Origin of the sequence: Streptomyces sp. NPDC029044 (genome assembly GCF_040637495.1) — a bacterium.
Classification (GTDB): Bacteria; Actinomycetota; Actinomycetes; order Streptomycetales; family Streptomycetaceae; genus Streptomyces.
Window position 1 is genome coordinate 1 of the sequence record NZ_JBEZWN010000022.1, and the last position, 56,127, is coordinate 56,127.

The 56,127-nt window shown below is 73.0% G+C and carries 54 protein-coding genes and 1 riboswitch (1 of these 55 only partly in view); of the genes, 31 read left to right on the forward strand and 23 right to left on the reverse strand.

Annotated features, from left to right (window positions below; genetic code table 11):
• From AB0E85_RS19325 to AB0E85_RS19335, 3 genes are all read left to right on the forward strand, one after another.
• A partial coding sequence (locus AB0E85_RS19325) for an FtsX-like permease family protein (RefSeq protein ID WP_361928435.1) occupies positions 1-830 on the forward strand: 830 nt, incomplete at its 5' end.
• Positions 831-1,102: 272 nt separating this feature from the next.
• On the forward strand, positions 1,103-1,960 hold the full coding sequence (locus AB0E85_RS19330) for a MoxR family ATPase (protein ID WP_361928438.1): 858 nt from the start codon (positions 1,103-1,105) through the stop codon (positions 1,958-1,960).
• Positions 1,957-3,315: a VWA domain-containing protein gene (locus AB0E85_RS19335; protein ID WP_361928441.1), complete on the forward strand. Its 1,359-nt coding sequence runs from the start codon at positions 1,957-1,959 to the stop codon at positions 3,313-3,315. Before AB0E85_RS19330 ends, AB0E85_RS19335 begins: the two co-directional genes overlap by 4 nt.
• Positions 3,316-3,329: 14 nt before the next feature.
• On the opposite strand, the gene AB0E85_RS19340 is transcribed toward AB0E85_RS19335, so the two are convergent.
• From AB0E85_RS19340 to AB0E85_RS19355, 4 genes are all read right to left on the reverse strand, one after another.
• Entirely contained in the window at positions 3,330-3,935 is a 606-nt protein-coding gene (locus AB0E85_RS19340; RefSeq protein ID WP_361928444.1) for a dihydrofolate reductase family protein, read from the reverse strand.
• A 202-nt stretch (positions 3,936-4,137) separates the two neighbouring features.
• On the reverse strand, positions 4,138-4,497 hold the full coding sequence (locus AB0E85_RS19345; protein WP_062930783.1) for a cupin domain-containing protein: 360 nt from the start codon (positions 4,495-4,497) through the stop codon (positions 4,138-4,140).
• Positions 4,498-4,557: 60 nt separating this feature from the next.
• Positions 4,558-5,538 carry a pyridoxal-phosphate dependent enzyme gene (locus AB0E85_RS19350; RefSeq protein ID WP_361928446.1) on the reverse strand — a complete coding sequence of 327 codons (981 nt, stop codon included), beginning with the start codon at positions 5,536-5,538 and terminating at the stop codon, positions 4,558-4,560.
• Complete coding sequence (locus AB0E85_RS19355) at positions 5,535-6,215, reverse strand: PAS domain-containing protein (protein WP_361928449.1); 681 nt, start codon at positions 6,213-6,215, stop codon at positions 5,535-5,537. Before AB0E85_RS19355 ends, AB0E85_RS19350 begins: the two co-directional genes overlap by 4 nt.
• Before the next feature lie 206 nt (positions 6,216-6,421).
• Between AB0E85_RS19355 and AB0E85_RS19360 the strand changes: the two genes are divergently transcribed.
• The 3 genes from AB0E85_RS19360 to AB0E85_RS19370 are packed head-to-tail and all read left to right on the forward strand — an operon-like array spanning position 6,422 to position 9,062.
• Positions 6,422-7,342, forward strand: coding sequence for a zinc ABC transporter substrate-binding protein (locus tag AB0E85_RS19360; RefSeq protein ID WP_361928452.1), 921 nt, complete (start codon positions 6,422-6,424; stop codon positions 7,340-7,342).
• Positions 7,339-8,184 carry an ATP-binding cassette domain-containing protein gene (locus AB0E85_RS19365; RefSeq protein ID WP_361928455.1) on the forward strand — a complete coding sequence of 282 codons (846 nt, stop codon included), beginning with the start codon at positions 7,339-7,341 and terminating at the stop codon, positions 8,182-8,184. The genes AB0E85_RS19360 and AB0E85_RS19365 overlap by 4 nt, the downstream gene beginning before the upstream one ends.
• Positions 8,181-9,062 (forward strand): metal ABC transporter permease, encoded by an 882-nt coding sequence (locus AB0E85_RS19370; RefSeq protein WP_361928458.1) that lies wholly within the window; start codon positions 8,181-8,183, stop codon positions 9,060-9,062. Before AB0E85_RS19365 ends, AB0E85_RS19370 begins: the two co-directional genes overlap by 4 nt.
• Positions 9,063-9,069: 7 nt before the next feature.
• Here the strand turns inward: AB0E85_RS19370 and AB0E85_RS19375 are convergent, their stop codons facing one another.
• The 4 genes from AB0E85_RS19375 to AB0E85_RS19390 are packed head-to-tail and all read right to left on the reverse strand — an operon-like array spanning position 9,070 to position 14,307.
• Complete coding sequence (locus tag AB0E85_RS19375; protein ID WP_361928460.1) at positions 9,070-10,767, reverse strand: amidohydrolase; 1,698 nt, start codon at positions 10,765-10,767, stop codon at positions 9,070-9,072.
• A gap of 30 nt (positions 10,768-10,797) precedes the next feature.
• The gene (locus tag AB0E85_RS19380; protein WP_361928462.1) at positions 10,798-11,781 is read right to left on the reverse strand and encodes an ABC transporter permease; all 984 of its coding nucleotides are present in this window, start codon (positions 11,779-11,781) and stop codon (positions 10,798-10,800) included.
• Positions 11,778-13,286: a sugar ABC transporter ATP-binding protein gene (locus AB0E85_RS19385; protein WP_361928464.1), complete on the reverse strand. Its 1,509-nt coding sequence runs from the start codon at positions 13,284-13,286 to the stop codon at positions 11,778-11,780. The genes AB0E85_RS19380 and AB0E85_RS19385 overlap by 4 nt, the downstream gene beginning before the upstream one ends.
• A gap of 10 nt (positions 13,287-13,296) precedes the next feature.
• Positions 13,297-14,307, reverse strand: a complete 1,011-nt coding sequence (locus AB0E85_RS19390) for a sugar ABC transporter substrate-binding protein (RefSeq protein ID WP_361928467.1) — start codon at positions 14,305-14,307, stop codon at positions 13,297-13,299.
• Between the two features lie 206 nt (positions 14,308-14,513).
• On the opposite strand from AB0E85_RS19390, the gene AB0E85_RS19395 reads away from it, so the two are divergent.
• Positions 14,514-15,545: a LuxR C-terminal-related transcriptional regulator gene (locus tag AB0E85_RS19395; RefSeq protein WP_361928470.1), complete on the forward strand. Its 1,032-nt coding sequence runs from the start codon at positions 14,514-14,516 to the stop codon at positions 15,543-15,545.
• A gap of 14 nt (positions 15,546-15,559) precedes the next feature.
• Here AB0E85_RS19395 and AB0E85_RS19400 read toward each other — a convergent pair whose 3' ends face one another.
• Complete coding sequence (locus tag AB0E85_RS19400) at positions 15,560-16,501, reverse strand: TIGR03619 family F420-dependent LLM class oxidoreductase (protein WP_361928473.1); 942 nt, start codon at positions 16,499-16,501, stop codon at positions 15,560-15,562.
• 105 nt (positions 16,502-16,606) lie between these two features.
• Between AB0E85_RS19400 and AB0E85_RS19405 the strand changes: the two genes are divergently transcribed.
• Positions 16,607-17,179 (forward strand): MarR family transcriptional regulator, encoded by a 573-nt coding sequence (locus tag AB0E85_RS19405; protein ID WP_298556123.1) that lies wholly within the window; start codon positions 16,607-16,609, stop codon positions 17,177-17,179.
• 14 nt (positions 17,180-17,193) lie between these two features.
• Here AB0E85_RS19405 and AB0E85_RS19410 read toward each other — a convergent pair whose 3' ends face one another.
• The 10 genes from AB0E85_RS19410 to AB0E85_RS19455 all read right to left on the reverse strand — a co-directional run bounded on the left by AB0E85_RS19410 (position 17,194) and on the right by AB0E85_RS19455 (position 27,224).
• Positions 17,194-17,889 (reverse strand): gamma-glutamyl-gamma-aminobutyrate hydrolase family protein, encoded by a 696-nt coding sequence (locus tag AB0E85_RS19410; protein WP_361928476.1) that lies wholly within the window; start codon positions 17,887-17,889, stop codon positions 17,194-17,196.
• On the reverse strand, positions 17,886-19,376 hold the full coding sequence (locus AB0E85_RS19415; protein ID WP_361928478.1) for an aldehyde dehydrogenase: 1,491 nt from the start codon (positions 19,374-19,376) through the stop codon (positions 17,886-17,888). The genes AB0E85_RS19410 and AB0E85_RS19415 overlap by 4 nt, the downstream gene beginning before the upstream one ends.
• 57 nt (positions 19,377-19,433) lie before the next feature.
• Positions 19,434-20,894 carry an APC family permease gene (locus AB0E85_RS19420; protein ID WP_361928481.1) on the reverse strand — a complete coding sequence of 487 codons (1,461 nt, stop codon included), beginning with the start codon at positions 20,892-20,894 and terminating at the stop codon, positions 19,434-19,436.
• A gap of 141 nt (positions 20,895-21,035) precedes the next feature.
• Positions 21,036-21,638 (reverse strand): TetR family transcriptional regulator, encoded by a 603-nt coding sequence (locus AB0E85_RS19425; RefSeq protein WP_361928484.1) that lies wholly within the window; start codon positions 21,636-21,638, stop codon positions 21,036-21,038.
• Between the two features lie 55 nt (positions 21,639-21,693).
• On the reverse strand, positions 21,694-22,539 hold the full coding sequence (locus AB0E85_RS19430; protein ID WP_361928487.1) for a fumarylacetoacetate hydrolase family protein: 846 nt from the start codon (positions 22,537-22,539) through the stop codon (positions 21,694-21,696).
• A complete protein-coding gene (locus AB0E85_RS19435; RefSeq protein ID WP_361928490.1) occupies positions 22,532-23,461 on the reverse strand; it encodes a 3,4-dihydroxyphenylacetate 2,3-dioxygenase in 930 nt (309 codons plus the stop codon). Before AB0E85_RS19435 ends, AB0E85_RS19430 begins: the two co-directional genes overlap by 8 nt.
• Entirely contained in the window at positions 23,454-24,917 is a 1,464-nt protein-coding gene (locus AB0E85_RS19440) for an aldehyde dehydrogenase (RefSeq protein ID WP_361928492.1), read from the reverse strand. Before AB0E85_RS19440 ends, AB0E85_RS19435 begins: the two co-directional genes overlap by 8 nt.
• Before the next feature lie 96 nt (positions 24,918-25,013).
• Positions 25,014-25,826, reverse strand: a complete 813-nt coding sequence (locus AB0E85_RS19445) for an acetoacetate decarboxylase family protein (protein WP_361928495.1) — start codon at positions 25,824-25,826, stop codon at positions 25,014-25,016.
• Positions 25,823-27,034: an FAD/NAD(P)-binding oxidoreductase gene (locus tag AB0E85_RS19450; protein WP_361928497.1), complete on the reverse strand. Its 1,212-nt coding sequence runs from the start codon at positions 27,032-27,034 to the stop codon at positions 25,823-25,825. Before AB0E85_RS19450 ends, AB0E85_RS19445 begins: the two co-directional genes overlap by 4 nt.
• Position 27,035: 1 nt before the next feature.
• Positions 27,036-27,224, reverse strand: coding sequence for a ferredoxin (locus AB0E85_RS19455; RefSeq protein ID WP_361928500.1), 189 nt, complete (start codon positions 27,222-27,224; stop codon positions 27,036-27,038).
• A gap of 334 nt (positions 27,225-27,558) precedes the next feature.
• Here AB0E85_RS19455 and AB0E85_RS19460 point away from each other — a divergent pair, with 334 nt between their 5' ends.
• The 4 genes from AB0E85_RS19460 (at position 27,559) to AB0E85_RS19475 (ending at position 32,969) form a co-directional block, all read left to right on the forward strand.
• Complete coding sequence (locus tag AB0E85_RS19460; protein ID WP_361928502.1) at positions 27,559-28,908, forward strand: glutamine synthetase family protein; 1,350 nt, start codon at positions 27,559-27,561, stop codon at positions 28,906-28,908.
• 29 nt (positions 28,909-28,937) lie between these two features.
• A complete protein-coding gene (locus tag AB0E85_RS19465; protein WP_361928505.1) occupies positions 28,938-30,224 on the forward strand; it encodes a cytochrome P450 in 1,287 nt (428 codons plus the stop codon).
• A gap of 523 nt (positions 30,225-30,747) precedes the next feature.
• Complete coding sequence (locus AB0E85_RS19470) at positions 30,748-32,130, forward strand: FAD-binding oxidoreductase (RefSeq protein WP_361928507.1); 1,383 nt, start codon at positions 30,748-30,750, stop codon at positions 32,128-32,130.
• A gap of 5 nt (positions 32,131-32,135) precedes the next feature.
• A complete protein-coding gene (locus tag AB0E85_RS19475) occupies positions 32,136-32,969 on the forward strand; it encodes an alpha/beta fold hydrolase (protein ID WP_361928510.1) in 834 nt (277 codons plus the stop codon).
• Positions 32,970-33,054: 85 nt separating this feature from the next.
• On the opposite strand, the gene AB0E85_RS19480 is transcribed toward AB0E85_RS19475, so the two are convergent.
• Both AB0E85_RS19480 and AB0E85_RS19485 read right to left on the reverse strand, forming a co-directional pair.
• Positions 33,055-33,666 carry a sigma-70 family RNA polymerase sigma factor gene (locus AB0E85_RS19480; protein ID WP_361928513.1) on the reverse strand — a complete coding sequence of 204 codons (612 nt, stop codon included), beginning with the start codon at positions 33,664-33,666 and terminating at the stop codon, positions 33,055-33,057.
• Between the two features lie 215 nt (positions 33,667-33,881).
• Positions 33,882-34,535 carry a hypothetical protein gene (locus AB0E85_RS19485; RefSeq protein WP_361928516.1) on the reverse strand — a complete coding sequence of 218 codons (654 nt, stop codon included), beginning with the start codon at positions 34,533-34,535 and terminating at the stop codon, positions 33,882-33,884.
• A gap of 143 nt (positions 34,536-34,678) precedes the next feature.
• Here AB0E85_RS19485 and AB0E85_RS19490 point away from each other — a divergent pair, with 143 nt between their 5' ends.
• The 13 genes from AB0E85_RS19490 to AB0E85_RS19550 all read left to right on the forward strand — a co-directional run bounded on the left by AB0E85_RS19490 (position 34,679) and on the right by AB0E85_RS19550 (position 48,026).
• Positions 34,679-35,818: a winged helix DNA-binding domain-containing protein gene (locus AB0E85_RS19490; RefSeq protein WP_361928518.1), complete on the forward strand. Its 1,140-nt coding sequence runs from the start codon at positions 34,679-34,681 to the stop codon at positions 35,816-35,818.
• A 68-nt stretch (positions 35,819-35,886) separates the two neighbouring features.
• Positions 35,887-36,711, forward strand: coding sequence for an SDR family oxidoreductase (locus tag AB0E85_RS19495; RefSeq protein WP_361928521.1), 825 nt, complete (start codon positions 35,887-35,889; stop codon positions 36,709-36,711).
• 110 nt (positions 36,712-36,821) lie between these two features.
• Positions 36,822-37,619, forward strand: a complete 798-nt coding sequence (locus tag AB0E85_RS19500; RefSeq protein ID WP_361928523.1) for a VOC family protein — start codon at positions 36,822-36,824, stop codon at positions 37,617-37,619.
• A 44-nt stretch (positions 37,620-37,663) separates the two neighbouring features.
• Positions 37,664-38,056 (forward strand): nuclear transport factor 2 family protein, encoded by a 393-nt coding sequence (locus tag AB0E85_RS19505; RefSeq protein ID WP_361928525.1) that lies wholly within the window; start codon positions 37,664-37,666, stop codon positions 38,054-38,056.
• A 31-nt stretch (positions 38,057-38,087) separates the two neighbouring features.
• On the forward strand, positions 38,088-38,627 hold the full coding sequence (locus AB0E85_RS19510; protein ID WP_361928527.1) for a GNAT family N-acetyltransferase: 540 nt from the start codon (positions 38,088-38,090) through the stop codon (positions 38,625-38,627).
• Positions 38,628-38,647: 20 nt separating this feature from the next.
• Positions 38,648-40,150: an ABC transporter substrate-binding protein gene (locus AB0E85_RS19515; RefSeq protein ID WP_361928529.1), complete on the forward strand. Its 1,503-nt coding sequence runs from the start codon at positions 38,648-38,650 to the stop codon at positions 40,148-40,150.
• A gap of 89 nt (positions 40,151-40,239) precedes the next feature.
• Positions 40,240-42,045: an ABC transporter permease subunit gene (locus AB0E85_RS19520; RefSeq protein WP_361928532.1), complete on the forward strand. Its 1,806-nt coding sequence runs from the start codon at positions 40,240-40,242 to the stop codon at positions 42,043-42,045.
• Positions 42,042-43,346, forward strand: coding sequence for an MFS transporter (locus AB0E85_RS19525; protein ID WP_361928535.1), 1,305 nt, complete (start codon positions 42,042-42,044; stop codon positions 43,344-43,346). Before AB0E85_RS19520 ends, AB0E85_RS19525 begins: the two co-directional genes overlap by 4 nt.
• A gap of 232 nt (positions 43,347-43,578) precedes the next feature.
• Positions 43,579-45,003 (forward strand): protein kinase, encoded by a 1,425-nt coding sequence (locus tag AB0E85_RS19530; protein WP_361928659.1) that lies wholly within the window; start codon positions 43,579-43,581, stop codon positions 45,001-45,003.
• Positions 45,004-45,131: 128 nt separating this feature from the next.
• A riboswitch (cobalamin riboswitch) is annotated at positions 45,132-45,317 on the forward strand.
• 29 nt (positions 45,318-45,346) lie between these two features.
• The gene (locus tag AB0E85_RS19535; protein WP_361928538.1) at positions 45,347-46,054 is read left to right on the forward strand and encodes an energy-coupling factor ABC transporter permease; all 708 of its coding nucleotides are present in this window, start codon (positions 45,347-45,349) and stop codon (positions 46,052-46,054) included.
• Positions 46,051-46,419, forward strand: a complete 369-nt coding sequence (locus AB0E85_RS19540; RefSeq protein ID WP_351633295.1) for an energy-coupling factor ABC transporter substrate-binding protein — start codon at positions 46,051-46,053, stop codon at positions 46,417-46,419. The genes AB0E85_RS19535 and AB0E85_RS19540 overlap by 4 nt, the downstream gene beginning before the upstream one ends.
• A 6-nt stretch (positions 46,420-46,425) precedes the next feature.
• A complete protein-coding gene (gene cbiQ, locus AB0E85_RS19545; RefSeq protein WP_361928540.1) occupies positions 46,426-47,175 on the forward strand; it encodes a cobalt ECF transporter T component CbiQ in 750 nt (249 codons plus the stop codon).
• Positions 47,172-48,026, forward strand: a complete 855-nt coding sequence (locus AB0E85_RS19550) for an ATP-binding cassette domain-containing protein (RefSeq protein ID WP_361928543.1) — start codon at positions 47,172-47,174, stop codon at positions 48,024-48,026. The genes cbiQ and AB0E85_RS19550 overlap by 4 nt, the downstream gene beginning before the upstream one ends.
• Before the next feature lie 53 nt (positions 48,027-48,079).
• Here the strand turns inward: AB0E85_RS19550 and AB0E85_RS19555 are convergent, their stop codons facing one another.
• Positions 48,080-49,213: an amidinotransferase gene (locus AB0E85_RS19555; protein WP_361928546.1), complete on the reverse strand. Its 1,134-nt coding sequence runs from the start codon at positions 49,211-49,213 to the stop codon at positions 48,080-48,082.
• A gap of 118 nt (positions 49,214-49,331) precedes the next feature.
• On the opposite strand from AB0E85_RS19555, the gene AB0E85_RS19560 reads away from it, so the two are divergent.
• The 5 genes from AB0E85_RS19560 (at position 49,332) to AB0E85_RS19580 (ending at position 54,552) form a co-directional block, all read left to right on the forward strand.
• Positions 49,332-49,988: a maleylpyruvate isomerase N-terminal domain-containing protein gene (locus AB0E85_RS19560; RefSeq protein WP_361928549.1), complete on the forward strand. Its 657-nt coding sequence runs from the start codon at positions 49,332-49,334 to the stop codon at positions 49,986-49,988.
• 71 nt (positions 49,989-50,059) lie between these two features.
• Positions 50,060-50,863, forward strand: a complete 804-nt coding sequence (locus AB0E85_RS19565; RefSeq protein ID WP_361928662.1) for an alpha/beta hydrolase — start codon at positions 50,060-50,062, stop codon at positions 50,861-50,863.
• Positions 50,863-52,185, forward strand: a complete 1,323-nt coding sequence (locus AB0E85_RS19570) for a SpoIIE family protein phosphatase (protein WP_361928551.1) — start codon at positions 50,863-50,865, stop codon at positions 52,183-52,185. Before AB0E85_RS19565 ends, AB0E85_RS19570 begins: the two co-directional genes overlap by 1 nt.
• Positions 52,182-52,514 carry an STAS domain-containing protein gene (locus tag AB0E85_RS19575; protein WP_361928553.1) on the forward strand — a complete coding sequence of 111 codons (333 nt, stop codon included), beginning with the start codon at positions 52,182-52,184 and terminating at the stop codon, positions 52,512-52,514. The genes AB0E85_RS19570 and AB0E85_RS19575 overlap by 4 nt, the downstream gene beginning before the upstream one ends.
• Before the next feature lie 223 nt (positions 52,515-52,737).
• Entirely contained in the window at positions 52,738-54,552 is a 1,815-nt protein-coding gene (locus AB0E85_RS19580; RefSeq protein ID WP_361928555.1) for an ABC transporter ATP-binding protein, read from the forward strand.
• Positions 54,553-54,561: 9 nt separating this feature from the next.
• Here the strand turns inward: AB0E85_RS19580 and AB0E85_RS19585 are convergent, their stop codons facing one another.
• The gene (locus AB0E85_RS19585; protein ID WP_361928557.1) at positions 54,562-55,263 is read right to left on the reverse strand and encodes a helix-turn-helix domain-containing protein; all 702 of its coding nucleotides are present in this window, start codon (positions 55,261-55,263) and stop codon (positions 54,562-54,564) included.
• A gap of 207 nt (positions 55,264-55,470) precedes the next feature.
• On the opposite strand from AB0E85_RS19585, the gene AB0E85_RS19590 reads away from it, so the two are divergent.
• Positions 55,471-56,127, forward strand: the 5' portion of a protein-coding gene (locus AB0E85_RS19590) for an APC family permease (protein WP_361928559.1). It continues 840 nt past the right edge of the window; only the first 657 of its 1,497 coding nucleotides appear in the window; it begins with the start codon at positions 55,471-55,473; its stop codon lies off the right edge, out of view.

Sequence of the window (56,127 nt, forward strand, 5' to 3'; positions counted from 1 at the left end):
CAGACGACCTGCTTGAGCTTCGCCACGACCTCCACGAGGTCCCGCTGCTGGTCGACCGGCGGCGGGGCCGGGCGCGGACGGTGCTGGCCTGGGCGGCGCTGGTGGCCGGCGCCGCGGCGGCGGCCTCGACTTTCATGTTCTCGGCGACGGACGCCGCGCTGATGGCGCCGCCTGCGTACGGGGCGATCCTGCTGTCCGTCGGGTGCGCTCTGAAAGCGCCGCAGCTGCTGGCGGTCGTGCTGGACCGACTGCCGCTGGGGGGTGCGAGCGGCTGGCTGGCGGTGCGCAATCTGCGGGAGCGGGCCGGGCAGCTCGCCGGGATCCTGATGTCGCTGATCCTGTTCACCGCGGTCGCCACGGCGACGCTGACCATGCAGGCGGTGGAGAGCGACGCCCTCGCGGCCTCGGGGGCGGTGAAGTCGGTCGACGCGAAGAACCTGGAGACGCTCAACTTCACGGTGGTCGGCATCATCGTGGTCTTCGTCTGCGTGATGCTGGTCAACTCCCTTTACGCTGCGACGAGTTATCGCGAGCGGGAGTTCGGGCAGCAGCGGCTGGCGGGGGCCACCCCCGGGCAGGTGCTGGGCGTGGTGGGCGCCGAGGGGATGGTCCTGACGGTCGTCGGTGTCCTCTTCGGCACGGTGGCGGCGCTGGCGGGGATCGTCCCGTTCACCGTGGCCCGCACGGACGCGGTGCTGCCGGACCAGGCGTTCGGTGTGTGGCTCGCGGTCGCGGCGGTCGGCGCGGCGGTGACGACGGGGACGGGCCTGGCCACGGCCCGGCGGGTGCTGCGCACTCCGGCGGTGCGGGCGGTGGCGTCGGCCGCGTGAGCGCAGGCCGGGTGAGGGGGCGGTCACCGCGGTGCCCGTCCCCTCACGCCGGGGCGGGCGCCGGGTGGCCCTCCCCTCAGGCCGCGGCGGGCGCTGGGGAGGCCGCCCCGTCACCGCTCCCCGGACGCCGGGAGCCGCCGGGCCGGGCCCGCCACCAGGAATCCGCTCGGTTCGACGGCCCGCCCCTACAGTCACCCCGTGACAGCGTGGGTGAACAAGCGCTTAGATAGTGCCCTGACCGTCAGTCCGACACCGCCGTCCTGGAGGCCCCGTTGTTCACATCCGTCGACGACGTCTCCGCACGCCTCGCCGAGACCGGCTACCTCGCCTCGCCCGCCGTCGCCACGACCGTCTTCCTCGCCGACCGCCTCGGCAAGCCGCTGCTGGTGGAGGGCCCGGCCGGCGTCGGCAAGACGGAGCTCGCCAAGGCCGTCGCCGAGGTCGCCGGCGCGCGGCTGGTCCGCCTCCAGTGCTACGAGGGGGTCGACGAGTCCCGCGCCCTGTACGAGTGGAACCACGCCAAGCAGCTGCTGCGCATCAGCGCGGGCCGTGACGAGACGTGGGACGAGGCCCGTACGGACATCTTCAGCGAGGAGTTCCTGCTCACCAGGCCGCTGCTGACCGCGATCCGGGGCGACGATCCGAAGGTTCTGCTGATCGACGAGACCGACAAGGCGGACGTCGAGGTGGAGGGCCTGCTGCTGGAGGTGCTCAGCGACTTCCAGGTGACCGTGCCCGAGCTGGGCACGATCACGGCGACGCGCCGCCCCTTCGTCGTCCTCACGTCCAACGCCAGCCGGGAGCTGTCCGAGGCGCTGCGCCGGCGCTGTCTCTTCCTGCACATCGGCTTCCCCGAAGAGGAGCTGGAGCGCCGGATCGTCCGGCTGAAGGTGCCCGGCCTCGACGAGGCGCTGGCCCGCTCGGTCGTCCGGGTCGTGGGCGCGCTGCGGGCGATGGACCTGCGCAAGGTGCCCTCGGTCGCAGAGACCGTCGACTGGGCGCACACCCTGCTCGCGCTCGGGGCCGACTCGCTGGACGAGACGGTCGTGCGGGCCACGCTCGGGGTGCTGCTCAAGCACCAGGACGACGTCCTCAAGGCCTCGGCCAAGCTCGACCTGGACGCCCTGTGACCACGCCGGCGGGTGTCGCCGAGCGGCTGACGTCCCTGGTCGGGGCGCTGCGTGCGCACGGCATGCGGATCGGTACCGGGGAGAGCGTCGACGCCGCGCGGGCGGTCGGGGAACTGGGCCTCGCGGACCGGGAACTGCTGCGCGAGGGGCTGGCGGCGACGCTGCTGCACGGTCCCGGGCAACGGCAGGTGTTCGACCCGGTCTTCGACCTCTACTTCCCGCGCGGCGTCGGCGGCCCGGAGCAGCGGACGGCGGGGCGGGAGGACCTGCGGGACCGGCTGGCCGACGCCCTGACCACCGACGACCGGCAGCTGCTGGGCCGGCTGGCGATCGAGGCGGTCGACGGATTCGGCGGCTACGGTTCCTCACCGGAGTCGGACGGCTGGTCGTCGTACCAGACGCTCGAACGGCTGCGGCCCCAGACGCTACTGGCCCGGGTGCGCGACAACGTCCGGGGGCAGGGTGGGAATCAGGGGTTCGCGGACCGGTTGCTGGAGGACGAGATCCGGCGGCGCATCGACGCCTTCCGGGCCATGGTGGCGGCCGAGGCGCGGCGGCGGGTCGCGGAGCGGCGCGGCCGGGACGAGATCGCCCGGCGGGCGGTGGCCCCGACCGCCGACCGGGTCGACTTCCTGTTCGCCGGGCAGGACCGGCTGGCCGAACTGCGCAGGACGGTGCAGCCCCTGGCCCGCAAGCTCGCGACGCGGCTGGCGGCCCGGCGCCGCCGTGCCTCCCGGGGCTCGATCGATCTGCGGCGTACCCTGCGCGGTTCGCTGTCGACGGGCGGGGTGCCGATGAAGCCGGTGCTGCGCAGACGGCGTCCCATGCGCCCCGAACTGGTGCTGCTGTGCGATGTGTCGGGGTCGGTCTCCGGCTTCTCCGACTTCACGATGCTGCTGGTGCAGGCGCTGCACGACCAGTTCAGCAAGGTACGCGTGTTCGCCTTCGTCAACCGCATCGACGAGGTGACCGGGCTGCTGGAGCGCGGCAGGGCCGAGCCGGAGGGGCTGAGCAGCCGTATCCAGGAGGAGGCGGCGGTCACGGGCTATCACGGCAGCAGTGACTACGGCATGGCACTGGGCGAGTTCGCCGAGCGGTACGCGGACGCGGTCGGGTCCCGCACGACCGTGTTCGTCCTCGGTGACGCCCGCACGAACCGGAGCGACCCCGACCTGGCCGCCGTGCGGCAGATCGCCGAGCGGGCCCGCCGCGTCCACTGGCTCAACCCCGAGCAGCGCTCCCGCTGGGGCTCGGGCGACTCCGTCGCGCCCGCCTACGCCGAGCTGGTCGAGATGCACGAGTGCCGCAACGCGCGGCAGTTGAGCACGCTGGTGGCGCGGCTGCTGCCGGTGTGACCAGAGCGAAGTCCTCAGTAGCTGTCGTAGCTGGGCTTGCCCGTCGGCCGGTAGACGCCGACGACGGTGCCGCTCTTCGTCGTCGAGACACTGACCGGCTCCAGAGCGGTGGGGACCGCCCCGTCGGCGAACAGCCGCTTGCCGGTGCCGATGATCACGGGGTGGATGGTCAGCCGGTACTCGTCGACCAGGTCGTGCCGCATGAGCGTCTGGGCGAGGTCTCCGCTGCCGACGACGTTGATGTCACCGCCGTCGGACGCCTTCAGCCGGCGCACGGCGTCGGCGACGTCGCCCTGAAGCAGCGTGGAGTTCTGCCACTCCAGCGACGTCAGGGTCCGGGAGGCCACGTACTTGCGCATGCCGTTCATCCGCGCCGTGAACGGGTTGCCGGGATCGGCGGTCGGCCAGTACGCCGCGAAGATGTCGTACGTCTTGCGGCCGAGCAGCATCGCGTCGGAGGGCTCGTACCAGCCGGCGATGGCCGCGCCGACCTCGTCGTCGGACACCGGCTTCTGCCAGCCGCCGTGCTCGAAGCCGCTCTCGGCGTCCTCGTCCGGCCCGCCCGGTGCCTGCATGACGCCGTCCAGCGACAGGAACGTGCAAACGATGATCTTGCGCATGGTGCGCTCCCTTCGTGTCGACGGGTTGGACTGCGCGGCCACCGGAAACTCATCGGGGCCGCGATCACCCCGCCGTCCGCCACGGGAGCGGAGGCGGACGCTCGCGGTGGCCGTCGACAGCGCGGGGCGCATGAGTATGCGGACCCGGGTGAGCAGGGGCAGTCGCTCAGCCCGGGTCCGGCCGCCCGGCAACGAGGCGCGCTCAGTCCTTCTTGGCGTACTCCTTGGCCATGCTGCCCGCGAAGTCGTAGACCACGCACTGCTCGTCGCCGACGACCCAGGCGTCGTGGCCGGGTGCGCAGACGAACACGTCGCCCGGGCCCACCTCGGTCTCCGCGCCGTCGTCCATGCGGATGTGCATACGGCCCGAGACGACATAGCCGTTGTGGTGGATCCGGCAGCTGTCCGTCCCGGCGATCGGGGCCACGGACTCGGACCAGCGCCAGCCCGGTTCGAAGGTGGCCACGGCGAAGTCCAGTCCCGTCATGTGGACGGCTTCCAGGTGGCCGCGGGGGTAGTCGCGCCGCTCGTCCGGCTTGTCGAGCGTCTTCACCTCAAGCATGACGCTCCTCCTCGGTGAGGGTGTGCTTCCATCGTCCGTCCGCCCGAGAGGCCGCGCCAATCAGCGCGTGTCGCCGCCGCAGAGCTGCGCGAAGCGCCCGGCGTCGATGTTGCCGCCGGAGATGATCATGCCGACCCGGCGCGGCAGCGTGCCCGCCCGGCCGTTGATCAGGGCGGCCAGCGGGGTGGCGCCGCTCGGCTCGACGACGATCTTCAGCCGCTCGAAGGCGAACCGCATGGCGTCCCGGATCTCGTCGTCGGTGACCAGGACGACCTCGTCGAGGAGCCGCCGGTTGACCGAGAAGGTCAGTGCCCCGGGGGTGTGCAGGGCCTGGCCGTCGGCGATGGTGCGCGGGACCGGGACGCTGATGCGCCGGCCGGCCTCCAGCGAGCGCTTGGTGTCGTCCCCGGCCTCGGGCTCGACGCCGACGGTCCGGATGCCGGGGTACAGACCCTTGGCGGCCGTGGCGCTGCCGGCCATCAGCCCGCCGCCGCCGACCGGCGTCAGCAGCGCATCCAACTCCCCTGCTTCTTCGAGCAGTTCGAGAGCTGCCGTGCCCTGTCCGGCCATGACGTGCGGATGCTCGTACGGCGGGATGAGGGCGAGGCCGCGCTCGGCGGCGAGGGCCTCGGCGATGGCGACGCGGTCACCGGTGTAGCGGTCGTACGTGACGATCTCGGCGCCGTAGCCGGCGGTGGCCGCCCGCTTCGACGGCGGGGCGTCCTCCGGCATGACGATGACGGCGGTGGCGCCCAGCTCGCGGGCGGCCAGGGCGACGGCCTGGGCGTGGTTGCCCGAGGAGTAGGCGGCGATGCCCCGGGCCAGTTGGTCGGGGGTGAGGCGGGAGGCGGCGTTGTAGGCGCCGCGGAACTTGAAGGCGCCCACGCGCTGGAAGTTCTCGCACTTGAGGTGGACTTCGGCGCCGGTGAGGGCGTCGAGGGTGCGCGAGCGCAGCACGGGCGTGCGGTGGGCGACGCCCTTGAGCCGGGCGGCGGCGTCGCGGACGTCGTCGAGGGTGACCGGTGGGGTGGTGGTCGTCACGTGGTTCCTCCGGTGGACGTGTCGTGGGCCGCCCGGGCCCGGGACAGGTAGTTGTAGGCGGAGGCGCGGGAGATGCCGAGCCGGGCGGCGACCTGTTCGACGGCGCCGCGCACGGCGAAGACACCGCGGGTGTCGAGACCTCCGAACAGCTCCACGCGCTCCGCCCGGCCGAGCTCCGCCCAGCTGCCCCGCTGCCGCGACTGGTGGGCGTCGACGAGGGCGTCGACCACGGAGTCGATGTCGTTGCCGAAGGTGGTGGTGGGCAGTTCCGCCGGGGCTGCGCCGAGCCCGGCGAGCGCTCCGAGCAGTCCGTGGACCTGGGTGACGGCACCGACGTCCACGTTGACGCAGAGGGCGCCGAACACGGCTCCCCCGGAGTCGCGCAGGACCATCGTCGAGGACTTCACCAGCGCCCCGCCACCGGTGCGGGTGACGTAGTTCAGCTCGTCGGCCGCCTCGTCGCCGCGGGCGAGGACCCGCATGCCGATCTCGCTCATCGCGCCGCCGACGCTCCGCCCGGTCACCGAACCGGCCACGGCGACCACCGACTTCTCCGGGTTCCGGTAGTCGTGCAGCACGACCTCGCAGAGGGGCCCGAAGGTCGCGGCGATGCCCTCCACGACCGGCTTCAGCGCGGCGAGGATCGCGTCCCGCTCGGCATTCGTCCCGCTGCCCATGCCGTCTCCTTCCCTCACCCGGAATCTTAGACCAGAAGTCCAGCCCTTGGATAGAGAGTCCAATCCACCCCAACAGTCGGCAATGGTTTTCACATGACTTCGCCCAGGGTCCGCTTCTGACATTCATTCCCACCTAGCGTGATGGCCGCCGGTCCACCCCCCCCCCCCCGGCCGAACCCCCTGTGCACGCCCGTCCTGGAGGAGCCATGTCCTTGTCCACGTCCCGCCGCCTCGCGCTGCTGACCAGCGCGTCACTGGCCCTGCTCGCGGGCTGCGGCAGCTCGTCGGACTCCGCCGACGCCAAGAGCGCACCGGCCCGGGTGGCCGTGGTCGCCTCCACGAACGTCTGGGGCGACATCGCCCGGCGCATAGGCGGCGACCGGGTCGACGTCACCTCGGTCATCAGCGACCCCGACCAGGACCCGCACTCCTACGAGGCCGACCCCCAGAACCAGCTGGCCCTGTCCAAGGCGAAGGTCGTCGTCGAGAACGGCGGCGGCTACGACGACTTCGTCGACCGCATGCTGAAGAGCGGGCACAACGACTCCGCCCAGGTGATCGACGCGGTCGAGGTGTCCGGCAGGACCGCACCCAAGGGCGGGGAGCTCAACGAGCACGTCTGGTACGACTTCCCCACCGTCGCCAAGGTCGCCGACCGGATCTCCGCCGCCCTCGCCAAGGCCGACCCGGGCGACGCCACCGCCTTCGAGAAGAACGCCGCCGCCTTCACGGCGAAGCTCGCGCCGCTGGAGGCCAAGGAGGCGCAGATCAAGAAGGCGCACGGCGGTGAGGGCGTCGCCATCACCGAACCCGTGCCGCTGTACATGACCGAGGCGAGCGGCCTGGTGAACCGGACGCCCGCGCAGTTCAGCGAGGCGATCGAGGAGGGCGACGACGTCTCCCCGCGCGTCCTCCGGGAGAGCCTCGCGGTGTTCAGCGGCAAGAAGGTGAAGGTCCTCGTCTACAACGAGCAGACCTCCGGCCCGCAGACCGAGAAGGCCGAGGCCGCGGCCAAGGCGGCCGGCATCCCCGTCGTGCCCGTGACGGAGACCCTGCCGAAGGGCAAGGACTACCTCGGCTGGATGACCGACAACGTCGACGCGCTCGCGAGCGCGCTGGCCAAGTGACCCCGGTACCCCGGCAGGACGGCACGCCGGTCGTCGCGCTGCGCGCGGCCGCCCTGTCCTACGGCGAGCGCGAGGTGTGGAGCGGTCTCGACCTGGACGTACGGCCCGGGGAGTTCCTGGCCGTGCTGGGCCCGAACGGTGCGGGCAAGACCAGCTTCGTCCGGGCCCTGCTGGGCCGTCAGCCGCTGTCCGCGGGCACGCTGACGGTCCTCGGCCGGCCCGCGCGCCAGGCCGCCCGGCACATCGGCTACATACCGCAGCAGGCGGCGCTGTCCGCGCAGGCCATGCTGCGCGCCCGCGACCTCGTCCGGTTCGGCATCGACGGCCACCGCTTCGGGCCGCGGCTGCGCACCGGCCCGGTCCGCCGCCGGGTGGACGAGATCCTGGAGTCGGTCGGTGCCTCGGCCTACGCCGACGTCCCGCTCGGCATGCTCTCCGGCGGCGAACGGCAGCGCGTGCGCATAGGGCAGGCCCTGGCGACCGACCCCCGCCTCCTGCTGTGCGACGAGCCGCTGCTGTCGCTCGACCTGAACCACCAGCGGGCCGTGACCGAGCTGATCGACGCCCGGCGCCGCTCCCACGGCACGGCCGTCGTCTTCGTGACACACGAGATCAACCCGGTGCTGGGGCCGGCCGACCGGGTGCTGTACCTGGCCCGCGGCGGTCACCGCGTCGGCACCCCGGACGAGGTGCTGACCTCCGAGTCGCTGTCCCGCCTCTACGGCACCCAGGTCGACGTGGTGCGCGTCCGGGGCCGGGTGGTGGTGGCGGGAGCACCCGACGAGACGGCCGTCCCGCCACACCACCCCGAACTCCAGGAGACGGACGGAGTGCGCTCATGACACTCGCCGGCGGCATCTGGCACCAGATCTTCGACTTCACCGACTACGGCGAACTCCTCGCCCTGGTCCGCAACTCCCTCGTCGCCGGCGTGGCGCTGGGGCTGGTGGGCGGGCTGGCCGGGGTGTTCGTCCTGATGCGGGACCTGCCGTTCGCCGTGCACGGCATCAGCGAACTGTCCTTCGCGGGCGCGTCGGCGGCGCTGCTGGTCGGCGCGAACATCGTGGCGGGGTCGATCGTCGGTTCGCTCCTCGCGGCCGGCGCCATCGGCGTCCTCGGGGCGCGGGCCCGGGACCGCAACTCGGTGATCGGCATCATCATGCCGTTCGGCCTGGGACTCGGCGTGCTCTTCCTCGCCCTCTACAAGGGCCGGGCGGCCAACAAGTTCGGGCTGCTCACCGGGCAGATCGTGGCCGTGGACACCCCGCAGATGTCGTGGCTGCTCGCCACCTCCGCCCTGGTGCTGGTGGCCCTGGCGGTCATGTGGCGTCCGCTCGCCTTCGCCAGCACCGATCCGGACGTGGCCCAGGCTCGCGGGGTGCCGGTGCGCGGGCTGTCCTTCGCCTTCATGCTGGTCCTCGGGCTCGCGGTCGCCCTGTCGGTACAGATCGTCGGCGCGCTGCTGGTGCTGTCCCTCGTGGTCACCCCGGCCGCGGCGGCCGCCCGTGTCACCGCCTCGCCCGTGCTGCTGCCCGTGCTGAGCGTGCTGTTCGCCGTGGCCTCGATCGAGGGCGGCATCCTGCTGGCCCTGGGCAGCAGCGTCCCCATCAGCCCCTACGTCACGACGATCTCGTTCACGATCTACGCGGTGTGCCGGGTGGCCGGCCGGTACCGGAACCGGCGGTGGGGTGCGCGGCGGACGGCGGTGCGAACGGCCTGAGCAGGGCTCACCGTTCGAAGACGACCCGACCGTCGAACACCGTGAGATCCACCTCCACCTGCGTGATCTCGTGCGGGTCGAGATCGAGCAGCGGCCGGTCCAGGACGCACAGGTCGGCGGCCCGGCCCGGTTCGAGGGTGCCCTTCCAGCCGTCGGCGAAGTCCTGCCAGGCGGCGGTGGAGGTGTAGGCGCGCAGGGCGTCGGCGAGCGGTACGCACTGCTCGGGGCCGCTCGGGCGGCCGCTGGCCTTGGACTCGCGCAGCATCATCGACGCCACGCCCTGACGCCAGTCGGGCTCGGTGATCGGCGCGTCGGAGCTGGCGCAGACCCGTACCCCGGCGTCGAGCGCGGACCGCACGGGCCACTGGTAGGCGGAGCGTTCGGGGCCGACGACCTCGTCCATCAGGTCGGAGATGGTCCATTTGATGGCGGGGTTCATGTTGACGCCGTAGCCGTGCGCGGCGAGCTCGGCGAGGCTGCCCGGGCTGATGAAGTCGCCGTGGATGACGTAGTGGCGGGCGTCGGGGCGGGGTGCGGCCGTGTTCGCGGCGACGAAGGCGTCCACCACGAGGTCGATGGCCCGGTCGCCGGTGACGTGCACGCCGAGCTGGAAGCCCGCCTCGTGGCCGAGCCTGATCATCTCGCGCAGTTCGTGCACCTGGAGTGCGGGCGTGTCGCCGTGCACGCACAGGGCGCCGTGGCCACCGTCCGGGTACGGCTCACTCATCCAGGCCGTGCGGTTGGGCGGCACTCCGTCGGCGAAGATCTTGACTCCGACGGCCCGCAGCAGCCGGGGGTCGGCCGACTCGGGGCGGCGCAGTTCGGCCAGCCCCTTGCGGACGTCGTCGGCGGATCCGCCCATGGGGGCGGGCAGGAGCAGGACGCTGACGCGGGCCTGGAGTTCTCCGCTCGCGGCGAGGTCGGCGTAGGCGGTCCAGTTGTCGGTGCTCAGGCCGCCGAAGAGGGAGCCGGTGCCGCCCGGGCCGAGGCCGGGCTCGGTGTAGCTGGTGATGCCGCGGGAGTGCAGTTCGCTGATCACGCCCTGGATGGCCCGGCGGCGCTGGGCCCGGGTCGGGGCGGGCAGTTCGGCCTGGACGAGCCGCCCGGCGGACTCGCGCAGGATGCCGGTGGGCCGGCCGTCGGGGTCGTGGTCGATGACACCGCCGGGCGGGGCCGGGGTGTTCGCGTCGACGCCGCAGCGGCGCAGCGCTTCGGAGTTGACCCACACCATGTGCGAGGAGAAGTCGGTCAGGCAGACCGGGTGCCGGGGGGCCACCGCGTCGAGGTCCCGCCGGTGGGGGAAACGGCCCGGTTCGGCGAGGCACTCGGCGAGGTAGCCGGGGTCCCAGCCCAGGCCGATGATCCAGCCGCCCTCCGGGGTCTCGTGCGCCGCCCGGCCGACGACCGCCGCGATGTCGGCGACGGAACCGACCGACGGGTGGCCCACATCGAGGGCGAACGGCGGTTTCGTCATGCCGTAGGCGGCTCCGTGCAGATGCGAGTCGTTGATGCCGGGCAGCACGGTCCGGCCGCCCAGTTCGACGATCCGGGTGCGGGGCCCGGCCAGGGCGCGCATCTCCGCGTCGCTGCCGACGGCCAGGATGTCCCGGCCGCGCACGGCGACGCCCTGGGCGACGGTGAATCCGGCGTCGACGGTGAGGACCTGACCGCCGGTCAGAACGAGCGTGGGAGCGGTGTCGCTCACGGATGACCTCATTTCAGTGGGGTGGGCGGGTCAGCGCCCGGTGCGGGGTGCGACGTACGCCAGGGCCGCGCCGGCCACCAGCGCGGTGCCCTGGGCCATCTGCTGCCAGAACGTCGGCACGTTCAGCAGGGTCAGGCCGTTCTGGAGGCCGCCGAGGAAGAGCACGCCGAGCAGAACGCCGAGGACGGAGCCGGAGCCGCCCGTGAGGGCGACGCCGCCGAGCAGCACCGCGGTGAGCACGGTCAGTTCGAACCCGGCGCCGGAGGTGCCGGCCACCGCGCTGTCCAGCACCGACGCCTTGATGGCCCCGGCCAGGGCGGCGGCCACGCCGGTGGCGACGAAGAGCGCGAACGGGGTGCGGCGGATGCGGATGCCGGAGAGGTGGGCGGCCTCGCGGTTGACGCCGATGGCGAAGACGTGCCGGCCGGCCGGGGTGAGGGCGAGGAACAGGGCGCCCGCGGCCAGCACGAGCGCCGCGATGACGACCGGCGCGGCGATCCCCGCGACGCGGGCTCCGCCGATCCAGGCGAACCCGGAGCCGAAGCCGCTCAGCGGCAGCGGGAACAGCTGCTGCGCCAGGCCGCGTACGGCGGTCAGCATGCCCAGGGTGACGATGAACGCGGACAGGCCGAAGTAGCAGCACAGGACGCCGTTGACCGCCCCGACCAGAGCCCCGGCCGCGAGCGCCCCGAGCAGCGCGACGGCGGGCGACTGGTGGTGCTGCCCCGCAAGCCAGCCCCCGACCAGCCCGCCGAGGGCGAGTGTCGAGCCGACCGACAGGTCGAGGTAGCCGCTGATGACGAGCAGGGCCAGGGGGACGGCGACGATGGCGAGGGTGGCGGCGTCGGTGGCGATGCCGCTCAGGTTGGCCGGGTCGAGGAAGCTGCCCGTGGTCAGCTGGAAGGCCGGCACCATCACGACGAGCACGACGAGGAGGGGGTTGCGGCGTACGGCGGCGAGCCCGCCGGTGGTGATCGGGCGGGGCCGCGGGAGGACCGGGTCGGCGGTGGTCATGCTGCTCCTTCGGCGGTCAGGGGGTCGTGAACGGCCGACAGCAGGGCCTGTTCGGTGAGTTCGGCGCCGGAGAGTTCGCCCGCGATCCGTCCCCGGGCGACGATCAGGCAGCGGTCGGCGAGCGCCACGATCTCCTCGGGGTCGCTGGAGGCGAACAGCACGGCGGTGCCGCGTTCCTCGGCGAGTGCGGACACGACCCGGTAGATCTCCTGCCGGGCTCCCACGTCGACACCCTGCGTCGGCTCGTCCAGCAGCAGCACGTCCACGTGCCGGGCCTCGTTGATCCACCGGCCGAGGACGAGCTTCTGCTGGTTGCCGCCGGAGAACGAGCCCGCCGGCAGCCGGGGCCGGGCCGGGCGCAGCCCGACGGCCGCGGCCAGCGCGCCGAACACCCGCCGCTCGGAGCGCAATGCCCGTAGCCCGTGGCGGGACAGGGACTGGACGGAGGGCAGCAGCGCGTTGTCCTGCGCGGTCATCGAGGGGAACAGGCCCTGGGCCCGCCGGTCCGCGGGGACCAGCGCGATCCCGGCCGCGAGCGCGTCGGCCGGCCGCGCGGGGGTGACGGTGCGGTCGCCGACGCGGATCGTGCCCGCGGTGGCGCGGCGCCTGCCGTAGAGGGTCTCCAGGACGCGGGTGCGGCCCGAGCCGATGAGCCCGAACAGACCGACGCGCTCGCCTGCGGCGACGGTGAGGCCGACGGGGCCGAAGCCGGGCCCGTGCAGCGCTTCGACGACCAGGCGCGGTGGGGCGGGAGGCCGTCGCTGCTTCCGTACGGTCTGCGCCGGCCGTCCCGCGATCGCCTCCACCAGGTCCCGCCGCGTCCGCCCCGCCACCGTCGCGTGGTGGGCCACCCGGCCGTCCCGCAGGACGGTGACCGCGTCCGCGAGCCGTTCGACCTCTCCCAGGAGATGGGTGACGTAGACGATGGCGAGGCCCTGGGTGCGCAGGTCCTCGACGCGTCCGGCCAGTGCGTCGGTCTCCGCGCCGGACAGGGCGGCGGTCGGTTCGTCGAGGACGAGGACGGAGGCGCTGCGGCTGAGGGCCTTGGCGATCTCCACCAACTGGCGCTGGCCCATGGGCAGATCACCCACCCGGTCGCGCGGGGAGCACTTCGCGGCCACCCGCTCCAGCAGCCCGGCGGCGACCTCCTCCTGGGCACGCCGGTCGATGCGGCCGTGCCGGGTCCACTCCTGGCCGAGGAAGATGTTCTCCGCCACGGTCAGAGCGTCGACCACGCTGAGCGTCTGGAAGATGATCGCCACGCCGGACGCGATGGACTCGCGTGGGGTGAGCCTGGTGTACGACGTCCCGCCGACCTCGATGGTGCCGGCGTCGGGCGGGTAGGCGCCGCCCAGGCACTTGATGAGGGTGGACTTGCCGGCGCCGTTGTGGCCGAGCAGGGCGTGCACCTGCCCTGCGGGGACGGCGAGGTCCACGCCGTCGAGGGCCCGGACGCCGCCGAAGGACTTCGTCAGGCCGCTGATACGGAGGTTGATGGTCGTCATGGCGCCGGCCCTAGGCGTTCTGGGCGAGCAGGGCGTCGATGCGGGCGGTGTCGGCGCGCTGGACGAGCGTGACCGGCACCTCGGCGCTGGGGTCGGCCTTTCCGGCGGCGACCGCCCGCGGCACGTCGACGATGGCGGCGGCGATGTCCTTCGGCGCGAGGGCGGCGGAGGCCCGGTAGAACGTGCCCTGCTTGACGGCGAGGAGGGAGGGCGCGGAGCCGTCCTGGCCGCCGACGAAGGTCTTCGCGTCGTCTTTCGCCCGGCCTGCCTGCTGGAGCGCTTTGAATCCGCCGTACGCGGCGGCGTCCGTGACACCGAGGACGAGGTTGAGGTCGGGGTGTTTGGCGAGGATCGCCTTCGTCTTCGACAGGCCCGTGTCCGGGTCGATGGCCTGCTCGCGCGCCACCACGTCGACGCCGGGCGCCGCCTTGGTGAAGGCGTCGATCATGCCCTTGGTGCGTTCGCGGCCCAGCTCGATGGTGCTGTCCGTGAGGAAGGCGACCTTGCCCTTGCCGCCGAGGTGCTCCTGGGCCCACTTCGCCGCCGCCGCGCCGAGCAGGGTGCCGCCCTCGCGGAAGCTGAACCGGATGTCGGCGCTCTGGTGTTGCAGTGAGCCTCCGTAGGTGACCCAGATCAGGCCCGCGTCGAGGGCTGCCTTCGCGATGGGCTCGGCGGCCTCGAAGACCATGGGGAAGGAGACGATCGCGGGTACGTTGCGGGCGACCCAGGTGTTGAGGTTGGTGGCCTGGGTGTCGGCACTGGCGTTGTCGCTCGTGGTCAGCAGGGAGATGCCGTGCCGCTTCGCCCGGGCGGTGGAGAGCTTGACCAGCGTGGAGTAGAGCGGGAGCTGGGTGAAGGGGTAGTCGAGGCCGATCTTCGTCAGAGGGGTGCCGCCGGAGCGTGCGGGCTCGGCCGAGGCGGCCGTGTTCTCCGGTGCCGAGCAGCCCGCTGCCGCCAGGGCGGTGGCGGCGGACAGCGCGAGGAAGTCTCTGCGCGAGGCGGTGTACGGGGGTGGGGTCATGGCGAGGGCTCTCCGAGGGGCGGGCCCGACTGGAGCGGGCGTCCGGCTGTGCCGAACAGGAAAGACCCGCCGGGCCCGCCGCACCATCCGTACAAATACCGACTGCGGGTCGCCCGGGCTCCGCCGGAAACCTTGTGGGATCCGATACCGGCCCCCTATCGTTAGGCCCCAAACGACATTGCTGTCCGAGCCGTCCGGAGGCTCGCATGACCAGCCACCACCAGATCGCGGCAGCCGCCCGCATCGGCATGCTCACCCGCGAGCGCGACACCGCCTCGGCCTGTGCGCAGGCCCTGCGCGAACTCGCCCGCGCGCTGCCGCTGGACGCGGCGACCCTGCTCACGATCGACCCGCTGACCGGCTCCCACGTCCAGATCGCGAGCATCGGCTACACCGCCGAGTCCTCGCAGGCCCTCGCCGGAGAGTTCGTCGCCACCCCGTGGTACCGCAACGTCGTACGGCGGGAGCTGCCGCCGTCCATCTCGGAGGACGCGGAGGACTCCGAGGACGCCGGGCCGCGTTTCCGGCACGGCTGGTTCTACGCCGAGCGGGTCCGCCCGGCCGGTTTCCGGGACGGCGTCACGGGGGCGCTGCGCAACCGGGGCCGGCTGGTGGGTCTCGTCCATCTCTCCACCGAGACCGCGGACGCCTATGACACCGACGCGCGGCGGCTGCTGGCCTCCGTGATCCCGGCCCTGGCCGCCTTCGCCGACCCGCTGGGGCACGCCGGCGATCTGCACGGCCTGGCGGACGCGGACGCGGCGAGCCTCGTCACCGGCGACGGCCGGGTCGTCGACCTGCCCGGCCGCGACCGGCCCCGGGTGCTGCGGGAGGAGGGCGGGTTCGGTGCGCTGCTGCACGCCTTCAGCGGCACGGGCGGGCAGCGGCTGCGGCTGCTGTGGCCGGCCGGCGGCGGCTGGCGGCGGGTCGTTCTGCACCGGCATCCGGCCGGGCCCGGCCTGGCCGCGGACGCGGTGCTGGTGCACGAGACGCCCACGGAACTGCCGTACGGGCTGAGCCCCCGGGAGCTGGAGGTGCTCACCCGGGCGGCCACGGGGCAGACCAACCAGGCCATCGCGCAAGCCCTGTTCCTGTCCCCGCGGACCGTGCACAGCCATGTCGAGCACCTGCTGCGCAAGACCGGCTGTGCCTCCCGGGCCGAGGCCACCGCGCTCGCGGTGCGGGACGGGCTGCTGCGGCCGGACCCGGACCACCTGGCGCGGTTCGTCGAGCGGTGATCCGGGCCGGGCGGTCAGGACGTCAGCGCCTCGACGCGCCGCATGACCTCGTGGCAGAACTCTTCCACGCCGTTGGGGTCGTCGATGAACTGGTTCGGCTTGACGCAGAAGGTCGTGAAGCCCTGCTCCAGCTGCTCCGGGATCACGGACAGCGCCGCGCCGAGGTCCGCCGGTGAGCGGTCGTCGGGGAAGACGGCCTGCGTACCTCCGATCATCTCCAGGTCGGCGGCGTCCCGCCCGGCCTCCGACATCGCCTCCTTGAGCCCTTGGAGGTCCTCGGGCGTGGGCCGGCCGAGCGGGTGGAAGCCGTGGCCGTACCGGACGAGGCGGCGCAGGACCGGGCCGTGCAGGCGCTGGCCGCCGAACCAGAGACGGGGGCCGTCGGGCCGGTGGGCCTTGGGTTCGAAGTACACGTCCCGGAAGGGGTAGTGCGGCCCGTCGTGGGAGATCGGGGACGGCCCCCAGGCCTTCGCCCAGATCTCCAGGTGCTCGTCGAGGAGCCGTCCGCGCCGGGTGAAGGGCACCCCGAGGGCGTCGTACTCGTCCTTGCTCCAGCTGACCGTCGGCTGCACGACGAGGCGGCCCTCGCTGATCAGGTCGAGGGTGCCGAGTTCGCGGGCGAGCAGCAGGGGGTGGCGCAGCGGGGCGAGGACGGCCGCGGCGGCCAGGCGCAGCCGGGAGGTGACGGAGGCGATGGCGGCGAGCAGCAGCAGGGAGTTGGGCCAGGGGGTGTGGGGGTCCTGGTTGCCGGGGAGGGCGTAGTCGCGGGGGTTGCCCATGACGCCGGCGGCCGACGCGTCGGGGCCGAGGACGATGTGCTCGCTGACCATGACGGCGTCGAAGCCGGCGTCCTCGGCCTCGCGGGCCCAGCGGACGGCGGCGGGCAGATCGGCCCGGCCGCCGGTGAGGGTCCAGTTCTCACTGAGGACGAGGAGCATGCGGGGAGGGCTGGGCATGACGCGTTTCCCTTTCGACTTCGTACAATTTGAGTCCGAACGACCGGACGGCCCGGGACGGGCCGCCCGTGCGTGAGACGTCGCGACCAGACGAAGGAGCCGCCCGTGCCGGGGCACCGATCCATCACCGAAGCCGAGAAGCTCGCCGCGGCGAAGCTCGGCGGCATCGCGATCCGCCGGGAGCAGATGGCGGCGGTGGCGAACATCTACCGGGCCGCGTCCGCGGTGCGTCAGCACCTGGAGAACTCGGTGCTGCGCGGCTCGGACCTGACCTGGACGGCCTTCGTGGTGCTGTGGGTGGTCTGGGTGTGGGGCGAGTCGGAGACCCGGCACGTGGCGGAGGAGGCGGGCATCTCCAAGGGCACGCTGACGGGCGTGGTGCGCACGCTGGAGTCCCGGGGCCTGCTGCGGCGGGACGGTCATCCGAGCGACGGGCGCCTGGTGCTGCTGAGCCTCACCCCGCAGGGCGAGGAGTTCATGGCGCGGGTGTTCCCGGCGTTCAACGAGGAGGAGGCCTTCGTCACCGCCGGGCTCAGCGACGCCGAGTGCCGCCGCCTCGCCGAGGGGCTGCGCAGCGTGGTGCTCCAGGTGGAGGAGCACGGCGAGGAGCGGCGGCAGTCCCTGCTGGGCGGCGCCGAGCCCGCCCCGCGGCGCAGCGGGCGGCGGCCCCGGGCCTAGGGGGCTTCGCGGCCTCACCGGGTCGCGGCCCGCACCAGCGCGTCGAACAGCCCCTGCTGGGTGGGGTCCTCGTGGGCGGTGTCCTCCGGGTGCCACTGGACGGCCGTGAACCAGCCGTCGGCGCCCGGGAGTTCGAGGGCCTCGATCGTGCCGTCGGCGGCCCGGGCCGTGACCCGCAGGTCCCCGCCCAGCCGGTCGACGCGCTGATGGTGGTAACAGGAGGCGTCGGTCTTCTCGGCGCCCGCGGCCCGGGCGACGAGCGAGCCGGGTTCCAGGACGACGGGGTGCACCAGGTGCCGGTGCTCCCGCCCGGGGCCGCCCATGTCCTGCTCCAGGGTGCCGCCGAGGGCGACGTTGACGACCTGGAGGCCGCGGCAGACGGCGAGCAGCGGCAGTCCCGACTCCAGGGCGTGCCGGGCGACGTCGAGGTCGAAGGTGTCCTGGAGGGTGTCGACGTCGTAGACGGTGTCATGGGCGTGGCCGGCGCCGTAGCGGGACGGGGCGAGGTCGCCGCCGCCGGGGAGCAGGACACCGTCGAAGCGGGCGAGCCGGGCGGCGGTGCCCGTCTCGGCCGGATGGATGCCCGCCGGTTCACCGCCGGCCCGCCAGACGGCCTCGACCAGGGCGCGGGCGTTGACCTCGACGGCGTACCGGAGCGCGGAGGTGATGGCCGAGAAGCGGGCGGGGATCGCTATCAGGGGCCGGGTCACAGCTGGATCCAGGTGGTCTTGAGCTCGGTGTACTTCTCCAGCGCGTGGGCGGACTTGTCGCGGCCGTTGCCCGACTGTTTCATCCCGCCGAAGGGCACGGTCAGGTCGCCCTCCTCGTAGCAGTTGACCCAGACCGTGCCGGCCTTCAGGGCCCGCGAGACCCGGTGGGCGGTGGACAGGTCGGAGGTCCACAGGCCGGCGGCGAGGCCGTACTCGGTGGCGTTGGCCAGCCGGACCGCCTCGTCGAGGTCGTCGAAGGCGAACACCGAAAGGACGGGACCGAAGATCTCCTCCCGCGCCAGGCGCGACCCCGGGTCCACGCGGTCGAAGACGGTCGGCTCCAGGAACGTCCCGCCCGTCTCGGCGAGGACGCGGTCGCCGCCGGTCCGCAGCCTGGCTCCCTCGTCGAGGCCCTGGCGGATGTGGCCGGTCACGCGGTCCAGGTGCGCCCGGCCGACGAGGGCGCCCATCTCCGTCTCCGGGTCGAGGGGTTCGCCCACCCTCAGTTCACGGGCCCGCCGGACCACGGCCTCGGTGACCCGCTCGGCGACCGAGGAGTGGACGAGGAGCCGGGAGGGTGCCGTGCACATCTCGCCCTGGTTGAAGAAGATGCCCCAGGCGGCGGTGGCGGCGGCCCGGTCGAGGTCGGGGGCGTCGGGCAGGACGATGTTGGGCGACTTGCCGCCGAGTTCCAGCCAGACGCGCTTGAGGTTGGAGTCGGCGGCGTAGCGCAGGAAGTGGCGGCCGACGGCGGTGGAGCCGGTGAACGCCAGGACGTCGACGTCCGGGTGGAGGCCCAGGGTGCGGCCCGCGGTGGGGCCGTCGCCGGTGACCACGTTGAGGACGCCGGGCGGGATGCCGGCCTCCGTGGCGAGGCGTGCGAGGAGCAGGGCGGAGAGGGGGGAGTGCTCCGAGGGCTTGAGGACGACCGTGCAGCCTGCTGCCAAGGCCGGGGCGATCTTCCAGCCGGCCAGGGTCAGCGGGAAGTTCCAGGGGACCACCGCCCCGACCACCCCGGCGGGTTCCCGGGTGACCAGGGCGAGGGCGTCCGGGGCGGTGTGCGGGGACTCGTCGGTGAGCTTGTCCGCGAGCTGCCCGTACCAGCGGAAGGTGCCGATGACGGCGCGCAGCTCGATGCCGTACGCGTCCGAGATCGGTTTGCCCATCTCCAGGCTGACCGTGAGGGCGAGTTCCTCGCGCCGCTCTTCGAGCAGATCGGCGAGGCGGAGCAGGGCCCGGCCGCGCTCGGCGGGTGCCAGACGCGGCCACGGCCCGGTGTCGAAGGCGCGCCGGGCGGCGGCGACGGCCGCGTCGACCTCGGCCGGACCGCCGTCCGCGACCTCGGCGAGGACCCGGCCGTCCCGCGGGGACACGACCGGGAACACCGCCCCTGCCCCGGCCTCCTCGGCGCCGTCGATGTGATGGCCACCGGAGAGCTGGAACGCCTTGGCGCGGCGCAGCCACTCGTCGTGGGGGACGGCCGGCATGAGGACCTCCTTTGGTGTCAAACGATATGGATACGACTGTCCGCGGACGACGGCGCGTCAGCCGTCGGCGGCCGCCACGGTCCGGCCCCGCACCCGTGCGGCGAGCAGGCTCAGCGCCATGACGACCGGGACGGACAGCGTGAGCCACAGGGCGGTGCTGCGTTCGCCGCCGATGAGGGTGGTGAAGTTGGCCAGGATGAGCCAGATCGCCCCCGCGATGCCGAGCGCGCCCAGGGCGGGAGCGATCAGCGTGTTCCACGGGCGGGTGTCCAGACGGGTGCGACGGAAGAAGACGACGACGGACACCGAGGTCAGCAGGTACAGCAGCATCATCGCCAGGACGGCGACCCCGCTGAACCAGGAGAACAGCGTCAGCACCGGGTCCTTGCCCGCCAGGGCGAACGGCACGACCAGGAGGACGGCCAGGACCGTCTGGACGCATCCGGCGGTCCAGGGCGCGTGACGGCGGTTGAGGCGGCACAGCCGCAGCGGCAGCAGCCGGTCGCGGCCGAGGGAGAACAGGTAGCGGTTGGCCGAGTTGTGGAAGGTGAGGATGCCGGCGAACAGGGACGTGGCGAGCAGGACCGGCAGCACGTCGCCCACCCAGCCGCCGAAGTCCGCCGCGATCGGCGCGAAGACGAACCCGGCCCCGTCGCCGCCCTCCAGGGCCTTGCCCGCGGCAGCGGTGGCCTTGGATGCACCGTAGGAGGAGATGAGCATCCAGGAGACCAGGGCGAAGAAGCCCGTGACCACGGCGACCGCGAGGTACGTCGCCCGCGGCACGGTCTTCCTGGGCTCTCGGGCCTCCTCGCCGTAGATGGCGGTGGCCTCGAAGCCGAACATGGAGGCCACGGCGAACATCACGGCCACGCCCGGGGCGCCGTCCAGGGCCGCCGACGGGGAGAAGCTGTCGGCGAGGCCGAGCCCCTCGGGTCCGCCGCCCTTGAAGAGGGTGACCAGGGCGAAGACCGACAGGATGCTGAACTCCGCGAGGACGAACACGGCGAGGACCTTGGCGCCCATCTCGACGCCGGCCGCGCCGAGTGCCTGCACCACGGCCATCGTGGCCAGCGTCCAGACCCACCACGGCAGATCGAGGCCGGTGTGGGTCGCGACCAGGCCGCTCACGATGGCACCGTAGAGGCCGTACATGGCGGCCTGGATGGTGCAGTAGGCGAAGAGCGCGAGGCCCGCACTGCCCGTGCCGGTGGTGCGGCCCAGACCCTTGCCGATGTAGGTGTAGAAGGCGCCCGCGTCCACCACGTGGCGCCCCATGGCGACGAAGCCCACCGAGAACAGCAGGATCACCAGGCCCGCCACCAGGTAGGCGGCGGGCACGCCGGGGCCGTTGCCGAGGGCCACGGCGATGGGGGCCGCACCGGCGATGCCGGTCAGCGGGGCCTGGGCGGACAGGACGAAGAAGAGGATGCCCAGGACGCCGAGGGCGTTGGGCTTGAGCGTGCCTGCGGTGGGCGCGTCCGGTCCCGTCGCATGCCGGGAGACCGTCTGACTGTCCACTCGGATCACCTGCCAGAGGGAAGGAAGGATCGTTTCAGGCCAAACGAGTTGCCTCATCGTGAGGCTGAACTATCCGTTTGGCAAGGGGTGAGGGACGAGGAATTCCAGCGCGGGGGGGGGGCGTGCGGCGGCCGGTACGGGTCAGGCCTCGTCGTGGCGCCGCTCGGCGAGCAGGCGCAGCACCGAGCGCAGCTCGTCCAGGGCCTCGTCGATGACCTCGCGCTCACCGAAGACCAGCTGGTGCAGGACCAGTCCCTCCAGGGTGGCGAACACCATCCGGGACAGGCCCTGGCCGACCGGGCCGGGCAGCATCTGGGTCAGCTCACGCCGGGTCGCGTCGAAGTACTCGTCGTACAGCGACCGCAGGTGGGCCAGGAGCTCGGGCCGGCGCCGGGCCTCCAGCAGCAGCTCGTACTGGAACGCCTGGAGGTCCGGACCGGCCTCCACCATGTCGGTGAGACCGACCGAGAAGTCGTCGACCCTGCCGGTCCCCGGTTCGAGGGCGCTGCTGCTCAGGGAGGAGCGGATGGCGTGGGCCACGGCCTCCTCGATCAGGGCGTCGCGGGAGCCGAAGTGGTGCACGACGAGGCCGTGGGTGACCCCGGCCTCCTCGGCGACGGCCCGGTAGGTGAGCCTGCGCAGCCCGCCCCGGGCCACGACCCGCACGGCGGCCTCCAGCAGGGCCTCACGGCCCGTGCCGTAGTTCACGCGCTTGCGGGGGCGGCGCCCGGCGGGCTCGGTCATGCCCGTGACCCTACCGGGGCACTCGCGCTCTGCGTCGGGACGGCCGGGCCCCGCGTCAGCGGCGCGGGGGCCGGATGCCACGGAACTCCCAGTCACCGCCGAGCGCGGTCGACAGCACCTCCTCCGACTCCGTGGGCTGGGCGCCCACGTCCGTGCGGACGGCGGTCGGCCCGGTCACGATGTGGTTGGTGAGCCGCCCCAGTCCCTCGACCTCCACCTCCACGACGTCGCCCGGCCGGACGGGCCGCGAGTTGGCCGGGGTGCCGGACAGCAGGACGTCCCCGGGGTACAGGGTGATCGTGCGGGCGATGTCGGCGACGAGGTAGTGCATGTCCCAGGTCATCTCGTCGGTCGATCCGTCCTGCACCACCTCTCCGTTGACGTACGTCCGCAGCCGCTTGCCGTGGAAGTCCCAGTCGGTGACCAGGCCGGGTCCGAGCGGGCAGAGGGTGTCGGAGCCCTTCACCCGGAGCATGGACCCGGCGTCGGTGTCGCGGAAGTCGTGCAGGCCGAAGTCGTTGGCGATCGTGTACCCGGCGATGTACTCCCCCGCCTCGGCCGGGGAGATGTTCCGCGCGGTTCTGCCGATGACGATGGCGACCTCGCCCTCGTAGTTGAGCCACTTGCAGCCCTCGGGCCGGACGACGGCGCCCTGGTGGGAGTTGAGGGCGGAGGTCGGCTTGTGGAAGTAGGTGGGGGTGCCGGGAAGCCCGATACCGAACTCGTCCACCCGGCTGCGGTGGTTGAGGTGAACGGCGATGATCTTGGACGGCACCGCGGGCGGCAGGTGCCGGGCGTCCTCGGTCTTGACGCGGCGGCCGTCCCCGGCGACGAGTTCGTCTCCGTCGACGGTGACCTGGACGGCGGCGCCGTCGAGGAGGATGCGGCGGTACTCAGGCATGGGCGGACTCCTGCGCGGGGGTGTGGTCGGCGGTCCAGCCGCCGGCGGGGCGGTCGAACCAGAGGTGGGCCTGGCCGGTGCCGACGGAGTTCTCGTACGCGCCGTACTGGCGGGCCTTGGCGACACAGGCCTGCTCGCCGAGCGCGCCGGCCATCATCAGGTAGTGGAAGAACTTCGCCTCGGGCTTGAACTTCCAGAACTCGTCCATCGTGCCGAGGACCTTGTCGTGGCGGCCCTCCTTGAGCCACGCGATGCGCTCGTAGTCCGCCGCGCGGGCCTCGGGCGTGCGGATGTGGACGGGGTCGCTGGCCTCGTGGTCGCGCAGTTCGCGCAGCGGCCAGAAGGTGTGCGAGAGGGCGCCGGAGGCGATGAGCAGCACCCGGCGGCCGGGCGTCGCGGCGATCCCGTCGGCAAGCGCCCGCCCGAGCCGCAGATGGTCCTCCATGTCGCCGGTCTGGCAGACACCGATGGTGATCCACCGCTTGTCGGGCAGCCCCTCCCCCAGGTACTTCCAGAGGTTGAGGGTGGCGTAGTAGATCGGCAGGTACTCGTCGTCGATCGGGGTGATCCAGGTGCCGTGCTTGTCGGCGAACGCGGCCACGTTGTGGGCGAGTTCGGGGTCGCCGGGGAAGTCGTACGGCATCCTGCACATGCCGCGCGGCAGTTCCTCGGAGGTGAAGAGCCCGGCCCTGCGCGCCTGCGCGGTCACGACGAACTCGACGGTGGTGGCCCAGTGCGAGTCCAGGACGACGACGGTGTCGTAATCGTCGGCGGCATCCCTCTCGAAGACGTCCCTGCGCAGGTCCCGCAGCCCGGTGACGAGGGTGATCTCCTTGCCCTCGTTGAGCTCCAGCCGGTCCGCCTCGGGCAGCACGATGGTGGGCACGTGGGCGAGCAGCCCGGCCCCGACGATCTCACCCATGGTCCTGGTCCCATCCCTCCGGGGCGGTGACGGTGTTCTTCAGGTCGCAGTAGAAGTCGAAGCTCCAGGTCCCGCCCTCGCGGCCGACCCCGGACTGCCGGGAGCCGCCGAAGGGTGCCTGGAGGTCGCGCACGAAGAAGCAGTTGACCCAGACCGTGCCGGCCACGAGCCGCGCGGTGACCCGTTCGGCACGCTCCCGGTCGCCGGTCGCGACGGTGGCGGCCAGCCCGAACCGGGTGTCGTTGGCGAGCCGTACGGCCTCGTCCTCGCCGGTGAAGGTCTGGAGGGTCAGGACCGGTCCGAAGACCTCCTCCTGCACGATCTCCGAGTCCTGGGCGACGTCGGTGAGCAGGGTCGGCGCGTAGTACTGCCCGTCCTTGCGGTGCCCGCCGATGACCGCCCGTGCCCCGGCCGCGAGGGCCCGCTGCACGAAACCGTCGATCTTCTCCAGCTGGCGCGGGTGGATGGTGGGCCCGACGTCGGTTCCCTCGTCACGCGGGTCGCCCTGCCTCAGGGCCGTGGCCTTCGCGACGAACCGGCGGGTGAACTCCTCGGCGACCGGCTCCTCGACCAGCAGCCGGGTGCCCGCGAGGCAGACCTGTCCGGCGTTGTCGTACTGCTCCACGGCGAGGTCGACGGCCAGGTCGAGGTCGGCGTCGGCGAAGACCAGCAACGGTGACTTGCCGCCGAGTTCGAGACTCAGGGGCGTGAGGTTCACAGCTGCGGAGGCGGCGATCCGCCGGGCCGTCGGCACCGACCCGGTGAAGCTGATGCGGCGCACGTCGGGGTGGGAGGTCAGGGCGTCGCCGATCTCGGCGCCGTACCCCTGGACGACGTTGAGGACACCGGCGGGCAGTCCGGCCTCCGCGGCGATGTCGGCCAGCAGGGAGGCGGTCAGCGGCGACCACTCGGCGGGCTTGAGGACGACGGTGTCGCCGGCGGCGAGGGCGGGGGCGACCTTCCAGGTGGCCAGCATCAGGGGCGCGTTCCACGGCGTGATCAGCACGCAGGGCCCGGCGGGGTCCCAGCTGACGTGGTTGGTGTGCCCGCGCGTCTCGAAGTCCTCGTGGTCGAGGCGGAGCAGCCGGTCGGCGAAGAACCGGAAGTTGTGGGCGACGCGGGGCATGACCCCCCGCCGGTGGGACCGGAGCAGAGCGCCGTTGTCCGTGGTCTCGACGATCGCCAGCTCTTCGATCCGCTTCTCGACACCGTCGGCGATGGCGTGCAGGATGCGGGCGCGTTCGGCGCGGGGGGTGGCGGCCCAGGCGGGAAAAGCGTCCCGCGCGGCGGCGACAGCCACTTCGGCCTCGGCGGGCCCGCCCCGGGCGATCTCGCCGAGGGCACTTCCGTCGAGGGGAGAGTGATCGGTGAAGGTCCCGGCGGAGGCGACGCGACGCCCCCCGATCCAGTGCCGGGTGTCGACGGACACGCCGGCGACGGTGATGTTGTCAGACATAGGAAGAGTTCCATTCAATGAGGGGCTACTGCATGTCCTCAGGGGCGCGGGGAACTGCGCGAACAACCACGACGAACCCGCACCCGACCACCGGCACTACTCGGCACCCGCTCCGGACGTACCACTCTCCAGCAGCCGCCCCCCGTCCCAAACCACCCCGACCTGCCGGTAGTACGCAGCGATCGGCTCCCTGATCTCCAGCCGCGCCAGCTCCTCCGTAGGCGCCTCGAACAGCTCCAGCTCCGCATCGCCCACCCACGCCTGACCACCCTCGAAGGACGCGGCCCCGGACTCGACCAGCTCATCGAGAGCGAGCCCCTTGCCCTTCTCGATCGACGGCAGCCACCGGTGGTGCGCCATGGGATGCGCGTTGACGAAGCCGCCGCTGTCGGACGGCTCCCGCAGCGTCACCACGGCCTGCGCGAGACGCCGGTCCGCAGCCGCCAGGGTCGCCCCGAACCGCGCCCCCGCCTCGATCCGCGGAGCGGGCCCGTACGGATGCGGCCGCGTCTGGTGGATGGAGCCGAGCTTCTTCGGATACCCCTGGTGCAGCCCCCGCGCGATCGCGAAGTCCTTGTCCACCCAGATGTAGACACAGCGCGAGTACGTCCGCCCCCGGAACCGGCACCGCACCACCGCGAACGCCTCCTTGTACTGCGCCCGCACGGGATCCAGCAGTTCCTCCCCAGAGGCCGAGCACGACTGCCAGTCGGCCCAGATCAGGGCGACGGCCCCCGGATCGTCGTCCGCCAACTCCAATGGTTCGGGGAGCAGTTCGCGCACGCGTGAGGGATCCGTCCGGTACTCGACGGTGAGCAGGTCACCGGAGTACCGCCAGGGTGGAGCGGGGACCAGCGACGACGCGCCCGTCGCTGTCTTGGGATGGAAGTAACCACGAAGACCGGTCACGAGAGGGCTCCTTGCGGGATGAGGGCGGGCTGCTTCAGCAGTTCGGCGCGGTACCGGGCGGCAGCCCGGGCCGCCGAGGGTCCGCCGAGCGCCACGACACCGACCAGCCGTCCGTCGCGGTGGTAGCCGACCAGCACGTCCCCCGCGAGGTCGCCGTCGAGCACCCGGACGTCGCCGAGCCCCAGACCGGGCGCCCCGAAGGACTGCAACCGGAAGTCGTGCTGGTCGCTCCAGAAGGTGGGCAGCGGCGCGAAGGGCGGCAGGCCGGTGTCACCGCCGACGAGGACCTTCGCCGCGTGCTTGGCCGAGTCGGCCGGCACGGACCAGTGCTCGACCCGGCGCGGCACTCCGTCGTAGCGGGCGTTGGGAAAGCGGGCGACATCGCCCACTGCGACGACGTCGGGCCGGCCGCCGACGCGCAGGTGCTCGTCGGTGAGCACACCGTCGATCAGGTCGAGTCCGTTGCCGTCGAGCCACTCGGTGTTGGCGACCGATCCCACGGACTCCACCACGACGCCGGCGGGCAGCACGGACCCGTCGCTCAGCACGACCCCGGTGACACGGTCGCCGCCCTCGAACCCGGCCACGCCCGCACCGAGCACGAAGCGGACCCCGCGCTGCTCGTGCCGTGCGCGCAGTTCCCGCGCGAGCAGCTCCCCGAGCGGCCCGACCATGGGCAGGGGCAGCGGATCGACCACGGTCACCTCGGCCGCACCGAGCCCGACGGCCGTGGCGGCGACCTCGCAGCCGATGAACCCGGCGCCGACCACGACGACCCGTACCCCGGGCCGGGTCAGCTCGCCCCGCAGCACCTGGGCGTCGTCGATGGTCCGGACCGTGTGGCGGCCGGCGACCGGCCCGGGGCAGCGCAGCCGGCGGGGCCGCATCCCGGTGGCGACGACCAGACCGTCGTAGGCGAGGACCGCGCCGTCGTCGAGTTCGACTCTCCGGTCGGCGAGCCGGGCGGAGACGATCCTCGTGCTGAGCCGCCACTCCACGTCCGTAGCGGAGGCCTTCGGCGTGAAGGCCAGGGAGTCGAAGGACGCCTTGCCCGCGAGGACCTCCTTGGACAGCGGGGGCCGGTTGTACGGCGGGTGCGGCTCGTCGCCGATCACGGTGATGCCGCCGGTCCAGCCCGCGGCGCGCAGCTGCTCCGCGGCCCGCAGGCCGCCGAGGGAGGCGCCGGCGACGATCATGCGCCCGCTCATGTCAGTCCTCGATCCGGATGGCCTGGAGCGGGCAGACGTCCGCCGCCTCCTCGACCTCGTCGCGCAGGGCGTCGTCGGGGTCGGGGACGTAGGCGAGGCGGCCGTCGTCGTCCATCCGGAAGACGTCGGGTGCCGAGAAGACGCACTGACCGTGGTCCTGGCACTTGGTCATGTCGACGACGACCTTCATGGCCGGTCCTCCTGAATGTGAGGGCGTCGAAGCGGTGGGGAAGGGGGCCCGGCCGGAAGGGCCGGGCCCCGGCCAACGGGGTGCGTGGAAAGCGCCCCGAACTCGTTTGGCTTCAAACAAGGTAGGCAGGGGCAGAGGTGCGGTCAAGAGCTATCCGGATGGATAAATTCTTGTCCCGAGCCTCTTGCGGGGCCCCTCGTCCACGCTTACCGTTTGGCGTCAAACAGCCCTGGGCGGTCATGGCCCCGCCGCGCCCGGACGCTCGCTCTCACGCCACCCGCCTCCCCGGCCCCGTGTCCCGGAGGTGTCCCGACGTCCGCCCGAGGAGACAACGGTGAGCGCTCACGATTCCGAAGAAGTCCGCCGCCACATGGACCGGCTCGCCGCCGACGGCATCGACGTGGTCCGGGTGACCTATCCCGACCTGATCGGCACCGACCGGGCGCGCGACGTGCTGCTCGAAGAGCTGCCCCGGGCCTGTGAGCACGGCCTGGCGTTCTGCCGGGCCGTCTACCACACCAGCCCGCAGGGGGACGTGGTCCCGGTCGGCGGCGGGCTGGACGCGGGGCTGCCGGACATCTGCGTCCGGCCGGACCTCGACACGCTGGTGCCGCTGCCCTGGGAGCCGGGGGTGGCCGCCTGTCTGGGCGAGGTCGTCGACCCGGCGACCGGCGCGCCCGCACCCGAGTCGCCCCGTGATCTGCTGCGGTCCGTCCTCGCCCGGTGCGCCGAGCACGGACTGCGGCCGGTGGTCGGACCCGAGCTGGAGTACTTCCTGTGCGAGCCCGACGGGTCCGGCGGCTGGCGCCGCTACGCACCCGCCCCCGGGGTCGTCTACACCGCCGGTCTGCGCGCCGACCCGGACAACCACCTGCTGCGCACCCTGCGTCACGTGCGTGATCTGAGGGTTGGGGCGATCAGCGGCAACCACGAGTTCGACGGCGGCCAGATCGAGATCAACCTGGTCCACTCGGACGCCGTGTCGGCCGCCGACCGCTCGTTCCGCTTCAAGGCCGCGATCAAGGAACTGGCGCGGAAGGAGGGCCGGCTGGCCACCTTCATGGCCAAGCCCTTCAACGACGCCGGCGGCTCCGGCTTCCACCTTCACCTGTCCTGCGACGACGAGGACGGCCACAACACCTTCGACGACCCGTCGGGCGCGTACGGACTGTCCGCCACCGCCCGGCACGCCGTCGCCGGAGTCCTCGCCCACGCACCGGCCCTCGCCGCGCTGCTCAACCCCACGGTCAACTCGTACAAACGCTTCGGCCCGGACACCCTCGCGCCGTGGCTGATCGACTGGGGGCTGGACAACCGCAGCGCCATGGTGCGCATCCCGCCCGAGCGGGGCAGCGGGGCCCGGCTCGAACTGCGCCTCGGCGACGCCGGCGCCAACCCCTATCTGGCGATCGCCGCGACGACGGCCGCCGCCCTGCTGGGCGTGCTGGCCGGCGAGGAGCCGCCCGCCCCGCTGGAGGGCTACGGCTACGACACCGCCCGCTCGGCCGTCCTGCCGAAGACCCTGTCCGCCGCGCTGGACGCGCTGGAGGCGGACACCGCCCTGACCGGGCTGCTCGGCAAGGGCTTCACCACGTCCTTCCTCTCCTACAAGCGCGACGAGGTCGAACGCTTCCACCGGCACGTGACGGACTGGGAGTTCACCGAGTACGCCTACCACCTGTGACGCCCCCTGTGCCGCCGAGGAGCAAGCCGATGACGACCGAGACCCCGACCGACGCCGTGCGCGAGCCGCTGCCCCTGGCCGAGGTGGACCTCTCCGACCTGGACCGCTTCACCGACGGTGTGACGCCGTGGCGGATGTTCCACACCCTGCGCCACGAGGACCCGGTGCACTGGCAGCCCGAGGAGGCCCCCAACTCCGGTTTCTGGGCGGTGACCCGGCACGAGGACATCGTGCGGGTGGACCGGGACGCGGAGACCTTCACGTCGACGAGGTTCGTCAACCTGGAGGAGGTCGACGACGACCAGATCAACAAGCGCGCCTCGATCCTGGAACTGGACGGGGTACGGCACCGGGCGCTGCGCAGCGTCATCCAGCGGCAGTTCGGCGCGAACGTGATCAGCGGGTACACCGACTTCCTGCGCGGGCTGACCGCGAGGACCCTCGACGCCGCCCTGGCCAAGGGCCGCTTCGACTTCGTCGAGGACGTCTCGGCGGACTTCCCCATCAACGTGCTCGCCCGGCTGCTGGACGTGCCCCCGGAGGACAACCGGAAGCTCATCGACTGGGGCAACCGCATCATCGGCCACACCGACCCCGACTACGCGGACGTCCTGCTGCACAGCGAGGAGAGCGAGCGCTACCGCGACCTGCCCTTCCGCTCCCCCGCCTCGCTGGAGGTCTTCGAGTACGGCCGCGAGCTGGCCCGGCAGAGGCGGGGCGGTGAGGGAACCGACCTGGTCTCGCGCCTGGTCAACACCACGCCCCGCGACGGCGTCCCGCTCTCCCCGCAGGACTTCGACAACTACTTCCTGCTGCTGGTCGTCGCCGGCAACGAGACGACCCGGCACACCATCTCCCACTCGATGCTGGCCCTCCTCCAGCACCCCGAGCAGCTGGCCCGCCTCCAGGAGGATCCATCGCTGATCCCGGTCGCGGTCGAGGAGTTCCTGCGCTGGGCCTCCCCCGTCTACCACTTCCGCCGCACCGCCACGCGCGATGTCGAGCTGGGCGGCAAGCGGGTGAGGGAGGGCGACAAGGTGGTGATGTGGTTCGCCTCCGGCAACCGCGACGAGGAGGTCTTCGGCAACCCCTACGACTTCGACGTCGCGCGCCGCGACAACGACCACGTCACCTTCGGCAAGGGCAGCCCGCACCTGTGCCTGGGCAACCTCCTCGCGCGCACCGAGATCCGCATCATGTTCGAGGAGCTGATCCCGCGCCTGGCGGACATCCGCCTGACCGGCGAGGTGCCGCGCGTGCGCTCCAACTTCGTCAACGGCATCAAGAAGCTCCCGGTGGAGGTCACCCCGGCCTGACGCCCGCGATCACCGGCCGAGTTGCGGCTCGCCCAGGACCTCGCCGCCGATGTGCGCGGCGGGTTTCCGGGCGGGGGGGGCGGGTCGCCGAACTCGGTCACGTGCACGGAGACGGTGCGCTCCTCGGCCCAGCGGCCCCGCTGGGCCCGATCGCCGAGGAAGGCGATCCGGACCCCGTCGTACGGGGGCGATCCGGAGTGGCCCGCGCCGGTTCGTCCGGCCATCCGCCGTGCCACTCGATCGTCACGTCGAGACCGGATCCGGCACACCGGCCGGCCACCGGGACGATGCGTGCTCGGGCGTGTTCGAAGGTCACGCCGGGAAGGAGCGCGGTCATCCGCCGCACCCCCCGGCCGGGCGCAGCTGCGCGGTGGGCCGCACCTCGTCCTCCTGCTCCGGCAGCGCGCGACCGCCCCCCTTTTTCTTCGCACAGTCCGGCAGCGAGCGCTGCGGACATGCGTCGTGCCGCGGTCGGCGGGAGGCTGGTGGTGTCGGCACGGTCACGCGGCCCGAGGAGATCGCCATGGACACCGCCACCCTGGAAGACATGCGGACCACGCTGCGGGGGCCGGTGATCGGCCCGCGGGACGCCGGGTACGACCAGGCTCGCAAGATCTACAACGCGATGATCGACAAACGGCCCGCCGCCCTCGTGCCCTGCGCGGACGCCGCCGACGTGATGGCCGCTGTCACCTATGTCCGCGACCACGGCCTGGAACTCGCCGTGCGCGGCGGCGGGCACAGCGGCCCCGGCCTGTGCCTGGTGGATGACGGCGTCACGGTCGATCTCTCGCCGATGCGCTGGGTGCGGGTCGACCCGGAGGCGCGCACCGCCGAGGTCGGCGGCGGCAGCCACCTCGGCGACCTCGACCACGCCACGCAGGCCTTTGGGCTCGCCACCCCCACGGGCATCATCTCCATGACGGGCGTGGGAGGTCTGACCCTCGGCGGCGGCCACGGCTACCTCACCCGCAAGTACGGGCTGACCGTGGACAACCTGATCTCCGCCGACGTGGTGCTCGCCGACGGCAGCTTCGTCACCGCGAGCGAGACCGAGCACCCGGACCTGTTCTGGGCGCTGCGGGGCGGCGGCGGCAACTTCGGCATCGCGACCTCCCTCACCTACCGCCTGCACCCGGTGGGCACGGTCGGAGCCGGGGTGACGGTGTGGCCGGTCGAGAGCACGCGCGAAGTGCTGGCGTGGTACCGCGAGTTCCTCCCGCAGGCCCCCGAGGACGTCTACGGCTTCTTCGCCGTCCTCGTCGTCCCGCCCGGCCCGACCTTCCCGGAGGAGCTCCACGGGCGGAAGGTGTGCGGCATCGTGTGGTGCTGCACGGGCGACCCGGACGGGGCCGCCGAGACCCTGTCGGTGGTGAACGACGCGGGCCGGCCGGCCTTCCACTTCACGACGCCGATGCCGTACGACGCGCTCCAGGGCATGTTCGACGAGCTGATCCCGACGGGCTACCAGTGGTACTGGCGGGGCGACTTCTTCGACAGCATCCCCGACGCCGCCCTGGACGTGCACCTCGCCTACGGCCGGAACAACCCCACACCGCTCTCGCTGATGCACCTCTACCCGATCGACGGCGCCGCCCACCGGGTCGGCCCGGACGACACCGCGTGGAGCTACCGGGACGCCCTCTGGTCCGGTGTCTTCGCCGGCGTCGACCCCGACCCGGCCAACGCCGAGACGATCAGGCGATGGTGCGTGGGCTACCAGGAGGAGCTGCACCCGTACTCGATGGGCGGCTCGTACGTGAACTTCATGGGCTCGGGCGAGGGCCAGGAGCGGGTCCGGGCGACGTACCGCGGCCACTACGACCGGCTCGCCCGGGTCAAGCGGACCTACGACCCGGACAATCTCTTCCACGCCAACCAGAACATCGAACCGGCGAGAGGGTGACGGCCATGGGCGGGATGGTCGACGCCGACGGCGTGCAACTCTGGGTGGAGCAGCGGGGCGAGGGACCCGACGTCCTGCTCGTGGCGGGGCTCGGGGACCCCGCCGAGGCGTGGCGGCCACAGCTCGACGGGTTCGCGGACCGCTACCGGCTCACCGCGTTCGACAACCGGGGCGCGGGCCGCAGCCCGCTGCCCGACGGCCCGCTCTCCGTGGCGCAGATGGCCGACGACGCCGCGGCACTGCTGCGCTCGCTCGACATCCCGGCGGCGCACATCACGGGCTTCTCGGGCGGCAGTTTCATCGCCCAGGAACTGGCCCTGCGCCACCCCGGCCCGGTGCGCAGCCTCGTCCTCATGAGCACGATGGCCCGTCCCGATCCCTACTTCCGCACCATGACGCGCTTCTGGAACTGGATGGCCGAACGCGCTCCGGACGAACGGGCCATGCTGGAAGCGTTCTTCCTGTGGGTCTACACCCCGCGCGCCCACGCCGACGGCATGGTCGACCGCTTCATCGACGAGACGCTGACCTTCGAGCATCCGCAGTCCGCCGAGGCGTTCCAGCGCCAGCTCGCGGCGTTCGCCGGCCACGACACCCTCGACCGCCTCGGCGGCATCAGCGTCCCGACCCTGGTGCTCGCCGGTGAACTCGACCTCGCCACTCCGCCGCGCCTCGGCCGTGCGGTCGCGGACGGCATCCCGGGCGCCGTGTTCGAGGTGCTGCCCGGGGAGGCGCATCAGCCGTTCCAGGAGGTGCCGGAGGTGTTCAACGCGCGGGTCGGCGCCTTCTGGAGGGAGGTGGAGGCGCGGGCCGACGGGAGAGCCGTCCGGCACCGCTGACGCTTCCGACCGGCCTGCGCGTCCGTTTCACCGGCCGGTGCCCGCCGGGCGCAGGCGGCGGGCACCATGTGCTCCTCGACGGGTGTCAGGCCGCGGCGAGAGCGGGTTGCGGTTCCTCCGCGGCGGCGAGCAGGGCGAGGAGTGTGGCCCGGGCCCGCGCGACGCGGGAACGGACCGTGCCGACCGGGCAGTTGCTCAGCGCGGCGGCCTCCGCGTAGGGCAGGCCGAGCAGCTGTGTGAGGACGAACGCCTCGCGGCGTTCGTCCGGCAGCCCGGCCAGCAGCTCCAGCAGCGCCACGCCGTCGTCGAAACCGGGCAGGCCACGCGGCTGGGCGAGTTCGGCCGCCGGCTCCCAGTCCGGCAGGTCGGCCGGGCGGGGGCGTACGGCGGTGTACCGGATGCTGTCGGCCACCGCGCGCCGGGCGATCGCCAGCAGCCAGGTCCGCGCCGAGGAACGGCCCTCGAACCGGTGCAGGCTGCCGAGCGCCCGCAGGAACGTGTCCTGCGTCAGGTCGTCCACCGCCTGCGGGTCGGCGCACAGATGGGCGACGTACCGGACGACGTCCCGGTGCAGGGCGCGCACGAAGTGCTCCACGGCCGCGGAGTCGCCGCCGCGGGCGGCCAGCGCCCAGGCGGTTATCGACGCGTCGGCCGACGCCGTTCTCTCGTACGGAAAGGGCAGGGCAGGAGTGATCACCTGAGGTCCTTGTCGGGGTCCGGGACCGCGAGGACGCGAGCAGGCAGGCCGTGAGGTCAGACGTGCGCGCGTGCAGGCGCGGTCCGGTGAGCGGGGGGGCGCGGGCGTGTCCGTACCGCGCGCCGGGGAGAGTGACCTCCCCCGGTGCGCGCCGGCACGGAGGTACGGCCGCCACCGGGGCGCGCAGGGGCTGCCCCGGCCGGCACCGGCTGCCGTCAGGCGGCAGCGGCCCCCGCGGGCGGTCCCCGGGTGGTGATCGCGTGAACGAGCAGGAGGCGGCGCGGCGAGCGGTTCGGCGGCCGTCGCCGCCGGCGCACGGGCGGGGGCGGCGGTACGGGCGGGGCGAACAGCAGCCGCAGGGGTGCGGCGAGCCGGCTGCCCACGGCACGCAGCAGCCGGAAGACGGCCCGTTCCCCGTGGCCCAGCCACAGGCCGCACAGCAGCGCGGCCAGGAGGTGGGCGGCGACCATGCCGAACGACGAGTCACCGCCGGGGACGTGCCCGGCGTGCGGGGACATGGCCTCCATCGCGCCCGCACTCATGTCGTGGCTCATGGATCCCCCGCCGTGGCCCATGGCCGGCATGTCCATGGAGTGGGCCCCCGATGCGGACGGGGCCGGCGGGCCGAGGGAGAACGCCGAGTGCAGCGCCGTCTGGACGGCCACGGCGACGGCGACGACCAGGCCCGGTCCGCGCTCGCGGCCCGCGAGGCACCAGCCCGCCGCGCTCGTGAGAGCCCAGCCGGCCAGCAGCGTAGACAGCGGCACGTGGTCGCCGGACATCATGACGTGCCCCAGGGCGGCGAGCACGACACAGACGGCCGCGAACACCGCGGCCCGTATCGCGCGAGCACACCACCCGACTGTCATGGCGCCTCATCCTCGCATCCGGCCCCGCCCCGACACCCAGGAGTACGGACATCCGCCCGGCCGGGCACTCAATCCGAGCCATGTGATCCAGGCCACTGCCGTGGAGCCGGTGGCTCCGGTGGGGCCGCGGCAGAATCCACGGCGTGGACATCACCGCGCAGGAGCTCAATCGGGCCACTCTCGGACGCCAGTTGCTGCTGGGCCGGGAGGTCATGGAGGCCGCGGAGGCGGTGCGGCGGGTGGTGGCGCTCCAGGCGCAGCACGCCGCTTCGCCGTACGTGGCGCTGTGGAACCGGCTGGCCGGGTTCGCGCCGGCCGAGCTGGACGCCGCGTTCACGGAGCGCGCGGTGGTCAAGGCGACCCTGATGCGGATCACGTTGCACGCCGTCCACGCGGACGACCACCGGGTGTTCCGTGAGGCGATGCAGCAGACGCTGTACGCCTCACGGCTCGGGCACCGCTTCGCCGCGGCGGGGCTCACGCCGGCCGACGGCGAGGCGCTCGCCCCGGGGTTGCTGGACTTCGCGGACCGGCCCCGGACGGCCGCCGAGGTGCAGGACTGGCTGGCGGAGCAGGTCGGTGAGGAGAAGAAGGCCGGGGCGTGGTGGGGGCTCAAGGCGTACGCGCCGCTGCTCCACGTCCCGACCGGCGGGCCGTGGTCGTTCGGCCCCCGGTCGTCGTTCGTCGCGGCGCGCACCGGTCCGGTGCCCGAGGGGCGGGAGACGGTGGCGGAGGCGCTGCGCCACCTGGTTCTGCGCTGTCTGGCGGGCTTCGGGCCCGCCTCGGTGGCGGACGTCGCACAGTTCGCCATGGTGCCCCGGGCACCGGTTCGGCGTGCGCTGCTCGCCCTGGACGACACGGTGGAGCAGCTGCGGGGACCCGACGGAACCCTCCTGTACGACGTACCGGGCGCCCCACGCCCGCCGGCGGACACCCCGGCACCGCCCCGGCTCATGGCCATGTGGGACAGCGTCCTGCTGGCCCACGCCGACCGCAGCCGCGTGATTCCGCCGGCGTACCGCCGTCTGGTGATCCGGGTGAACGGCGACGTGCTGCCCACGCTGCTGGTCGACGGCCGGGTCGCCGGCGTGTGGCGCGCGGTCGACGGCGGCGTCGAGGCCACGGCGTTCCACGACCTGCCGGGCGCCGCGTGGGACGGGCTCGCCGAGGAGGCCGCGTCGCTGACGGCGATGCTCGCCGGCCGCGATCCCGAGGTCTACCGCCGCTATCACCACTGGTGGCCGAAACTCCCCGACGGTCAGGTGCGCCTGCTCAAGGGCTGAGACGTCGCGTTCCATGATCCCAGCCGTTTACCCTTCAGGGGTATGCGCGGGACCTAAGGTGGGTCGCCATGACGACACAGCCCACTCCGACGACAGAGCCGACTCCCGCGAACCCGGCGGCCCAGCCCTACCTCTCTGAGCTGTTCTCCCTGGAGGGCCGGGTCGCGGTGGTCACGGGCGGCAGTTCCGGCATCGGGCGCGCCATCACCGGTGCCCTCGCGCGCGCCGGGGCGAGCGTGGTGGTCGTGGCCCGTGGCGTGGCCGGGCTGACGGCGACGGTCGGGGAACTGACGGCCGAGGGCTGTCGCGCCGCGTGGGTCAGTGCGGACCTGAGCACCCGCGACGGCGTGCGGACGGCCGCCGAGCGGGCGGTCGAGCCCTTCGGGGAGCCCGGCATCCTCGTCAACAGCGCCGGGATCAACCTGCGTCCCCCGATGGACGAGCTCGGCGAGGACGTCTGGGACGCGACGATGGCCGTCAACCTGGAGGCGCCGTTCCTGCTGGGGCAGCGCTTCGGCCCCGGTATGGCGGAGCGCGGGTACGGGCGGATCATCCACATCAGTTCGCAGCAGGCGCACCGCGCGTTCGTCCAGAGCGGCGCCTACGGTGCCTCCAAGGGCGCCCTGGAGGCGCTGGCCCGCTCCCAGGCCGAGGCGTGGTCGCCGCGCGGCGTCACCTGCAACGTCCTCGTGCCGGGCTTCGTCATGACACCGCTCAACGCGCGGCTGTCGTCGGACCCGGAGAAGGTGGCCGCCCTCGCCGCCCGCACGATGATCGGGCGCAACGGTCTCGCCGACGACTTCGCGGGCGCGGCGGTCTTCCTGGCGAGCGCGGCGTCCGCCTACGTCACCGGCCAGTCCCTCTTCGTCGACGGCGGACTGTCGGTCCACTGAGGCCGCCCCGGCATCCGTGCGGGTCCCCCGAACGGACAGCGGCCGACGGGCGACGACCGGTGCTCGGTGTCACGCTGGGCACACAGGACCCGCCGAAGGGAAGCATCGCCATGATCACGACGGAGTACGTCCCCGGTTCCCCCTGCTGGCTCGACCTGGGCGCTCCGGACGTCCCGGCCGCCGCAGCCTTCTACGGTGCCGTCCTCGGGTGGGACTACGAGTCCATGGGCGAGAGCGAGGACTTCGAGGGCGGGATGTTCAAGAAGGACGGCAAGATCGTCGCCGGGCTCGGCAAGCTCACCGAGGAGGGCGCGCGGTCGGCCTGGATGCTCTACTACTGCGTCTCCGACGCGGACGCCACGACGCAGGCCGTGCAACAGGCGGGGGGCGCCGTGCGGGTCGCGCCGATGGACCTCGACGACTGGGGCCGGATGGCGCAGTACAGCGACCCGCTGGGCGGCCAGTTCGCCGTCTGGCAGCCCGGCACGAACAAGGGTCTCGAACTGGTCGACCAGCCGGGCTCCCTGTCGTGGACCGAGCTGTACACGAGCGATGCCGCGGGTGCGCGGGAGTTCTACGGGACCCTCTTCGGCTGGCAGTTCAGCGACATGCCGCTGCCGGGCGACGCCGGCACGTACACCCTGATCACCCCCTCCGGACTCCCCGAGGACCGGATGCACGGCGGGCTGATGCAGCTCCGCAAGGAGGACCTGGCCATGACGGGCGGGCGGCCGTACTGGCACCCCGTCTTCGCCGTCGAGGACTGCGACGCCGCGGTGGCAGAGGTCGCCGGGAACGGCGGCACCGTGCAGATGGGCCCGGAGGACATGGAGGGCGTCGGCCGCCTCGCCGTCTGCCTCGACCCGGCCGGCGCCGACTTCGTGGTGCTCACGCCGTCCGTGACCTGAACCGGCCGCCCCGCACACCGCTCCGACCCGGCCACGGTCGCGACATGAACCGGAAGCCCGATTCCGAAGACACAGGTCAGCTCGCCCGTCTGGCGAGGGGCTGGGCCGAGGCGATCGTCTCCAACGATCCCGCGCGGATCGCGGCCTTCATGGCGGACGAGTGGGTCATCGTGTCCGATTCGGGGATCGATCCCAGGGAGAAGTTCCTCTCCCTCGTCGAGTCCGGTGCGCTCACCCACTCGGCGATGGACCTCAGGACCGATCCGCGGGTCCGCGTCTACGGCGACACCGCCGTCGTCACCGGGCGGGTGACGAACACGGCCCACTACCAGGGCGAGCGCCATGACGCCGACGAGTGGACGACGGACGTGTTCGTGCGGCGGCAGGGCCGCTGGCTGTGCGTACTGAGCCACATCACACCGGCGGCCCCCGACTGAACCCCTCAGTCCTCTTGCATATGATGTGCAAATGCATGAGTATCGCATCAGGGAGGCCACAGCGGCCGACGTCGACGGGGCCCGCGCGGTGATGCTCGACGCCGTCTACCGCGACTTCGGCACGGGTTACGTGCCGCACTGGCACGCCGACATCATCGATCCGGTGCCGTTCTACGTCACGCCACCCCGGCACACCCTCCTGGTCGCCGTGGACGAGCGGGACGGCACGGTGGCGGCCACCGCGGCCCTGGACTCACGCGGCCCGGCACACCCGCCGAACCCCCGCTGGCTGGCCGAGCGGTTCCCCTCGGGAGAGACGGCGCAGCTGCGGCGGGTGTACGTACGCCCCGGGCACCGGCGGCGCGGCCTGGCCCGGCAACTCGTGGACGGGCTGCTGGAGTTCGCCCGGGCCGACGGCGGATACCGGTCCGTTTACCTGCACACGTACCCGCACTCCCCCGGCGCGCTGGGCCTGTGGAAGACGCTGGGCAAGGCGGTGTGCGACGAGCGGGAGGAAGTGCCCGGCGGGGGCAACGGGGTGGTGCACTTCGAGATACCGCTCACTGGATGAAAATGGTATTCATATACACTATGAGAACCTCCCGCCGGCTCATAGCCGGGCTGCTCGTGCTCCCCTTGCTCTCCGGCTGTTTCGCCTCCTCCGGTGACGACTCGTCCGCCTCCGCCGACGGAGCCGCAGGCGGGGCACGCCTGCGCGTGGCCCTCCCCTTCGCCCCGACCGAGAACTACTCGCCGTACGGCCAGGACGCGATGCTCCTGTCCCGGCTCGGTGTCACCGAGGGACTGACCAGGCTGGACGCCAACGGCACGGCCGTACCGGCCCTGGCCGAGTCGTGGAGCAGCGAGAACGGCGGCAGGAGCTGGGTGTTCACGCTGCGGGACGCGAAGTTCCAGGACGGCGAGGCCGTCACCGCCGAGGCCGTCGCCGCCGCCCTCACGGCCGCAGGGAAGGCCGACCCGGCACCGGCCGCGCTCTCCGGTGTGAAGCTGACCGCCACGGCCGAGGACGACGACCGGGTCCGGGTCGCCACCGCCGCATCCGACCCCGTCCTGCCCCTGCGGCTGTCGAACCCGTCCCTCGCGGTGTTCTCACCCAAGGCGTACGGCAAGAAGGGCACGGTGAACGTCGTCGGCACCGCCACCGGCCCCTTCGCGCTCACCAGCACCGAAGGCGACACCGCCGCCACGCTGGACCGTTTCGACGACTACTGGGGCGGCCGGGCCCAGGCGTCCGGCGTCACCGCCAGGTTCGTCTCCGACGGCACCGCCCGCGCCAACGCCCTGCGCACCGGCCAGGTCGACATCGCCGAGTCCCTGCCCGTCGCCCAGCTCGCCTCCCTCGACCAGGACGACGTCCACGAGGTCAACACCGCCCGCAACACCAGCCTTTACCTCAACACCAGGTCCGGCGCCTTCACCGACCCGGGCCTGCGGGCGGCCGCACGCGAGGCGATCGACACCTCGGTCATCGCCAAGGGCGCCTACGAGGGATACGCCGTCCCCGCGCAGGGCCTGTTCGGTCCGGCCCTGACCTGGGCGGCCGGCAAGCGCGTCGAACCGGCCGGGCGGGCGCGCGCGACTCGCCCCGACAGCGAGAACATCACCCTCGCCACCTACAGCGACCGGCCCGAACTGCCGGAAACCGCCCAGGTACTCCAGCAGCAGCTGCGCAAGGCCGGGTTCAAGGTGAAGCTGGAGGTCCGCACGTACGCGCGTCTCGAAGGCGACCTGCTGGACGGCGCGTTCGACGCGGCGGTCTTCTCCCGCAACATGATGCTGGACACCGGCGACCCGGTCACCGTCCTCGCGAGCGACTACACCTGCGACGGCTCCAACAACCTGTCGTTCCTGTGCGACAAGAACGTGGACAAGCTGGTCGCCGCCGCGCAGGCCGAGTCCGGCACCGCCGAGCGGCAGGACGCCGCCATGAAGGCGGAGGCGGCCGTCCTCGGCACCGACTCGGTGATCCCGCTGGTCCATCTGAAGCTGGTCGCGGGCATCGCGACGGACGTGCAGGGCGCGCTGCCCGATCCGTACGAGCGCACCCTCATCGGTACGGGGACCCGGCGCTGAACAGCTCGCGGACACCCTCGACGAACGGTGCGGCCGCCGCACTGCGGGCCCTCGCGCGCAGCAGCGCACCGGCACTGCTGTGGCGGACCGTGCTCGTGGCCTGCCTGGTGTGCGGGATCGGTCTGCTGCCGTGGCTGTCGCGCACCGACCCCGCGCTGACCGTGCTCCGCGCGCGGTCGGCGGACCGCGACCCCGATCCGGAGACCCTGCGCGCCATCCGGGACCAACTGGGCCTCGACGACGGCCCGCTGACGCTGCTGGGCCGCTGGCTGGGCGGGCTGCTGCACGGGGACGCGGGCACGTCCTGGGTGTCCGGCGGCCCGGTGCTGCCGGGCCTCGCACCGGCGCTCGGCGTGTCGCTGCTGCTGATGGCCGGGGCCCTGGCCATCGCCGCGGCCACGGCCGCCGCCGTCTGCGCCCGTACGCTCCGGCTGGGCGCGCGGGGCAGGCTCGCCGACCGCCGCCCCGGCGGGACGGCGACGGCCGTGCTGGCCGCGCTGCCCGAGTTCCTCGTCGCCTCGGTGCTGGTCTCGGTGATCGGTGTGCAGCTGGGATGGCTGCCCGCCCTGGGCTGGTACGGGCCGCAGTGGATGGTGCTGCCCTCGCTCGCCGTCGGCCTGCCCGCCGGAGCGGTCCTGGGACGGATGCTCGACGACCTGCTGCCCGGCGCGTTCGCGGAGCCCTGGGCCGTGGCGGCAGCGGCACGCGGTGTCCCGCCCAAGTCGGTGGCGCGGCAGGCGGTGCGCCGCTGCGTGCCCGGACTCCTGCCCAATCTGGCGCTGTTCGTGGTCGGACTGACCGGCGGCTCGGTCGCCGTCGAGCAGATCTTCGACATCCCGGGCATCGGCCGGCTCACCCTGCACGCCGCCCTCTCCCAGGACCTGCCGGTCCTCCAGACCGGCACCCTCGCCCTCGTCCTGCTCGCGGCCACCGCCGGCGCCCTCGCCCGGGTCGCCGCCCGGCTGCTGATCGGCCCGGCGCTGCGCGACGGCGCCTTGCAGTCCCTGCACCGGCCCCGGCCGCCCGCGCCCCGCACGCTCCCCTTGCTCTACGCAGGACTGCTGGCCGCCGTCATCGGATTCGGGCTGCCCCGCGACCCGATCGCCCTGGACACACTCGCCCGGCTGCGAGCTCCTTCGGCGGAGCACCCTTTCGGCACCGACGCGCTCGGCCGCGACATGCTCGCCCGGGTCTCCCACGGTGCCCTGACCACCCTCGGCACCGCCCTGGCGGTGAGCGCCGCGGCCCTCGTCGTCGGGCTGCTGCTGGGCCTGCTGCCGAGGCTGTCCGGGCCGCTGGTCGACACCCTCAGCGCCGTACCGCCCGTGCTGGCCGGACTCCTCGTCACCGGCATCCTGGGCAGCGGCCCCTGGACACCCGCCGTCGCCGTGGCCGTGGTGGCCTGGTCCCCGCTGGCCGCGCACACCTCCGCCCTGCTGCGGGAGGAGCGCGCCACCACCCATCTGACGGCCACCCGGGCGCTGGGGGCCGGCCGCTGGTACCTGCTCGTGCGCGAACTGCTGCCCGCCGTCGCGCCCCCGGTCGTCCGCCACGCCCTGCTCCGGCTCCCGGGCGTCGCACTGAGCCTGGCCGCGCTCGGCTTCCTCGGCCTGGGCGCCCAGCCGCCGTCCCCCGACTGGGGCCTGCTGCTCGCCGAGAACCAGCCGTACGCCGAGCGTGCCCCGTGGGCCGTCCTCTTCCCCGCCGCCGTACTCGCCCTGCTCGGGGCACTCGCGGTGACGGCCGCGGGCGGCGTGCGGCTGCCCCGGCGGCGCACGCGGCCCGGCCCGGCCGAACCGCCCGCGGCCCGGGTCGCGCCGGCCCCGCCACGGCGACCGGGGCGCTCCGCCGCCGACCTGACGTCCGTGTCCGCTTCACCGACGGAAGAACGATGACCGACCTCATTTCCCGTGTGCTGTCCCGCCGGACGGCCCGAACCTCCGACGCCGCCACGCCCAAGGGCCCGCGGGAGAGCACCTGGCGGCTGTGCAAGGAGCTGTCGCCGCTGCTGCGGCTGCTGATCCTCACGCAGCTCGCCTTCAACATCGGCTTCTACGCCGTCCTGCCGTTCCTCGCCGAGCACCTCGGCACGGCGATCGGCATGGCCGGGTGGCTGGTCGGGTTCGTTCTCGGGCTGCGGACCTTCAGCCAGCAGGGGCTGTTCGTGGTCGGCGGCTGGCTCGTCGACCGGTTCGGGGTGCGGCCCGTCGTGCTGGCGGGCTGCGTGCTGCGGATCGCCGGGTTCGTCTGGCTCGGCTACGCGGAGGCGAGCTGGACGGTGATCGGGGCGGTGCTGGTGATCGGTTTCGCCGCGGCGCTGTTCTCCCCCGCCGTGGAGTCGGAGGTGGCCCGCCAGGCGGTGGCCTGGGAGGAGGACGGGCACGGCCCGCGCACCCGTGTCCTCGCCCTGTTCAGCGTGGCGGGCCAGGCCGGGGCGTTCGTCGGGCCGCTGCTCGGCGCGCTGCTGCTCGCCGTCGACTTCCGCACCGCGTGTCTCGCCGGTGCCGCGGTCTTCGTGCTCGTCCTCGCCGGGCACCTGTGGCTGATGCCGCAGCACATCCCCGGCCGCGTCCGCGTCCGGGAGCGCGGCGGGGCCCGTGCCCTGCTGCGCAATCGCCGCTTCCTCGCCCTGTGCTGTGCCTATGGCACCTATCTGCTCGCCTACAACCAGCTGTACCTCGCCCTGCCGGACGAGGTGCAGCGAGCGGCGGGCTCCCAGGCGCCGCTGTCCTGGCTCTTCGCGCTGTCCTCGGTGCTGGTGGTGTTCACCCAGCTGCCGGTGACCCGCTGGGCGGGCGACCGGCTCGATCTGCGCCGCTCCATGACCGCGGGGCTGCTGCTGATCGCGTCCGGCTTCGCGGTGGTGGCCGCGGCCCGGCCGGCCGGCTGGACGGGGAACACCGGGCTGCTTCCGGCCGCCGGCTTCGTGATCTTGCTCACCGTGGGGCAGATGCTGGTCGTGCCCGCCGCACGCGCCTGGGTGCCCGACCTCGCCGAGGAGGGCCGGCTCGGGCTGTACATGGGGGCGTTGTCGTCCGTGTCCGGGCTGATCGTCCTGGCCGGCAGCGCGGCCACCGGCTTCCTGCTCGACCTGGGCCTGCCGGCCGCCGTGCCGTGGCTGGTCCTCGCGGCCGTGCCGGCCCTGGCGGTGGCCGTGCTGCCGCGCCGGGAGAAGGGGGCGGGCACGGCGGCCTGACTCGGGCGCCCGCGCCCCGGGCAACCGGGCGCGCGGGAGCGTCACCCCGGCGTGCGACGTCCTCGCTCCCGGAATCCGGGAACCGCGCCCCGGGAAGACGCCGCTGCGGAGATCGGTGTCACGCCGCGCCAGTATCCTGGGTCGGCTGCGGCACCCCCCACCAATCCCCGTGCGCAAGCGGGGAGTTCGGCCTGCGGCGACGACCCTTCCCACACGCATGAGACGAGGACGAGTGCTGCTAGCGGGCCGCTACCGGCTGGAAGTTGAAATCGGGCGCGGTGGAATGGGAGAGGTCTGGCGTGCGTACGACGAGACGCTCGCCAGAGCGGTGGCCCTCAAGCTGCTGCTGCCCCAGGACACCGACGCCACGGCGACCTCCCGGTTCCGTCTGGAGGCGCAGACCGCCGGGCGTCTCAACCACCCCAACGTGGTCGGCGTCCTGGACTTCGGCGCGTACGACAACCGGCTGTACCTGGTGATGGAGCTGGTCGAGGGCGACAGCCTCGCCGGGGTGCTGTCCGGCTCCGGCCCGCTGCCCGCCGAGCAGGTGGCCCGTCTCGCCGCGCAGGCGTCCGCCGGGCTCGCCGCGGCGCACGGGCAGGGCATCGTGCACCGGGACGTCAAACCCGCCAACCTGCTGCTGGACACGCACGGCACGCTGAAGATCGGCGACTTCGGCATCGCGCGGTTCCTCGACGACCCCGGCGCCGCGCTCACCGCCACCGGCCAGATCGTCGGCACCGGCCTCTACCTCGCGCCCGAACGGGCCCTGGGCAAGCCCGCGGGGCCCGCCTCCGACATGTACTCCCTGGGCTGCGTGCTCTACCAGCTCCTCAGCGGCCGCCCGCCGTTCCAGGCCGACACCGCCGTCGCCCTCCTGCACCAGCACCTCGACTCGGCACCCGTGCCGCCCCGCGAGCTCGGTGTCGCCGAACTTCCCCCGGCGTTCGAGAACTACCTGCTCGGGCTGCTCGCCAAACAGCCCGAGGACCGGCCCACCGCCGAGCAGGCCGCCGAGTGGTTCGCCGGGGGCGCCTGGCGGGGCCTGCCCGAACCGCTGCCCGAGGTCTCACCGCCGCTGCGGCCGGACACGTCGTCCGCGTCGGCCCATACCGGGCCGGGCCCGTACGCGGCTGCCGAGACCAGCCACCCGACCACGTACGCCCTGCCGGCGGCCCCGGGGCACCGCACCGCCGCCCGGGCGGCCCAGGCGGGGCGTTCGGGCCGGGCCCGAGGGCGCGGCGGGCTCGGCAGCCGGTCGAGAGTGGCCGCGACGGCCGCCGCCGCGGCGCTGTTCCTCGCCGCGATGCTCCTCGGCATGCGCTGGTTCTCGCCCGACACGACCACCGAGGGCAGCGAACCCGACGCGTCCCCGACCGCGAGCAGCCCCGCGGCCACCCCGTCCGAGGACTCCGCCTCGCCCATCACCTCCGATCCGGGGGCCGGCCGGCAGGTCGCCACCACGCCGACCACCGGCACCGTGGCCGAGGTCACTCCGTCCACGCCGCCCGCCTCCCCGGCCCCTCCCCCGCCGGCCTCCGGCGAGCCGACTCCGACGCAGGCGGCGGGCGACGCCGGACCGGAGCAGCCGACGCCGGAACAGCCGGTCCCGGCCGGGGACGACGGGGAGGGCGACGACGGCGGGGACGACGACTGACCGGGCCCCGGCGCGTCCCCGCACCCTGAGCGCCCGAGCACGTGGATCAGCCGGCGGATGCGCCGGTGTGCGAGCGGGCGCCCCCTCGCGCGCCCCTCGGGCGGCTTGTCATCGCCCTTACCCCGGCCTTATTGTCACCAGGCCTTGGTGAACGGGAAATCCGGTGTGATGCCGGTGCGGCCCTCGCCACTGTGAATCGGGAAGTCCGGCTCCAGCCCTCACGGGCGGCCACTGGGTCCTTGTGACCCGGGAAGGCGGAGTCCGGGCGGTGGTACCCGTCAGCCAGGAGACCGGCCAAGGCGCGTCAACCATCCACGAGGTGCTGGAGAGGGTCTGCTGAGCCATGCACATAGCCGAGGGTTTCCTTCCTCCGGCGCACGCGGTCGCCTGGGGCGTCGCGTCGGCGCCGTTCGTCGTCCACGGGGTCCGGTCACTCACCCGTGAAGTGCGCGAGCACCCCGAGAGCACGCTGCTCCTCGGTGCCTCCGGCGCCTTCACGTTCGTCCTGTCCGCCCTGAAACTGCCGTCCGTCACCGGCAGTTGCTCGCACCCCACCGGCACGGGCCTGGGAGCCATCCTGTTCCGGCCGCCCATCATGGCGGTGCTGGGCACCATCACCCTGCTCTTCCAGGCGCTGTTGCTCGCGCACGGCGGCCTGACCACGCTCGGCGCCAACGTCTTCTCCATGGCGATCGTCGGCCCCTGGGCCGGATACGCCGTCTACAAGCTGCTGCGGCGCTCCAACGCGCCGCTGATGGTGGCGGTGTTCTCCGGCGCGTTCGTCGCCGACCTGTCCACCTACTGCGTCACCAGCGTGCAGCTGGCGCTCGCGTTCCCCGACCCGGGCAGCGGATTCCTGGGCGCCCTCGGCAAGTTCGGTTCCATCTTCGCCGTCACGCAGATCCCGCTCGCGGTGAGCGAGGGCCTGCTGACCGTGCTCGTGATGCGGCTGCTGGTGCAGTCGAGCAAGGGCGAGCTGACCCGGCTGGGCGTGCTCCTCGCCAAGAAGCAGGCGCGGACCGAGACGGAGACCGAGGCGGTGGCCCGATGAGCCGGAACACGAAGATCAACCTGGTGCTGCTGTTCGCCGTGGCCGCGCTGGCCGTGCTGCCCTTGGCGCTGGGCCTCGGCGACCACAAGAAGGAGCCGTTCACGGGTGCCGACGCCGAGGCCGAGACGGCGATCACCGAGCTGAAGCCGGACTACGAGCCGTGGTTCTCGCCGCTGTACGAGCCGCCGTCCGGCGAGATCGAGTCGGCGCTGTTCGCCCTCCAGGCGGCCCTCGGTGCCGGGGTCCTCGCCTACTACTTCGGTCTGCGCCGGGGACGTCGGCAGGGCGAGCAGCGGGCGCTGGAGCGGGAGGCCGACAGCGCGCCCACCGGCGCCGCCGGGAAGTCCGCGGCGGAACGGGACTGAGCCAGGGTGCTGCCGATCGACGCGGCGGCGCACAGCAGTCGCTGGCGCCGCCGCCATCCCGTGGACAAGGCCGTGCTCGGGCTCGGTCTCACCGTGCTCGCGATCTCCCTGCCGCCCTGGCCGGGCGCGGCCCTGGTCCTCCTGACGGCCCTGGTCGTGCTGCTGGGTCCGGCCGGTGTGCCCGGGCGGCGGCTGTGGCGGGCCTACCGGGTCCCGCTGGGCTTCTGCGTGACCGGCGCGCTCACGCTGCTCGTCCAGGTGGGCGGCACGGGCGGGTTCGTCTCCCTCGCCCCTGACGGGCCGGTCCGGGCCGGGGAGTTGCTGCTGCGGACCTCGGCGGCCTCCCTGGGCGTGCTGCTGTTCGCCTTCACCACGCCCATGTCCGACCTGCTGCCCCGCCTGGTCCGGGCCGGGGTCCCCGCGCCGGTCGTCGACGTGGCGCTGGTGACGTACCGGATGAGTTTCCTGCTGCTGGACTCGATGCGGCGCATCCGGGAGGCCCAGGCGGCCCGGCTCGGGCACACCGGCCGGGCCGCGGAGTGGCGTTCGCTGGCCGGGCTCGGCGCCACCGCGTTCGTCCGGGCCTTCGACCGGGCGACCCGTCTCCAGGCCGGACTCGCCGGGCGGGGCTATGACGGCACCCTGCGCGTCCTGGTGCCCGAGGCCCGGGTCTCGGTGCGCTTCACGGCCGCCAGTTGTGCGCTGCTCGCAACGCTGGCCGCCCTCACCCTCGTACTGGAAAGGCCGCTGACATGAGCGAGCCCGCCCTCGTCGCCCTGCGGGGCGCGACCTACGCCTACGAGGACGGCCCCACCGTGCTCAGCGGGCTCGACTTCGAGATCCGGCAGGGCCGGGCGCTCGCGCTGCTCGGCCGCAACGGCAGCGGGAAGACCACGCTGATGCGGCTGCTCTCCGGCGGACTGCGGCCGCAGGAGGGCCGGCTGACGGTCGCGGGGCAGCCGGTGGCGTACGACCGCAAGGGCCTGACCCGGCTGCGGACCACCGTGCAGCTGGTGGTGCAGGACCCGGACGACCAGCTGTTCGCGGCCTCCGTCGAGCAGGACGTGTCGTTCGGGCCGCTGAACCTCGGCCTGGACGACACACAGGTGCGGACGCGGGTGGCGGAGGCGCTCGCCGCGCTGGACATCACCGCCCTGGCCGACCGGCCGACCCATCTGCTCTCCTACGGCCAGCGCAAGCGCACCGCCATCGCGGGCGCGGTCGCCATGCGGCCCCGCGTGCTCGTCCTCGACGAGCCGACGGCCGGACTCGACCCCGACGGCCAGGAGCGGCTCCTCACCACCCTCGACGGACTCCGTGGCGCGGGCACCACGGTGGTGATGGCCACCCATGACGTCGACCTCGCCCTGCGCTGGGCCGACGACGCGGCGCTCCTCACCCCGTCCGGCGTCCGCACCGGGCCGGCGGCAACGGCGCTGGCCCGCCCGGATCTCCTCCGCGAGGCGGGGCTGCGCCTGCCGTGGGGCGCCGCGGCGGCAGAACTCCTGCGCGCCCACGGGCTGTTGTCCGGCACGGAGCCGGGGCCGCGCACCCCGGACGAACTCGCCGCTCTCGCGACGGCACGGCAGGGGGCGTCCGGAGGCTGAGGGGCCCCCACAGCCCTGGCGCCCCCACGCCTGCGGCTGTCGGAGCGGCTCGGTCAGTCGAAGTAGGACTGGAGCGAGCCGCGGCGCCGGACGTCCAGGGTCGCGCAGTGGAACGAGCCTCCGAAGGGGGCGTAGTGCAGCAGGTCGCAGGGGATCGGCTCGAAGCCCCAACTCTCCAGCGCGCGCAGCATCCCGGTGTGGTGCCGCTCGGCGATCACCTGCTTCTCGTCGAGCATGAGCACGTTCATGCTGAGCCACTTGCCGCACATCGACGTGACCTTGAGCAGCCGCTCGTCGATCGGGTCGGGCTCGGGAGCGACGAGGACGTCCCAGGAGGCGAGGACGTCCGGCAGGCGGTCGGCGTCGATGTACTCGGGGTTGATCAGCACCTTCCCGGGCGCGAGCAGGACGAACGTCGTGTCGATGTGCATGGGTGTGCGGCAGCGGCTCTCGATCTCGTGAATGCGGTAATCGGGGCCGAGGTGGCGGCGCAGCCAGTCGATGCCCATCGCGTTGGTGACGTTGCTGCGGGTGACGAACAGGTCGCGTCCCGCCCGGACGAAGTCCGCCGCGTCGAAGACGGGCTCGAACTCGGTGAGGATGTACCGCAGGGGCTCGCCCGGCCCCGGTACGCGGAAGTCCGGATCGAACAGCTCGTCGGTGAGCTGCGGCTTGGGGGCCGCCGTCCACCGTGCGCCGCGCCGGAAGTAGTCCTTGAGGATGGGGCGGTAGGAGTGCGTCTCGAAGTACCGGCAGGGCCACGCCATCGGCGTCTCGATGATCTCGTCGCCGATCACGAGCATGCTGTCGCGCGGGCAGGTGTTGCAGAAGCCGCGCGAGGTCCAGTCCGGGGTGCCGAAGCGGCGCCGGTGGTCTACCGCCTCCGGCCGCCGGACCGTGACGCCGAGGGACTCCAGCAGGGCGACGAAGGCGTCGATCTCCTGCTGCGCCTGTTCGACGAGCAGCCGCGGATACCGGAAGCCGGCCGCGAGCCCCTGCAACCGCCCTGCCCACGGAGGCACGTTGCAGGTCACGACCGCGTGGTCGGAGGGGATGGTCGCGCCCTCCAGGCGCCCGACGATGATCTCCTCCAGCGGATCCCACTCGGTGTGCGAACGGACCGGCGACACGAGCCGCTCAGCGCCGTCGGCCGGGCGGGGTACTCCGGGATTCCGCAGGACGCTCATGCTCACCACTCTTCGGATCGCAAGCCGGGTGATACGCCGCAACTGCCGGATGCCTCAATGCTCCAGGTGCCCTGAATCGGCTTGTCCACGCTCGCCGCGGCGCCCTACCGTTGCCGGGGTGGATCTCTTCTCACGCACCTGGACGGCGTTGCGCGCGGCGGTGGCCGGTCTCTCCGACGAGGACTTCGGGCGGCCCTCGGGCTGTACGGGCTGGCTGGTGCGGGACCTGGTGTGCCATCTGATCGTCGACGCCCAGGACGTCCTGATCACCCTGGCCACCCCGTCCGACCGGGAACCGACCCGGGACGCACTGACCTACTGGGACATCTCCGGCACCCCGCCCACGGGTGACGACCCGCTCGACGCGCTGACCGTCCGGCTGGCCGCCGCGTACCAGGATCCGCGCCTTTTGAAGTTCCATCTGGACGACGTCGGTTCCGCCGCCGGGCGGGCGGCCCGGCTCGCCGATCCGGCCGGCCGGGTCGGCACCCGCGACGAGATCATCGCCGTGGGTGACTACCTCGCCACGTACGTCATGGAGTGGACGCTGCACCACCTCGACCTGATCGCCCACCTCCCGGACGCGGAGCAGCCGCCCGCGGAGGGGCTCGCCCGCTCGCGGGAGATGCTGGAGCGGATCGCGGGGAGCCCCTTCCCGAAGTCCTTCCAGGACGTGGACGCGCTGCTCGTCGGCACCGGGCGGCGGTCGCCGACCGAGGCGGAGCAGGCCGAGCTGGGCGCCCTGGCCTCCCGGGTGCCGCTGTACCTGGGCTGACTTCGCGGTCGCGAAGAGGCCCCCCGGGGCCGCCGTCGAGGGACTCCCTCCGAGGTGGGAGCATGCTCCCCATGGACATCCGCCGCAGGAACAACGTCAACGTCACCGGCCCCACCGACGCGCCGGTGCTGCTTCTGGCACACGGTTTCGGCTGCGACCAGAACATGTGGCGGCTGGTGGTGCCGGCGCTGGCGAAGCGTTACCGGGTGGTGCTGTTCGACTACGTCGGCTCCGGCGGCTCGGACCTCGCCGCGTGGAGCGAGGAGCGCTACTCCTCGCTCCAGGGCTACGCCGCTGACGTCGCCGAGGTCTGCGAGGAGCTTGACCTGCGGCAGGCGGTGTTCGTGGGGCACTCGGTGAGTGCCATGGTCGGTGTGCTGGCGGCGCAGGCGGCTCCGGAGCGGATCGGGGCGCTCGTGATGGTGACGCCCTCGCCCTGCTACATCGACGACGAGGGCTACCGCGGCGGCTTCAGCACGGAGGACATCGACGAGCTGCTCGCCTCCCTGGAGGCGAACTACCTGGGCTGGTCGTCCGCCATGGCCCCGGTGATCATGGGCAACCCGGAGCGTCCGGAGCTCGGGCAGGAACTGACCAACAGCTTCTGCGCCACCGACCCCGACATCGCCCGGGTCTTCGCCCGTACGACGTTCCTCACCGACAGCCGCGAGGACCTCAAGAGCGTGTCGGTGCCGACCCTCGTGCTGGAGTGCGAGCAGGACGCCATCGCGCCCCGCGAGGTCGGCGCCCATGTGCACGCGGCGATCCCCGGATCCCGTCTGGTCACGCTCGACGCCACCGGGCACTGCCCGCAGCTCAGCGCGCCGGAGGCCACCACCGAGGCGATTCTCGGCTTCCTGGAGTCCCTGAAGTGATGTGCCGTACGGGCGGTGTGCCGGAGCCCGCGGAGACCGGGGACGAGCCGAGCACGGACGCGGCCTTCACCGCCCTGCTGGAGGACAGCGCGGAGGACCTGTACGAGTCCGCGCCGTGCGGCTACCTGTCCACGATGATGGACGGCACCATCGCCAAGATCAACACCACGCTGCTGGAGTGGCTCGGCCTGGACCGTGCGGCCGTCGTGGGCCGCAAGCGCTTCACGGACCTGCTCACCGTGGGCGGGAAGCTGTACCACGAGACGCACTTCGCCCCGCTGCTGCGCATGCAGGGCGAACTGCGGGGCATCGCCCTGGAGATGCGGCGCGAGGGCGGTGGCCGGCTGCCGGTGCTGGTCTCCGCGGTGGTCAAGCACGGTAGCGAGGGCGATCCGCTGCTGATCCGGATCACCGTCTTCGACGCCTCGGACCGCCGCGCGTACGAGCAGGAACTCCTGCGCCGCCGGGAGGAGGCCGAGCGGGCCCGCGCCGAGGCGGACCAGGCCCGGCGGCAGGCCGAGGCGGACCGGGCGAGGCTGGCCGACGCGCTCGCCGTGCTCCAGCGTTCCCTCGTGCCGGACTCGCTGCCCGCGGTGCCGGGTCTGGAGACGGCCGTCCACTACCACACGGCCTCACCGGACCAGCTCGGCGGCGACTTCTACGACCTGTTCCCGGTCGCCGGCGACCGGTGGGCGTTCTTCCTCGGCGACGTCTGCGGCAAGGGTCCCGAGGCCGCCTCCCTCACCTCGCTGACCCGCTACACCCTGCGTGCCGCGGCCCACCACGACCCGGATCCGGCCTCGGCCCTGGCCACGCTGAACGCCCTGCTGCACGAGCGGTACACCGGCGACGGCAACCCCCGGTACTGCACCTGCATCTTCGGGGTCGTAGAGCCGGGCGGCGAGCACGGGCGGACGGTCGTGCGTCTCGCCTCCGGCGGCCATCCCCCGGCGCTCGTCCTGCGGTCCGACGGCCGCGCCGAGTTCCTGCCCACCCCGGGCGGCCTGCTCATCGGCGTCGTCCCCGGCGCGCCCATCGGCACCGCCGAGACCGTCCTCGACCCCGGCGACACGATCGTGCTCTACACCGACGGCCTCACCGAGGCCCGCACCGGCCCCGGCCGGGACGACCTGTACGGCGAGGACGCGCTGCACGCCTTCGCCACCGACCACGCACCCGGCGCGCCGCACGAGGTGATCACCGCCCTGACCGGGCTGCTGGAGAGCTTCGGCGACGGTCTGGACGACGACACCGCGCTGCTCGCCCTCGGCGTTCCCGCCCGCCCTTCCGCCACAGGCCCCGTAACGAGTCACACCTCATGAACCCGCTCACCGTCAGACAGCACGACACCGCGACCGGCCCCGTTCTGCACGTGGCCGGCGACCTGGACTACGACCAGGCCCCCGTCCTGCGGGGCAGGCTCGACCAGCTCTCCCTGTCACCGGGACAGCGCCTGGTCCTCGATCTGTCCGGACTGGAATTCTGCGACTCCTCGGGCATCACCGCGCTCCTCGCCGCCCGCCAGCACGCGCTGACCGCCGCGGCCGACATCGTCCTGACCGGCGTACCGGCGAACCTCATGCGCGTCCTCACCCTCGTCGGCCTCGACCAGGTCTTCACGCTTCGCCCCGACTCCAGCGCCGCATCCTGAACCGCACGGAAGCCCGGGGGCGGCGACCGCTTCCCCCGGCCCGCCCGCCGTGCCCCTGAGCGCTCCCCGCACACCACCGCCCGGCCGGAAAACGCTTGGACTCGGCGGTCGGTATCGCGGGACACTTCCGGACTCGACCCGAAACCTCACGCATCCGTTGCGGTGATGGCCCCTGCCCGCACGCGCGGCGCGGCGGGCGGCCACAGGACGACACAGGGGTGGGATGGAAACGCCGGAAACACACAGGGTTTTACCGGGCAGGCGCTCGGTCCTCCTCGCACTTCGCCACTACGGACGGGAGTTGTCCCGGCTCCGCCGGTGGTCGGCTCCCGCGATGCTGCTCTCGGCGCTGGGCAACATCGGAATCAACTACGTGGCGCCGCTGATCGTCGCCAAGCTCGTCGCCGACATCGCCGGGAACGAGGACGTCACGGCGGGCTCGACACTGCCGTACGTACTCGCCTTCGCCGGTGTCCTGCTGACCGCGGAGGCACTGTGGCGCGTCGCCCTGCACTGCCTCACCCGTCTCGAAGCCCTGGGCATCGAGCACCTCTACGTGATCGGCATGGACGAACTGTTCGCCAAGGACGCCGCGTTCTTCCATGACAACTTCGCCGGCTCGCTGACCAAGCGGGTCCTCAGCTTCGCCTCCCGGTTCGAGCAGTTCGTCGACACACTGACGTTCCAGATCGTGGGGAGCTTCGTACCGCTGGTGTTCGGCGCGGTGGTGCTGTGGCGTTACGAACCGCTGCTCGTCGTCGGTCTCCTGGTGATGATCGGCCTGACGGCGGTGCTGGTCGTGCCGCTCATCCGGCGCCGGCAGGCGCTCGTCGACCGGCGTGAGGAGGCGATCGCGCGGGTGTCGGGCCATGTCGCCGACAGCCTGATGAACATGGACACCGTGCGGGCGTTCGCCGCGGAGGAGCGCGAGGCCGCCGAACACCGCTCCCGGGTCGCGATGTCACGGCGGCTCACCATGCGGTCGTGGGACTACGGCAACCTGCGCATCGACACGCTGGTCGCGCCGATGTCCGTCCTCACCAACGCGATGGGCCTGCTGCTCGCGGTGGCGCTGGGCGGCGGCGCGCACGGCGTGGAGGCCATCGTGGTCGCCTTCGCCTACTACAACAACGCGACCCGGATCATGTTCGAGTTCAACCAGATCTACCGCCGGCTGGAGAGCTCGATGACGGAGGCCGCCCAGTTCACCGAACTGCTCCTGACGCCGCCGACGGTGCTCGACCCGCCGGCACCTGAGCCGCTGCGGGCCCGGGCGGCCGACGTCCGCTTCGAGAAGGTGACCTTCGCCCACCGGGGCGGCCGGCCGCTCTTCGAGGGGCTCGACCTCGCCGTGCCGAGCGGCGCGAAGATCGGTCTCGTGGGCCGGTCCGGCGGCGGCAAGACCTCGCTCACCCGGCTGCTGCTGCGGATGACCGACATCGACGGCGGCCGCATCCTGGTCGGCGGCCAGGACATCAGCCGGGTGCGCCAGGCCGACCTGCGCGGCCGGATCGCGTACGTGCCGCAGGACCCGGCGATGTTCCACCGCACGCTGCGGGACAACATCGCCTTCGCCCGGCCGGACGCCACCGACGCCGAGATCCGCCGGGCGGCCGAGGCGGCCCATGTCACCGAGTTCGCCGACGCGTTGCCGGAGGGTTTCGACACCATGGTCGGCGAGCGGGGCGTCAAGCTGTCCGGCGGGCAGCGCCAGCGGGTCGCCCTCGCCCGGGCGATCCTGCGGGACGCGCCGATCCTGCTGCTCGACGAGGCGACCAGCGCGCTGGACTCCGAGAGCGAAGTGCTGGTCCAGGAGGCACTGTGGCGGCTCATGGACGGGCGGACCGCGCTGGTGGTGGCGCACCGGCTGAGCACGGTCGCCGGCATGGACCAGCTCGTCGTCCTCGACCGCGGCCGGATCGTCGAGCAGGGCAGCCACCAGGAGCTGCTGGCTAACGGGGGTGCCTACGCCAAACTGTGGCAGCACCAGTCGGGCGGCTTCCTGGACGACACCCCCGGTCGGGCCGAGGTGGTGTAGCGCAGGCGTTCACCTCCCGTCGAGGGCCCGTGCCCGGGCCGCCAGGGCCTCCAGCAGGAGGTCCACCGCCGGTTCGAAGGAGCTGTCCGCCATCGCGGGCAGCTCCCGGCGGACCAGGGTCAGGGAAGGGTACGTCGCCGGGTCGAGGTCCTGGTAGACGTCGCGCCAGGACCGGTGGTCGGCCGCGCGCTGCTGCGGTGGGAGCGCGAGGAACGCGGCCTCCGTGGCGGCGTGGCTGAGCACGGTGTCGATGAACGCCAGGTAGAGCCGTGCGGCCTCGGCGGGCGGGAAGCCCGCGGTGAGCAGCAGGCCGATGCCCGTCTCCACGGCGCCGATCTCGTTCCTGCGGCGAGTCACGCGGTGGGCCGCCATGGCCGCCGCGCGGGGATGGGCGAGGTAGCCCGCGCGGACCCTGAGGGCCATCTCGCGCAGCGAGCCCACCCAGTCGCCCCCGGGCGTGAAGCCGGCCATCGCGTCGCCGATGATCCGGTCCGCGATGGCGAGCACGAGATCGTCGGTGTCGTGGAAGTAGCGGTAGAGCGCGGTCGGGTCGCAGCCCAGGGCCGCGCCGAGCCGGCGCACGCTCAGCGCCTCGGGCCCGTGCTCGCCGATGAGCCGCAGCGCGGTCTCCACGATCAGGTCCTCCGACAGCAGGACCCCCGAACGGGTCGGCCGGCGACGCCGGCGTTCCTGCGGGACGCGGGTGGTCATGACCGGGACTCCTCTCCTCGCAACGGAAGGCTCCACGCACCGGCGGCGCCTCGCACACGGACGGTTCCACACGCACGGACGGTTCCTCGCGTAACGCAGTGAACGACCCCCGTCGCCTTACGTCAACAGGGTTGACCCAATGTGGACGCCGGATGTTCCATCACAGTCCCGCGCGGCTCTTCCCACCACTGCCCCGAGGAGCCCTTCATGTCCTCCGTACCGCCCTCGCCCCGCCCCGCGCTGCGCCGTTCCCTCGGCGTCGTCGACGGCGTCGCCATCGCCGCGTCCAGCACCGCGGCCACCACCAGCATCGCCATCGGCATGGGCACGATCGCCACCATCGTCGGCCTGCAAGCCCCGGCGCTGCTGCTGCTGGCGTTTCTGCCGGTGCTGGGCATCGCCCTCGCCTACGCCCGTCTCAACCGCTCCGAACCCAACTGCGGCAACGGCTACACCTGGGTCGGCAGATCCCTCGGCCCCTGGCCGGGCTTCCTGACCGGCTGGGTGACGCTGGTCGGCTCGGTCATCTTCTGCGCCTACACCAGCGCGATCATGGGCTCGGTCGTGCTGGCCTTCGCCAACAAGGCCGGTCTGCGCAGCCTGGCCGGCATCGCCCTCGATCCGACGTCCACCGGCGTCTGCACGGCGGTCGGGCTGGTGATCCTGCTCGCGCTGACCGCCCTGGCGGTCACCGGCGTCCGGGGCGCGACCCGGTTCCAGTTCGGGCTGCTGGTCTTCGAGTACGCGGTGCTGCTCGGCTTCTGCGGCTGGGCCCTGGTCACCGGCGACCACGCGGTCTCCCTGTCCTGGTTCAACCCGTTCGAGATCTCCAGCGGCACGGCCTTCGCCCAGGGCATGGTCCTC

Coding starts and splice junctions, on each gene's coding strand:
- AB0E85_RS19435 (WP_361928490.1), bottom strand. CDS start 23,461: ATGGGTGAGATCGTCGGGGCCGGGCTGCTCGCCCACGTGCCCACCATC.
- AB0E85_RS19510 (WP_361928527.1), top strand. CDS start 38,088: ATGCATGAGTATCGCATCAGGGAGGCCACAGCGGCCGACGTCGACGGG.
- AB0E85_RS19535 (WP_361928538.1), top strand. CDS start 45,347: ATGCACATAGCCGAGGGTTTCCTTCCTCCGGCGCACGCGGTCGCCTGG.
- AB0E85_RS19345 (WP_062930783.1), bottom strand. CDS start 4,497: ATGCTTGAGGTGAAGACGCTCGACAAGCCGGACGAGCGGCGCGACTAC.
- AB0E85_RS19450 (WP_361928497.1), bottom strand. CDS start 27,034: ATGAGCGGGCGCATGATCGTCGCCGGCGCCTCCCTCGGCGGCCTGCGG.
- AB0E85_RS19485 (WP_361928516.1), bottom strand. CDS start 34,535: ATGACAGTCGGGTGGTGTGCTCGCGCGATACGGGCCGCGGTGTTCGCG.
- AB0E85_RS19360 (WP_361928452.1), top strand. CDS start 6,422: ATGTCCTTGTCCACGTCCCGCCGCCTCGCGCTGCTGACCAGCGCGTCA.
- AB0E85_RS19455 (WP_361928500.1), bottom strand. CDS start 27,224: ATGAAGGTCGTCGTCGACATGACCAAGTGCCAGGACCACGGTCAGTGC.
- AB0E85_RS19355 (WP_361928449.1), bottom strand. CDS start 6,215: ATGGGCAGCGGGACGAATGCCGAGCGGGACGCGATCCTCGCCGCGCTG.
- AB0E85_RS19565 (WP_361928662.1), top strand. CDS start 50,060: ATGGACATCCGCCGCAGGAACAACGTCAACGTCACCGGCCCCACCGAC.
- AB0E85_RS19380 (WP_361928462.1), bottom strand. CDS start 11,781: ATGACCACCGCCGACCCGGTCCTCCCGCGGCCCCGCCCGATCACCACC.
- AB0E85_RS19470 (WP_361928507.1), top strand. CDS start 30,748: ATGGACACCGCCACCCTGGAAGACATGCGGACCACGCTGCGGGGGCCG.
- AB0E85_RS19340 (WP_361928444.1), bottom strand. CDS start 3,935: ATGCGCAAGATCATCGTTTGCACGTTCCTGTCGCTGGACGGCGTCATG.
- AB0E85_RS19475 (WP_361928510.1), top strand. CDS start 32,136: ATGGGCGGGATGGTCGACGCCGACGGCGTGCAACTCTGGGTGGAGCAG.
- AB0E85_RS19385 (WP_361928464.1), bottom strand. CDS start 13,286: ATGACGACCATCAACCTCCGTATCAGCGGCCTGACGAAGTCCTTCGGC.
- AB0E85_RS19465 (WP_361928505.1), top strand. CDS start 28,938: ATGACGACCGAGACCCCGACCGACGCCGTGCGCGAGCCGCTGCCCCTG.
- AB0E85_RS19495 (WP_361928521.1), top strand. CDS start 35,887: ATGACGACACAGCCCACTCCGACGACAGAGCCGACTCCCGCGAACCCG.
- AB0E85_RS19430 (WP_361928487.1), bottom strand. CDS start 22,539: ATGCCTGAGTACCGCCGCATCCTCCTCGACGGCGCCGCCGTCCAGGTC.
- AB0E85_RS19540 (WP_351633295.1), top strand. CDS start 46,051: ATGAGCCGGAACACGAAGATCAACCTGGTGCTGCTGTTCGCCGTGGCC.
- AB0E85_RS19550 (WP_361928543.1), top strand. CDS start 47,172: ATGAGCGAGCCCGCCCTCGTCGCCCTGCGGGGCGCGACCTACGCCTAC.
- AB0E85_RS19400 (WP_361928473.1), bottom strand. CDS start 16,501: ATGCCCAGCCCTCCCCGCATGCTCCTCGTCCTCAGTGAGAACTGGACC.
- AB0E85_RS19515 (WP_361928529.1), top strand. CDS start 38,648: ATGAGAACCTCCCGCCGGCTCATAGCCGGGCTGCTCGTGCTCCCCTTG.
- AB0E85_RS19500 (WP_361928523.1), top strand. CDS start 36,822: ATGATCACGACGGAGTACGTCCCCGGTTCCCCCTGCTGGCTCGACCTG.
- AB0E85_RS19575 (WP_361928553.1), top strand. CDS start 52,182: ATGAACCCGCTCACCGTCAGACAGCACGACACCGCGACCGGCCCCGTT.
- AB0E85_RS19425 (WP_361928484.1), bottom strand. CDS start 21,638: ATGACCGAGCCCGCCGGGCGCCGCCCCCGCAAGCGCGTGAACTACGGC.
- AB0E85_RS19525 (WP_361928535.1), top strand. CDS start 42,042: ATGACCGACCTCATTTCCCGTGTGCTGTCCCGCCGGACGGCCCGAACC.
- AB0E85_RS19585 (WP_361928557.1), bottom strand. CDS start 55,263: ATGACCACCCGCGTCCCGCAGGAACGCCGGCGTCGCCGGCCGACCCGT.
- AB0E85_RS19390 (WP_361928467.1), bottom strand. CDS start 14,307: ATGACCCCACCCCCGTACACCGCCTCGCGCAGAGACTTCCTCGCGCTG.
- AB0E85_RS19370 (WP_361928458.1), top strand. CDS start 8,181: ATGACACTCGCCGGCGGCATCTGGCACCAGATCTTCGACTTCACCGAC.
- AB0E85_RS19415 (WP_361928478.1), bottom strand. CDS start 19,376: ATGCCGGCCGTCCCCCACGACGAGTGGCTGCGCCGCGCCAAGGCGTTC.
- AB0E85_RS19570 (WP_361928551.1), top strand. CDS start 50,863: ATGTGCCGTACGGGCGGTGTGCCGGAGCCCGCGGAGACCGGGGACGAG.
- AB0E85_RS19555 (WP_361928546.1), bottom strand. CDS start 49,213: ATGAGCGTCCTGCGGAATCCCGGAGTACCCCGCCCGGCCGACGGCGCT.
- AB0E85_RS19580 (WP_361928555.1), top strand. CDS start 52,738: ATGGAAACGCCGGAAACACACAGGGTTTTACCGGGCAGGCGCTCGGTC.
- AB0E85_RS19395 (WP_361928470.1), top strand. CDS start 14,514: ATGACCAGCCACCACCAGATCGCGGCAGCCGCCCGCATCGGCATGCTC.
- AB0E85_RS19505 (WP_361928525.1), top strand. CDS start 37,664: ATGAACCGGAAGCCCGATTCCGAAGACACAGGTCAGCTCGCCCGTCTG.
- AB0E85_RS19440 (WP_361928492.1), bottom strand. CDS start 24,917: ATGTCTGACAACATCACCGTCGCCGGCGTGTCCGTCGACACCCGGCAC.